Genomic DNA, 46,037 nt, shown 5'->3' with positions numbered 1-46,037 from the left:
CGTCGCCGCCAACGACCCATACAAATCAACCCGCAACCCCGCCACATCACCCAGGACACCCAGGCCCTTGAGCTCCTCAGCGAACACCGCAGCAGCCCGCATCGGCCCCACAGTATGCGAAGACGAAGGCCCAATCCCGATCGAAAACAGGTCAAAGACTCCGACTGCCATAACTAAATCCTTACTGAAACTGTGGTTCGGTTGGTGTGGCCGGGCTTGGGTGGGCGGCAGCGGAATTCCTCCGCGTGCTGGCTCGTTCCTCGCCTCTGACGCACGCTTCCGGAATCCCCAGCCACCCAAGGGTCCGTCACCAAAGCGACAGGGTAAGCAGGAGACGGCCTCCGCGACCCGGGATGGGCGGAAGAAAAACAACACGCTCCGCTCCCACCCGTATGCGGCAGCGAACTCGCGTCCGTGCCCAAGGTGCCTTGCCCCCGGCCCCTGTGGGAGCGGTATCCGGAAGCGTGCGTCTAAGGGAGCGATACGTCCGCTCAGCGGGCGTCTTCGCGACCGAGCACGCGGAGGATGCCGCTCCCACCGGGCCAAAGGCAACCAGAAACGGTCAGGACAGAGGTGCCACGCCCGGGTAGAGCGGATGCGCTGAAGCCAGGGCCTCGACGCGGTGACGCAGACCGGAGAGGTCGGCGTCGGCGTCGGCGATCAAAGCTTGGGCGATGATGTCCGCAACCTCGCGGAAGGCGTCCTCGCCGAACCCGCGGGTGGCCAGTGCGGGCGTGCCGATGCGCAGGCCTGAGGTGACCATGGGCGGGCGGGGGTCGAAGGGAACGGCGTTGCGGTTGACGGTGATGTCAATGGCGGCGAGCCGGTCTTCGGCCTGCTGCCCGTCGAGGTCGCAGTTGCGCAGGTCGACCAGGACCAGGTGCACGTCGGTGCCGCCCGAGATCACGCTGATGCCCTTGGCGGTGACGTCCGGCTGGACCAGGCGTTCCGCCAGGAGGCGGGCACCGGCAAGGACTCGCTCCTGCCGCTCGCGGAACTCTTCGGACGCTGCGATCTTGAACGCCACGGCCTTGCCGGCGATCACGTGTTCCAGCGGGCCACCCTGCTGACCGGGAAACACAGCCGAGTTGATCTTCTTGGCGATGTCGGCGTCGTTGGTCAGGATGATGCCGCCGCGCGGACCGGCCAGGGTCTTGTGCGTGGTGGACGTGGTGACGTGGGCGTGCGGCACCGGCGACGGGTGCAGCCCGGCCGCCACCAGTCCGGCGAAGTGCGCCATATCCACCATCAGGTAGGCCCCCACGGAGTCGGCGATCCGGCGGAATTCTGCGAAGTCGAGCTGGCGGGCGTAAGCGGACCAGCCGGCCACGATCAGCTGAGGCTTGTGCTCCTGGGCCAGCCGTTCCACCTCTGCCATGTCGATGGTGTGGGTGTCCTCGCGGACCTGGTACGGGACCACGTTGTAGAGCCTGCCGGAGAAGTTGATCCGCATGCCGTGGGTCAGGTGGCCGCCGTGCGCCAGGTTGAGGCCCATGATGGTGTCGCCGGGCTTGATCAGGGCGTGCATGACGGAGGCGTTGGCCTGTGCACCGGAGTGTGGTTGGACGTTGGCGAACCCGGCGCCGAAGAGGTCCTTGACCCGGTCGATGGCGAGTTGCTCGATGACGTCCACGTGCTCGCAGCCGCCGTAGTAGCGCTTGCCGGGGTAGCCTTCGGCGTACTTGTTGGTCAGGACCGAGCCCTGGGCCTGCATGACCGCAGCGGCCGTGTGGTTCTCGGACGCGATCATCTCCAGGCCGTCGCGCTGGCGGCCAAGCTCGTCGTCAATCTTCGCGGCAACCTCAGGGTCCAGGATGGACAGGTCGGCGTTCAGGCTTGGGGAGGCCACCTGCTCGAAGGCGCCCACTTCTGCCGGGGCGCTCACAGCTCGCCGCCGTTTGCTGCTGCGTATTCCTCTGCCGACATGAGCGGGCCTTCCTCGGTAACGGCCACCTTGAAGAGCCAGCCCGCACCGTAGGGATCGCTGTTGATCAGGGCGGGGTCCGTGACCACGCCGTCGTTGATCTCGGTGACCTCACCGGTCACGGGGGCGTAGAGGTCGGAGACGGATTTGGTGGATTCCACCTCGCCGCAGGTCTCGCCGGCCGTCACGGTGGAGCCGACCTCGGGGAGGTCCACGTACACGATGTCGCCCAGGGCGTCGGCAGCAACGGCGGAAATCCCGATCCCCGCTGGGCCGGATCCGTCAACAGCAACCCACTCGTGCTCGGCGGAGTACTTCAGTTCAGAAACAACTTTACTCATTGTCTACTTTCCTTCTCTTCAAAACCTGTTGTGGTTGGGCGAAATCGATTTACTTCTGGCGCTTGTAAAAGGGGAGGGGGACGACTTCGAAGCGCTCGGGCTTGCCGCGGAGGTCGATGTCCAGGACGGTCCCGACTTCAGCAAATTCGACGTCGACGTAGGCCATGGCGATGGGGTATCCGAGGGTGGGGGAGGGCTGGCCGGAGGTTACTTCGCCCACCAGGGTGCCGTCCTTGAGGACGGGGTAATGGGCGCGGGCAGCGCGGCGTCCGGCACCCTTGAGGCCCACCAGCTTCTGCCCGATGCTTGAACCGACTCCTGCGGCCTTGATGGCGGCCAGGGCGTCCTTGCCTACGAAGCCGCTCTCCTTCGCCAGCGACACCACGGGGCCCAGGCCGGCCGCGTAGGCGTTGACGTGGCGGGAGAGTTCGTTGCCGTAGAGCGGCATCCCGGCTTCGAGGCGGAGCGAGTCGCGTGCGGCCAGTCCGGCTGGAACCAGGCCGGAGCCTTCGCCGGCCTGGAGCAGGGCCTCCCACAGTGCGGGGGCGTCCAGGTTGGGAACGTAGATCTCGAAGCCGTCCTCGCCGGTGTAGCCGGTCCGGGCCACGAGCAGGTCCTGGACCGTACCGTTGACGGCGATGCCCACCTCGACGGCGGCGTAGTACTTGAGCCCGGCGAGCAGTGCGTGCTGTTCGGCCGGGACCAGCGTCAGGAGGATCGCTTCGGAATTCGGTCCCTGGACGGCGATCAGCGAGGTGCCGGCGGAGGCGTCCTCCACAGTGACGTCGAAGGCGGCGGCGCGTTCCAGCAGTTCCTTGGCCACCACTGCGGCGTTGCCCGCGTTGGGCACCACCAGGTACCTGTCCACGCCCTCTTCGGGGGATGGCCGGCGGTAGGTGATGAGGTCGTCGATGATGCCGCCATCGGCGTTGCAGATCAGCGAGTACTTTGCCTTGCCCACGGCCACCGCGGACAGTTTGCCGGCAAGGGCGTAGTCCAGGAACGCGGCGGCGTCGGGGCCGGTCACCCAGACCTCGCCCATGTGGGAGAGGTCGAACAGGCCGGCCGCCCTGCGCACGGCATGGTGTTCCGCGAGTTCAGACTCGTACTTGAGCGGCATCTGCCACCCGCCGAAGTCCGTGAACGAGGCCCCGGACTTCTTGTGCTGCTCGAAAAGAGCGGTGTAGTTCTCAGTCATTGGAAGTCCTCAGTTCTCAAATTCGGCTGTGCTGTCCTCGAACGCTTCGAGGGGCGGGCAGGAGCAGACCAGGTTCCGGTCGCCGGCGGCGCCGTCGATCCGGCCGACGGGCGGGAAATACTTGTCCTGGCGGAGCGAGGCAACGGGGAAGGCCGCCTGCTCCCGCGGGTAGGCGCGGTCCCAGCCAGAGCTGACGACGGCGGCCGCCGTGTGGGGTGCGTTGCGCACCGGGGATGCCTCCAGGGTGATGTCGCCGCTGGCCACCTGCTGGATCTCGCCATGAATGGTGATCATGGCCTCGATGAAGCGGTCGATCTCGGCCAGGTCCTCGGACTCGGTGGGCTCCACCATCAGCGTGCCCGCGACAGGGAACGAAAGGGTGGGGGCGTGGAAACCGAAGTCGATCAGCCGCTTGGCCACGTCCTCGGCNCCCGCCGGGGGATGACTACCGGGGTCTCGGCCAGGTCCTCTGACTCGGTGGGCTCCACCATCAGCGTGCCCGCGACAGGGAACGAAAGGGTGGGGGCGTGGAAACCGAAGTCGATCAGCCGCTTGGCCACGTCCTCGGCCGTGACTCCCGTCTTCGCCGTGAGTTCGCGCAGGTCCAGGATGCACTCGTGCGCCACCAGCCCGCCTTCACCGGTGTAGAGGACCGGGAAGTAYTCGTTCAGGCGGGACGCGACGTAGTTGGCCGCCAGCAGCGCGGACTTGGTGGCCTCGGTCAGGCCCTCACCGCCCATCAGCTTCACGTASGCCCACGAAATCGGCAGCACGCCGGCCGAACCGAACCGGGACGCCGAGATCGCCACACCGTGCCCGGCTTCGTGCGCCGCCTTGTTCGCGTCGCCCGGCATGAACGGTGCCAGGTGCGCCTTGGCGGCAACGGGCCCGACGCCGGGTCCCCCGCCGCCGTGCGGGATGCAGAAGGTCTTGTGCAGGTTCAGGTGGGACACGTCCCCGCCGAACTGGCCCGGCTGGGCCAGCCCTACNGACGCCGGGTCCCCCGCCGCCGTGCGGGATGCAGAAGGTCTTGTGCAGGTTCAGGTGGGACACGTCCCCGCCGAACTGGCCCGGCTGGGCCAGCCCTACAAGTGCGTTGAGGTTGGCGCCGTCAACGTAGACCTGGCCGCCCGCAGCATGCACAGCGTCACAGACTTCGCGGACATCGGAGTCGTACACGCCGTGCGTGGACGGGTACGTGATCATGATGGCCGAGAGGACGTCCTTGTTGGCCTCGATCTTGGCCGTCAGGTCGTCGTGGTCGATGGTGCCGTCGGCAGCCGTGGCCACSACSACCACCTTCATGCCCGCGAGCACGGCGGAGGCGGCGTTGGTGCCGTGCGCCGAGGCCGGGATCAGGCAGACGTTGCGCTGCTGCTCGCCCCGGGAATGGTACCACCTTCATGCCCGCGAGCACGGCGGAGGCGGCGTTGGTGCCGTGCGCCGAGGCCGGGATCAGGCAGACGTTGCGCTGCTGCTCGCCCCGGGAATGGTGGTAGCCGCGGATCGCGAGCAACCCTGCGAGCTCGCCCTGCGAGCCCGCGTTGGGCTGGATGGACACCTGGTCATACCCGGTGATCGTGGTCAGGTCCGCTTCCAGGCCGGCGATGAGTTCGCGCCAGCCTTCGGTCTGGGAGTCCGGGGCGAACGGGTGGATCGAGGCGAACTCCGGCCAGGAAATGGCTTCCATCTCGGCCGTGGCGTTCAGCTTCATGGTGCATGAACCCAGCGGGATCATGGTGCGGTCCAGCGCCAGGTCGCGGTCCGAGAGCTTGCGGATGTAACGCAGCAGCTGGGTTTCAGACCGGTGCGTGTTGAAGACCGGGTGCTGCAGGTCACCCACAACCTGCTCACCATCAAGGAAATCCCGCAGGAACTGCGCGGCAGCGGTTTCCCCGCCGAAATGGAGAAACTCGTCCACGCACGCCAGCGCGTATNATGGTGCATGAACCCAGCGGGATCATGGTGCGGTCCAGCGCCAGGTCGCGGTCCGAGAGCTTGCGGATGTAACGCAGCAGCTGGGTTTCAGACCGGTGCGTGTTGAAGACCGGGTGCTGCAGGTAGGCCGAGGTGCGCACAATGGTGTCGGGCAGTTCGAATCCCTGGGCGTCACCCACCGGACCGGCGCCAAAGGCGACGGCGACGGCGGAAAGTGTTGCCGCCGTCGTCGTCTCATCAACGGAGACGCCCACCGTGTCCGGATCGATGAAGCGCAGGTTGATGCCGCGGGCTTCAGCGGCGGTGATCACCTTGGCGGCCTTGCCCGGAACGCGGACGGTGAGGGTGTCGAAGAAGGAGTCCGTGACCAGTTCGCGGCCCAGTGACGTGAGTGCTGTTGCCAGGACCCTGGCCTTGTCGTGGACGGTCTCTGCGATCGCCTTCAGGCCGTCGGGGCCGTGGTAAACGGCGTAGAAGGAGGACACGATGGCCAGCAGCGCCTGGGCGGTGCAGATGTTGGACGTGGCCTTCTCGCGGCGGATGTGCTGCTCGCGGGTCTGCAGTGCCAACCGGTAGGCAGGCGTGCCGGCGTTGTCCTTGGAGACGCCCACGATCCTGCCCGGGAGGGTACGTTCCATTCCCTTTTGGACGGCCATGTAGGCGGCGTGCGGCCCCCCGAAGAACAGCGGCACGCCAAAACGCTGGGTGGAGCCGACGGCAATGTCCGCGCCCTGCTCGCCCGGAGGGGTGATCAGTGTCAGGGCCAGCAGGTCCGCAGCCACGGTGACCAGCGCGCCCCGGTCCTTGGCAGCGGCGATCACGGCGGATTGGTCCCACACGCGGCCGGAGACCCCGGGCTGCTGCAGCACGACGCCGTTGATGTCGCCGTCGGGCAGGCCCTTGGACAGGTCGGCGACCTCCACCTCGAAGCCGAGCGCCTCCGCCCGGCCCAGCACGATGGCGATGGTCTGGGGGAGGCAGTCGGCGTCGAGCACCGTCTTGCCGTCCTTCGCTGCCTTGGACTTGTTGGCGCGGCGCATCAGCAGCACGGCCTCGGCCACCGCCGTTGCCTCGTCCAGCAAGGAAGCGTTGGCTACCGGGAGCGCCGTCAGGTCCTGCACCATGGTCTGGAAGTTCAGCAGCGCCTCAAGCCGGCCCTGGGAAATCTCCGGCTGGTAGGGCGTGTAGGCGGTGTACCAGGCCGGGGATTCCAGGATGTTGCGGCGGATCACCGGTGGAGTCACGGTGTCGTAGTAGCCCTGGCCGATCATCTGGACTGCCGTCTTGTTCTTGGCGGCAAGCTTCCGCAGTTCCGTGAGGACTTCAACCTCGCTGAGGGCGTCGGTCAGCTTGAGCGCAGTTTCCTGGCGGATGGGCGCGGGGACGGCCACGTCAACCAGGCCATCCAGGCTGTCGTAGCCGATGGCCTTGAGCATGGTGTCGATGTCGGCCTGGCGGCGCGCGCCGATATGGCGGTCAACAAACGATGTTGGATGCGAATGAATCGTCATGAGGAACTCCAGATCTGGCCGGCCGAAGGTGGCACGGCGTGGGATGGGTTCCTCCCCGCTCTGTATTGGACCTGAGAGATTCCGCGTTGCCTGCTGTTGGCAGGGGACCGCTTGCACCGTCGGTGAACCAGGCAGAAGCCTGATTGCTTTCCAGAGTCGCCTCGCCGTGACGGTACGGGGGCCTGAGAGATTCCTGGGGAGGATTTGCTCCTACGGCGCCTGACCGGTGTTTCGCCGGGAGGACTCTCCCGTCACAGCTCGAAAGGCTTATTCAAATGTGGGTGATTCGGCTCACAAGGTACCGGGATAGACCCGTCCGTGGCAAATCGGGCGGCTTCCGTGCGGGGCTCGAGGGGCACGTGACGCCGTTCTTCCCCGCTTGTGTCGGGAGGGGTTTGACATTCGATCGTGACGGACACCACACTGAACCCCGGGAATGGCGCCGCCGGTGGCTGGCTCAGCGTATCCGGAGCAGCCCACCAGTCGGTGCCTGTCCCATTGCATGACCGGCCGTGGCCCAAAAAGCCTGCGGCTTCCAACTGAATACGCCTTCGACCTGCGGCGGGAGAGCCCTGCCGGGTACATCCAGCAGGCGCCGTAGGAGCAAACCCTCCCCAGGAAACTCTCAGGCCCACGTACCGCCGCGGACAGGCAACTCTGGAAAGCAGCCGGGCATGACCCTGGCTCACCGGCGGTGCAAGCGGCTTTTGCTGCGGAAACTCTCAGGTCCACTACAGAGCGGGGAGGAACCAAATCTTTTGCGGCACCCAAAAGCCGCTTTATCGATGGAGTTCCTCATGGCGATTCATCCCCCCACGTCCAACGGCGAACCAGCCCGCAGCCAAGGCGCTGCCACGGCAGCCCGCAGCGAGCCTCCCCACCTGGAGCGGCAGCTCACCAACCGGCATATCCAGCTCATCGCCATCGGCGGCGCGATCGGCACGGGCCTGTTCATGGGTTCCGGCAAGACCATCTCCGCGGCCGGCCCATCCGTGATCTTCGTATACATGATCATCGGCTTTATGCTTTTCTTCGTCATGCGGGCCATGGGTGAACTGCTGCTCAGCAACCTGAACTACAAGTCCTTCAGTGATTTCGCCGCCGATCTCCTGGGGCCGTGGGCCGGATTCTTCACCGGCTGGACGTACTGGTTCTGCTGGGTGATCACCGGAATCGCGGACGTCATCGCCATTGCAGGGTACTCAAAGGAACTTTGGCCGGCGCTGCCACTTTGGATCCCGGGCCTGGCCACGGTGGGCATCCTGCTCCTGCTGAACCTCGCCACCGTCAAGGCGTTCGGCGAGACCGAGTTCTGGTTCGCCCTCATCAAGATCGTCGCCATCGCAGCCCTGATCATCGTGGGACTCTTCATGATCTTCACCGGTTTCCAGAGCGACGCGGGCACCGCAAGCTTCACCAACCTGTGGAGCCATGGCGGGTTCTTCCCCAATGAGTTCATGGGCTTCGTGGCCGGATTCCAGATCGCAGTCTTCGCCTTCGTAGGCATCGAACTGGTGGGAACCACCGCCGCCGAGGCCAAGAACCCCGAGCGCACGCTGCCCAAGGCCATCAACGCCATCCCCGTCCGCGTGCTGCTCTTCTATGTCGGTGCGCTGGTCATCCTGATGGCGGTCACCCCGTGGACCCAGTTCGCCGCCGGCCGCAGCCCCTTTATCGGTATGTTCTCCCTGGCCGGCCTCGGCGCCGCGGCCACGGTGGTCAACCTGGTGGTCCTGACTTCGGCGATGTCCTCCGCGAACTCCGGCATCTACTCCACGTCCCGCATGGTCTTCGGCCTGGCCCAGGAAGGCGACGCCCCCGGTATCTTCAGCCGGCTCTCCACGAGGAAGGTGCCCAGCAACGCGCTGTTCCTGTCCTGCGTCCTGCTGCTGTCCGGCGTCGTACTCATGTATGCCGGCCAGGATGTTGGCATGGCCTTTGAAATGGTGACTACCGTGTCTGCGGTCTGCTTCGTCTTCGTCTGGTCGATCATCCTCGCCAGCTACATCTCCTTCCGGCGCCGCCGGCCGCACCTGCATGCGGCGTCGAAGTTCAAGATGCCCGGTGGCATTCCCGCCGTGTGGGTGGTGTACGCATTCTTCGCCTTCGTCCTTTGGGCCCTTACCACCCAGCCCGACACTCTCGTTGCACTGCTGGTAACCCCTATCTGGTTCGTCATCCTGGGCGTGGCTTGGGCCATCCTGCGGCGCCGTCCCGCCCACCTGGCCCGCTTCGAGGTCTTCCGTGCCGAGCTTCAGGCAGACCAGGCCACTGCCGCGCGCAGCGGCGGCCAGGACGCCGGGGCGGCGGGGCGCGAGGTCCAGCAGGCCGGGAAGTAGCGTCCGACGGCGGGTTGCAGCGGCGGCGGTGAGGTGCAGGTACCGCATCCTGCCGCCGCAGCCCGCCGGACGAAGCCACGGCCCGGAAGTTAAGCATGCTTAGTGTCTATCCACATAGGATGGAAAGGCACGGCAGCCTAGCCGCTGCAGGTCGATTTGAATGAAGGTGACCATGGCCCGGCGCAGCAACCCCGCAGTACGCATCGCACAGGAAACCGCCCACAACGCAATGTTTGACGCCGAGGGCAAGCCCAAGCCCGGCGTCCACAACATGCTCCTGAAAGCAGTGCAGATCCAGCGGCCCCTGGTGGTTGGCTACATCCGCAGGCTCCAGAAGAGGCATCCGCGGGCGACGGCCGCGCAGCTGGCGGACATTGCAGAGCGCGACTACCTGCGGGCTGTTGCCGGAGGGGGAGCCCTGGTGGGTGCCACCGCCGTCGTCCCCGGCGTTGGAACCGTGGCGTCGCTGGGACTTTCCGCAGCCGCCACCGTTGGCTTCCTGGAAGCCACAGCCCTGTACGCAACATCGCTGGCTGAACTGCACGGCATCCGTCTGACCAACCCGGAAAAGGCCGGCACCATGGTCATGGCCATCATGCTCGGCGAGGAGGGCACCGCCCTGCTGGGCACGCTCAGCGGCCAGGCATCCGGCGGCGCCACCAACACCTGGGGCAACGCGCTGTCCAAATCCATGGTGGTGCCGGGTTTCGGCAGCGTCCGGAAGAGGATCCAGCATGCCTTCCTCAAGAACCTGCTCAAGCGCCAAGGGACTGCCTTGTTCGGGCGGGCCCTCCCGTTCGGCATAGGGGCCGTTGTCGGCGGAGCCGGTAACCTCGTGATGGGCCGTGCGGTGGCCAAGAATGCCCGGGAGGCGTTCGGGCCGATGCCGGACACCATTCCCGGGGAGCTGACTTCCGCTGCCGGGCCGGACAACCTGACGCTGGAAGGCAACATCATTGGATCTCAACGCTGACGTAGGCCAATCATTCGGCTCCTGGACCGCGGGAGGCGATCCGGCGATGCTCCAGCTGGCAACCAGCGCCAACGTAGCTTGTGGCCTCCACGCGGGCGATCCCGTCACCATGCTCGACAGCTGCAGGGCCGCGTACGAACTTGATGTCACCGTCGGTGCGCACCTGGGCTACCGGGACCTGGCCGGCTACGGGCGCCGCATGCTTGGCATGAGCTTCGACGAGCTCTTCGGGGACGTGCTGTACCAGCTGGGCGCGCTCGACGGGGTTGCGCATGCCGTGGGCGCCTCCGTGGACTATGTGAAGGCGCATGGAGCGCTGTACGACACCACGGTCCATGACGCCGAGCAGGCCTCCGCCGTAGTGGCTGCGGTCAACGCCTACGATCCAGGCCTTCCGTTCCTGGGCTTCCCGGGCTCGGAGCTGCTGAAGCAGGCCAAGGAAGCCGGGCACCCGGTGTTCGTTGAGGCTTTCGCCGACCGTGCCTACCTCGCCGACGGCAGCCTGGTGCCGCTCTCCGAGGACGATGCCGTCCTGTACGACGTCGATGCGGTGGTCGAACGGGCCGTCCGCCTGGCCACGCAAGGCGAAGTGGTTGCCGTGGACGGATCCGTAATTGCGGTACGGCCCGACTCCCTGTGCATTCACGGTGGGACCCCTGACGCCGTAGAAATGGCGGCCCGGATCAGGGCAGGACTTGAGGACGCAGGCGTCGCACTGGAGTCCTTCGCGTAGGAGCCTGCAGCCGTACGGCGGGCCGACTTCTTTCAACAATTCCAGCGTCACTCCAGCCCTCCCTGCCGCCGTCGTACGCCTTATCGACACGCACATTCCTTTTCGCACCCCAAATATCCCCAGCGAAAAGGAAGATGCGCAGCGCCAAGATGAATCCGCAGCGAAAAGGAAGATGCGCAGCGCCAAGTCCACCCGGGACCTACAGCAGCGGAAAACTACCCAAAGATCAGCTGCGCCACCGTGAAAATCCCCAGCCCGGCCAGGGACCCCACCACGGTGCCGTTGATGCGGATGAACTGCAGGTCCTTACCCACCTGGAGCTCGATCTTCTGCGAGGTTTCCTCGGCATCCCACCGCGCCACGGTGTCCGTAATAACGCCTGCGATGTCCGAACGGTAGGTGCGGACCAGGTACCCGGCGGCGTCACCGATCCATGCGTTGACCTTCCCGGCCAGTTCGGGGTCGTCCACGAGCCGTGACCCAAAATCGCGCACCGCAGCCTTGAACTTGATGGTCAGTTCGCTGTCCGGATCATCCACGGCGCCCAGCAGCGCGTTCTTGACCGTTCCCCAGGTCCGCGAGGCCAGTTCGCGCACTTCGGGGTCGCCCAGGACCTGCGCCTTGATGTCTTCCGCACGCGCAATCATCGCGGGGTCATGCTGCAGGTCCTGTGCCAGGTCGTTGAGGTACTTGTCGATTGACTGCCGCACCTGGTGGCGGGGGTCAGCCTGGACGGCACGGACGAACTTCAGGATCTCGATATAGACCTTGTCGCCCACCAGTCCGTCCACGAACTGCGGAACCCACGTGGGGGAGCGGTCGGACACCAGGCGGGTGACGGTTTCGTGGTTGTCGTCCACCCAGTCCGCCGCGCGGTCCACCAGCAGGTCCACCAGCGTGTGATGGTGCCCGTCATGGAAGATGCGCTCCGCCAGCCTGCCCACGGGAGGTCCCCACGGCGGGGTGAGCAGATGCTTGCGCACCATGCCCTCGATGACGGCCTGGACGTCGTCGTCATTCAAAACCTTGAAGGCGCCGCGGATAACGGCGGCTCCCTCCTTGGCCACGCGTTCGGCACCACCAGGGCCGGCCAGCCAAACGCCGGCCCGGCGCGCGATGTTGACGCTGGCCAGCTTCTCCTGGACCACCTGCTCGGAGAGGAAATTGGTCTCCACGAACTCGCCCAGCGAGGCCCCGATCTGGTCCTTCCGGCGGGGAATGATGGCGGTGTGGGGAATCTTGATGCCCATGGGGTACTTGAACAGGGCCGTCACGGCGAACCAGTCGGCCAGCGCGCCCACCATTCCGCCCTCGGCCGCCGCGCGCACATACTGCAGCCACGGGTAGTCCTTCTGCAGCGCGAACGCAAAGACAAAAATCACGGCCATGGCGATCAGCAGGCTCAGCGCCAGCAGCTTCATCTTCCGCAGCGCTGCCGCTTTCTCGGCGTCGCCGGCACCGGGCTGGCGGCTTACGACGGCGCCTGCCGCCACAGTGCCAGGGCGCACCTGCTGTGCGGCCTCGGCGGGGGGATCCTGCGTGGTTGGCCCAGTAGTTGCCTCAGAGTTCACCTGCATGTGCCAAGCCTAGCCCCGAAGGCGGGGGCCGGTCGGCTACCGTGTGTCCATGACAATTGACGAGTCAGTGCCGCAGCGGCCGCTGGTCTTTGCCCATCGTGGTTCCAGCGGCGCATACGCCGAACACACCCGGGCCGCCTACCTGCAGGCATTGGCTGACGGGGCCGACGGGGTGGAGTGCGATGTCCACCTCACCCGGGACCAGCACCTGGTCCTGCTCCATGACGCCAACCTGGACCGGACGTCGGACGGGACCGGGCCGGTGGCTGAACGGACCCTGCGCGAGCTGCACCAGCTGGACTTCTCATCCTGGAAGGGGGTCCGCATTCCCGAAGAGTATGGAGCACGTTCGGAACAGCTGCTGACCCTCCCGGAGCTGCTGGACATCCTCCGCGGGGCGGGCCGCCCGGTGAAACTCGCCATCGAGCTCAAGCATCCCAGTCCCTACCAGCTCAAACTGGAGGACCGCGTGCTGGAGGTGCTCCGCAGCGAGGGCTGGGACCCGCAAAGCTCCACCGTGGACAACGTGGCCGTGACCTTCATGAGCTTCAGCCCGGACTCGGTCCGCCACCTGCTCCAGTCCGTCCCGCCGCAATACATCTGCCAACTGGTGGACGACCTCACCATCCATGAGATCCGCGGCGGGCTGGGCCTGGGCCTCATTACGGGGAGCGCCGTCGCCAACCTCATGAAGGCCACCCAGCTGGAGGGTGAACGGATCCTGGACGACCGGGAAGTAGGAATGGCCGGCCCCGGCATCGACTACGTCAGGGAGCGCCCGGCCACAATCCGCCGATGGCTGGACTCCGGGCGGCGCTTCCGGGTGTGGACCGTGGACTCCCCGGAGGATGTGGCACTTTGCCAGGAGCTGGGCATCCACGAGATCACCACCAACGTGCCGGCCCGCGTCCTGGACCAGCTCCACGCAGCCTCTCCGCAGGGAAAGTAGGGCGGACGTGGACGCGCACCACGTCAATCCGCTCCCGTATTCGCCCCGACGCTGGTGGGCCGGCGCCCTCGACGTCGAAGGCCTGGCACTGTACTCGGTGGGAGCCGCGGCGGAAGCGCTGAACCTGTATGCGCGCACGCCCGGCCGGTTCAGCACCACGCCGGCGCTTACCGCGGCTGCCTTCGATTCCTTCGGCCACCTGCGGATTGCCGGACGCAAGCCACAGGGCTTCGCGCCCCTGTCGGGCTTCCGGCAGACCCGCGATGGCTGGATCCGGCTCCACGCCAACTACCCGCACCACGAACAGCGGCTGCTGCGCGCCTTGGGGGCCGCCTCCGCGGAAGGGGCGGAACAGGCTCTTCGTTCCATGGCGGCGCTTGAGGCTGAGGCCGCCATCCAGGGCCACGGCGGGATCGCTGCGGCCGTGAGGACGCGTGACGAATGGCTTGCGTCCGGCATGGGCCGGGCGGCGGGATCCGGACCCTGGATTGCCGTGGAGCATACCGACGGCACCACGGCCGGTCTGGGACTGCAGGACTTTGCCGCGGCGGCTACTACGGCAGGCGGCGAGGGCATCGGTGGCGGCAACAAACCGCCGCTGGAGGGGCTGCGGGTCCTGGACCTGACCCGGGTGATTGCAGGGCCGGTGGCCACCCGCCTGCTTGCAGCATTGGGAGCCGATGTCCTGCGGATCGACCCGCCAGCCTTCCCGGAAATCGGAGACCAGTTCGTGGACACCGCGTTCGGCAAGCGCAGCGCGGAAGCCGATCTGGGGCTTCCGCAGAACCAGCACAGCCTCCAGCAGCTCCTGGCCCGCGCCGACGTCGTGGTCACGGGTTACCGGCACGGCGCCCTGGACCGTTTCGGGCTCAACCCGCGGGAACTGCTGGCCTCGCACCCTGGGCTGGTGGTGGTCACCCTCAACAGCTGGGGGAGCGCCGGGCCATGGAGCGGTATGCGCGGTTTTGACAGCATTGTCCAGGCCGCCTGCGGAATCGCGCACGTGTACGGGAAGGACAATGACGACGGCGGGTGGCGCCCGGGTGCCCTGCCTGTCCAGGCGCTGGACCACGCCACAGGATACGGGGTGGCTGCGGCGGCCGTCCGCCTCCTGGAGCGACGCCGGGCGGCTGGGATGGGTGCCTGTGCGCACCTGTCCCTTGCCCGCACCGCCGAGGAACTGTTTTCCCTTCCAATGGGCACCGAAGCAGGGGACACCGAACCAGGGGTCACTGACGGCCCGGCAGAGCTACCCGGACCCCACCACAACTCCATGGACAGCACCTACGGGCAGCTCCGCTACGTCGGTCCACCGTTGCTGGACGCGGGCCGGCCGGTGGACTACCTGTCCCCGCCGCCCCCGTATGGAAGCTCTCCGCCCGCCTGGAATTGAGGGACCTTGCCTCACAGGCCGGTTTCTGGCGGCCACCGTGGCTGTGATTGAGTGGTTCCATGCCTCTTCCCTGGTCCGGTCCTGCAGTCAGGGGCTTGTCCGTACCGAACTGTTCCCTTCAGGGCCCCGCCGTTCAGACTCTGTCCGCGGCTGCCATGGGAGCCCTCCTGCTGGCCAGTGCGGGCAAGCACTTCAGGGATCCCGGCTTCTACCGCGACGTCGTTCCGGACTACCTCTGCCGCCGGGACGCGGAACCGGATCCGGAACCCGGTGCGGCCCACACTGTGGTGCCCAACCATCCTGTGCCCAACCATCCCCTGGCCGTCCTGTCCCGGGATGAGTGGATCGCCGTGAGCGGACTGCTGGAGCTGGCCGCCGCCGTCGGAATCCTCCTCCCGCCTACCCGGAAGCTGACCGCCACCGCCCTCACAGCGATGTTTACCGCATTCCTGGCGGGACACGCTGACGCACTGGCGAAGGCTTACGGTCCGCAGAGTACGCCCCGCCGGCGGAAGATCCACACCGTGCGGTTGCCGCTCCAGGCACCGTTGATCCTCTGGGCCTGGAGCCTCCGGAAGCCCATCCAAAAGGCACGCAAACCTGGAGGCTGGGTGTGAAACTCCTGGCCTCGCCGGCGGTCAGGGTGGCGATTTCCATCAGCATCGCCACCGGCCTTTACGGGGTGTCCTTCGGAGCGCTCGCAGTGACCTCGGGGCTCAACCTGTGGCAGACCATGGCCCTGAGCCTGCTCCTCTTCAGCGGTGGTTCGCAGTTCGCGTTTATTGGTGTGGTGGCAGGTGGAGGTTCGGGCATCGCCGCAATGAGCGCAGCAACCCTGTTGGGCATGCGCAACGGCATCTACGGCATGCAGTTGAACGCACTGCTGCGGCCCACCGGCTGGCGTAAGTTTGTCGGCGCGCAGCTGACCATCGACGAATCAACGGCCACCAGCACGGGCCAGACGGACCCGGCCGAGCAGCGGCGGGGATTCTGGGCTGCAGGGATCGGCATCTACGTGCTGTGGAACCTCTTCACCGCCGTGGGCGCGCTCGCCGGGAGCGGACTGGGCGATCCCAAGCAATGGGGGCTCGACGGCGCCGCGGTGGCCGCCTTCCTGGCGTTGCTCTGGCCGCGGCTTAAGGGCCGCGAACCCATTGCCATCGCGGTGGTGTGTGCGGTGGCCACCGTTGTCGCCGTTCCCTTCGTGCCGGCGGGGGTGCCCATCCTGGTGGCCGCCCTGGTGGCCGCGCTGGTGGGCTGGTTCAGCCACGGCCGGCGCGACGAGGGCCTTGAGCCGGACGTCGAGCCCTATGGCGGACACCGTGACCATCACCCTGGCCGGCAGCAGGACGCAAGCCGCCCGTATCCGGGTGCGCAGGGGAGCGAAGGCACGGATCCGGGGGCAGGCGCATGAGCCTGTGGATCTGGCTGCTTCTTGCCTGCGCGCTGGCGTACGCCTGGAAGATCGTGGGCTACTTCGTGCCCGCCAGGTTCCTCGAGGACCCGCGCACATCCCGGGTTGCGGGCACCATGACCATCGGCCTGCTGGCCTCCCTTACCGTGGTGAATGCCGTCGTGTCTGGCCAGGGACTCGCGGCTGACGCCAGGCTGGGGGCGCTTGCCGCGGCCGCACTCGCGCTGGCGTTCCGCGCACCCTTCCTGGTGGTGGTCATCGCCGGGGCCGGCACCGCTGCCCTGCTGAGGGCATTGGGCTGGAGCTAGTTTGGCAGGCGTCTGCATAAATTAGTGATGGGGGTCACTTCCTCGGCGCGGCGGCGGCTGTACTATGAAATCGGCTTATGCAGTTGGCCATGGCATTCCTACGAACGGCGACCATGGAAAATCAGCTGTATCCCGCAGGCGGCTTGGCGGGCAGACCCCGCCACAAGGACGCCCGACGGCGGGCGGGCCTCCCAGCCAAACGCTTCTTCAGGCGCTTTTCCCGCCTTTCGGACGTGCCGGAAGAGGACCTGGAAATTCTCGCCCAAAGGCTCCGGGAGGCATTCGACCTGGACCCGTCGTCGTCCGTTCCAGCGCTGCAGGCCCTGGTGCGTCAGGAACTCCGCAAGCGGGCAGACGCGGGCAACGCCTAGCGGGCCAGCATCGCGGGGCCAGGTGTGGTGGACTGGAGGAGATGCAGCCCACACCAGGCGGCCACCAAAGGAGGAATCGAGATGGACGAACAGTCACGGCCTGATAAGCCGCAGGACGGCCAGGGCACAGAGGACACCGAAGGGAAGGCTGGGGAAGCGCGCAGCACTGGAATTCCTGCCGCTGAGCAAACCGGCAAGCTGCGGCCCGCCTACCTGGACCCCCGCGGCTCCGAGGCAACGCGTGAATTACGGGACACTGCACGGCGGCGCCGGGATGCCGAGGAGAAACTCCAGCAGCACCTGATGGAGGCGAAGCACCACATCCCCAACGAGTTCCATGAGCACCATGACCACGAACCCCAGTCACACGGGCATCCTGAGCCAGGACAGCCATCAGAACAGCCCCGGCCCGGCACCCAAGGCGGAGAAACCGGCACTGGAGAAAACGGGGAAAATCCCTGACGGAACGCTCCCGATACCGGGGGAAACACTCCTGACAGCCGGGCAGCGCCGGCCGGCTGTCAGGGGCTCGATACAGCGGTAGCTACGCCACGCCGTGGGCTGCGCCGTCGGGCGAGACCGACCTGCGGCAGCTTTCTTCCACGCCCATCTCGTACCACACCTGCGCGCCGAACTCGGGCTCGGGGGTATCAAGGTTTTGGTACAGGGCGTCAAGCAATTCGACGAGTTCCGCGGTTGTCAGCGCAGGGAGGACTTCTTCCGGCCCGCGGGCGTCAGTGAGGTAGTGGAAGAGTTTTGATCTGGTCATCGCAGCGCGGCGGTTGCAGGGTGGATACGCAGGAAAAGTTCCATGGGTCGCTCCATCTCGGACTATTCGAGGCTGGCTGCCTAACCCCGCTCTGAGTTTATTGCACGTGTTGTGTGCCGACAATGGTGCCCCCGGGGATGCCGGGTACTGCGGCAGCAGGGACGGGCACCAGCGCGGGAAGCGGGCGTGGCGGGCGGACCGTACGGATGGCGTCCTCGACCAGTGCCAGCGGACGGCGCCATGCATCGGAGCCCGGCTCCATGGTGTCGACAACGCCGATCAGCATGGCCAGCAGCCGGAACATGTCCGTCATGGTGATGTCCGTGCGCAGGCTTCCCTGGCCTTGCCCGCGCACCAAAAGGATGCTGATCGACTCCATGAGGGACCCGGTAATGCCGGTGAGGAGTTCGCGCCGGCCCGCCACAGCGCACAGCAGGTTGGCGTCGTCGCTTGCCGCAGCCATCAGGGCCTCGAGCACGCGCAGCAGCCCGGCAGCGGCATCGATATCGGCCAGGGCGCCGTCCATGACGGGATCCACGGTAAGCCGGAGCTGCCGGTTCAGTGCCGCCAGGACCAGTTCTTCCTTGTCCGCGAAGTTGCGGAACAGGGTTGCGGGGCCAACGCCCGCGGTGGATGCGATGGTTTGGAGCGGTACTTCCGGGCCGAACTCCCGGAAGCACTGGCGCGCCGCCGTGATGATTTTGTCCACGTTCCGCGCTGCGTCTGCGCGGAGGGGCTTACGGGCGACTGCGAGGCTCATGCCCAAAAGGGTAGCAACGGAGTCTTCGGCCACCATGGTTACTCCGGGGTAGGAGCTTATGTGACGGCGCGCTCCCGCGTTTGGGCCTGCGGCAGTCCGGGGACCGCGTGCGAAACTTGGAGGCATGTTGCTTGCATTTTCTGTTGCTCCGTCAGGCGTTCCCAGCGAAGGTTCCCGGCCAAACGATGCGTCCGTGCACGACGCCGTTGCAGCCGCCGTGAAGATCGTCCGGGAATCCGGGCTGCCCAACCAGACCGATTCCATGTTCACCACCATTGAGGGTGAGTGGGATGAAGTGTTCGACGTCGTAAAGCGCGCCACCGAGGCGGTCGGACGCTACGGCAGCCGCGTCTCACTGGTGATCAAGGCCGACATCAGGCCCGGTTACAGCGGCGAGTTGACGGCAAAGGTGGACCGCCTCGAAAACGCCCTGGCCCAGGAGTCCTAAGCCTGTCCTGAGCCTCCGCGCCGGGGCTGGCGTGGGCCCGGCTAAAGTGTCTGGACCGTCGGAACGCCGCGTGCCAAACTGTGCCCATGTTCGAGCACAAACCCCGGCCGGAATGGATTGCCACCGAGGAGTTCCTGTCCCGCACCGTGGTGCATCCGGACGAGGCGGTCCAGCAGGCCATCCGCACTGCGGCTGACGCCGGCATGCCGGCCATTGAGGTGGCGCCAAACGCCGGGAAGCTCCTGAAGCTCCTGGTCCAGTTGTCCGGCGCCCACCGCATCCTGGAGATCGGGACCCTGGCGGGTTACAGCACCATCTGGATGGGCCGCGGCCTTCCCCACCACGGCAAGCTCGTCACCTGCGAATACCTGCCGCAGCATGCAGAAGTGGCGTGGGCCAACATCGACGCCGCCGGCCTGGGTGAAAGGGTGGAAATCCGGCTGGGCCCCGCGCTGGAAACCCTGGCTGCCCTCGAGGAAGAGGACAGGGAGCCGTTCGACTTCATCTTCATCGACGCCGATAAGCAAAACAACAGCCGCTACCTCGACTGGGCCGTCAAGCTGGGCAGGCCGGGTGCGGTGGTGGTCCTGGACAACACGATCTGGGAAGGGGCCGTCCTGGACCCGGACATGGACCCGGTGAACGCGCCAGGAATCATCGACGCACTCCGGCTGCTCGGCAACCACCCGCGCCTGGACGCCACTGTCATCCAGACGGTGGGTTCCAAGGGGTGGGACGGGTTCGCGCTGGCGCGCATCCTCCCGCAAAAACAGTAAGTAAGCTGTGGAGATGCGTCCGGCGCAGTGCCGGGCATCGTAGAGGGAGGGCTTTTTGCACGCGGCACCTGCTCCTGTACTCCTGGACTCCACGCCCGCAGATTTTTCGCCATGGGTTCCGCTGGTCGAATCCGTCGGCGCCGCAACGGGTGACGTCCCTGCCCTGCTGGCCCTTGCCGTCGAGGCCGGGCGGACGTGGCCGCGGCCCGGTGAGGGGCGGACCGCCGTGTTGTGGGAGCTCCTGGCTTCCGTGGCTGCCACCGATGTGGCCGCGGCCCGGGTGCTTGAGCCGCACCTCGACGCCGTCGCCATTCTTGCCCAGGCTGCCCACGCAGCTGAGCCCGGACACCCGCTTCCGGACGGGAGCAGGGATGCCGCATGGGGCGTCTTCGCCGCAGAGGCGCCGGGTGCCCGGCTCGAAGCGCATTCCGCAGGTGCCGGCACCACCCTCAGCGGGTCCAAGCCGTGGTGTTCCCTCGCCGCGGCCCTGGACTGCGCGGTGGTCACCGCCCACACGGACGACGGCGGCAGGGCGGCCTTCGCGGTCAATCTTCGCCATCCCGGCGTGGCATGTGAGGAACCGGAGTGGATCGCGCGCGGGCTCCAGGAAATCCCCAGCGGAACAGTTCACTTCGACCAGGTCCCGGCGAGCCCCCTGGGTGGTACCGGCTGGTACCACAGCCGGCCTGGCTTCGCCTGGGGCGGGATAGGCGTGGCTGCCTGCTGGCTGGGGGGAGCAGTGGGCGTGGCACGGGACTTCCGCAACGGCTTGCTGGCAGGGGCCGAAGCGGGGCGGGAGCCCGACCAGGTGGCACTTGCGGCGCTCGGAGAGGTGGACCGCACGCTCTCGGCTGCCCTGCAGTATCTTGCCCGGACCGCAGCGGGCATCGATGCCGGCACCCTCGGCTCCGCCGGCAACCACAGCGCGTGGAGCGAAGCGCAGCGGGTCCGCGGAACTGTTGCGGCCGCCGTCGAACGCGTCCTTTCCCTGGTGGCTTCCAACCGGGGTCCAGGTCCGCTTGCCTTTGACGGGCCGTACGCCAAGAGGATGGCCGACCTGGCACTCTACGTCCGGCAGCATCACGGGGCACGGGATGATGCCCAATTGGGCCGGCTTGCGCTCAAGGGAGACTGCCCGTGGTGACCTTTTCGCACGCTGACCAGGGAACTGGCGAGGCCGCCTGGGCCGTGAGCGGCCTGGACGCAGCACCCGAGCTGCCGCTTGACCCCGCCGAACTGGCCGGCATGCGCTTCGTGGTCCTGGCGGCGCATCCGGATGACGAGACACTGGGGGCCGGTGGGCTGATGGCGTCCCTGGCGGCGCTGGGAGCCGAGGTGGACGTCCTGCTGTGCACGGCAGGGGAGGGGTCACACCCGGATTCGCCCACCACCTCCCCGGAACAGCTGGCCCACACCCGGCTGGCTGAATTCTCAGCGGCCCTGGCCGCACTGGGCCTGGCGGACCGCTGGGCATTCCTCGGGCTGCCGGACCGCGGACTTGGAGAGCATGCCGAAACCATCGCCAAGGCTGTCCGGGAGGCCGCCCGCCGGCTTCCCGGTGATCCCGACCGGCTGGCCCTCGTGGCACCGTACCGGGCCGACGGGCATGGTGACCACGATGCGCTCGGTGCGGCGGCGGCAGAAGTTGCGCGGCAGGACGGCCACGCGCTGCTGGAATACCCCATCTGGTTTTGGCACCTGGGCCGCACCCCAGGTGCCGGAATGGCGGTCATGGCTGCGATTCCACCTGGATGAACCGGCCCGGGCGGCTAAAAGACGGGCCATGGCGGAGCACGCAACACAGGTGCAGCCCCTGTCTCCGCTTCCCGGCGACGAAACACTCCTCAGCGGGCACTTCCTGGCGCACTTCTCACGCCCCTTTGAGGTCTTCGCCTGGACGCCGGCGCCCACTGCATCCGCGCAGGCGCATTCAAGCGATGACGCGGAACTGGTCTTCGACGGCGTGCATGGTGGCTCCACGGATCCCTGGAACTACACCGGGAGCTGGTACGAGCGGCGCAAGCGGGCGCTCACCCTTGCTGCCCTCCCGGAGGAATCCTATGAAAGCGGCCTGGAAGTGGGCTGCTCCATCGGGACGTTGACAGCCGGGTTGGCTGCCCGGTGCCGCAAGATGTTGGCGGTGGATGCCAGTGGAACCGCGGTCCACCGGGCCAGGCAGCACCTTGCAGGCTGCCCCGGGGTCCGGGTTGAACACTGCGTCGTCCCCGGGGCATGGCCGGGCGGAACTTTTGACCTTGTGGTGGTTTCGGAGGTTGGTTACTACCTGTCCGCGGGTGAGCTGGGCCAACTGTGGGACCGGATCGAAGCGTCCCTGAACCCGGGCGGAACCCTGCTCCTGTGCCACTGGCGGCATCCCATTGCAGGCTGGGAACTCGACGGCGACACCGTCCACGCGATGGCCCGGCAGCGTCTGGGCTGGCGGACCGCAGGACTGTACCAGGAACGGGACTTCGTATTGGAACTCATGGTGGCCCCCGGCCACAAAGCGTCGGCATGACGGTCACGGCTTCAGGGGGAAGCAGCGCTGCCAACAGCATCCGGCAGGTTGCGGTGGTGATTCCCGCGCACAACGAGGAGCAACACCTTAAGCGTGCGCTGACCGCAGCCCGTGACGCGGCAGACCAAGCCGAGTCGGACCTTACCGGCGTACGCGTGCAGGTGGTGGTTGTCCTGGACAGCTGCACGGATGGCTCCGCTGCGGTGGCGGCGGTCTTCGCTGCTGAGGACCCGCGGTACATGGTCCTGCCGGTGGACTTCCGGAGCGTGGGCAAGAGCAGGCAGGCAGGGGCCGAAGCCGCGCTGGAGAACGCAACCAGGCGTTCTCTTGCGGGTGGATCCACGGCAGGTTCTTCGCTGCGGCACGTTTGGCTGGCCAACACGGATGCCGATTCCTGCGTTCCGGAAAACTGGCTGGTGCGCCAACTGGAATTGGCCGCCGGGGGCGCCGACGTCGTCCTTGGATCTGTGGAGCCTGATGGCCACGGCATGCCCCACCACCTCGCTGCCCGATGGCATGCCCGGCATGTTCCAACGGAGAACCACCCCCACGTGTACGGTGCCAACCTTGGGGTGCGTGCCTCGTCCTACCTTGCGGCAGGCGGGTTTCCCGGGGTTGATTTCGATGAGGACCGGGCTCTGGTGGACCGGCTTCGCGGCAGCGGGGCGAGCATGGTTGCCACGGACACAACCCGGGTTCTCACCTCCGGAAGGACTGTGGGGCGGGCGCCGCGGGGGTTTGCCGCCTACCTCCTGGCACTCGCCCAGCCATAGCCGGGACCCTCAACGGCGGGGCAGCATGGGATGCAGAAAGGGCTGCTGCCTTCCGGCAACAGCCCTTTACGGTGCGGACGCAGGTTCCGCGTGCAGGCCTTATACCAAGTCCGGAGCGCTGGCTACGATGTAGTCCGCCGCGGCGGGTCCGGTCATGGAAAGGTTGTTGCTGTCCGGGTTGATCCCGGCATCGTGCATGGCTTCCCAAAGCGCAGCCGGCGGCTGCAGTTCAGCTTTGTGCAGGAGGCACCAGCTGGTGTAGAGGCCGTACAGCTCGTCGCGTCCCAGGCCCAGGCCTGGCTCCCTGTCCGCGACAACTGCTTCGGAAAGAAACTGTTCAAAATGGGTAGCAGGCATGTCCGCTCATAAGGGTTGACCGTGGTGCCGCCGTCTGCTTCAGCGGACCTGCCGGTCTCCAAAGGATCCCGGCGAGGTATTCAAGAAAGTATTGCAGTTCACTGCGCTTTGTCCAGTCAGGGCCTGACCGCCGGGGGGAGGCTGAGGGGGCCGACGGCGACTGGGGGGACTGGCCTCGGTCTCAGAAGAGGCCATCTCACCGCCGGCCCCGCATTGCCCCGGGCCGCATGCCACCCGGGAAACCTCAACAGGACCTCCAAGATGAATTTTCCTCCATCTTGAAGGTCCTGCCTAGTCCCTCTTCCGGTAGCCGGAGCGCGCCCGCTACGCCTTCCCGCTTGGCCGGCCGCCGTCGTCGGACTCCCCGTTGCCAGCGCGGTGCTGTACCTTCTCGCGGACCCTGTCGCGGTGCCGCTCACCGTGGTGGCCGCCGTCCTGGCCATTGCCGGCAGGCTGCCCGTCCTGCCTGTCGGCGGAGCCGTTACCGCCGTTCTCCGAGGAGTACTTCTCCCGGAGTTCGCGGCCGTGCTTGATGTCTTCCTCGATCTGCTGCTGCATCTTTTCGCTCTTTTTGGTATCCCGCGGGGGCAACTGGATGGTCTCCTCCGCCTTGATGCCGGCCTGGAGCTGGCGCCCCCGCTCGACTTCGGCGTCGAACTCAGCACCGAAGAGCAGGGACATGTTCAGGATCCAGAGCCAGAGCAGCATGATGATCACGCTGCCCAAGGCGCCGTAGGTCTTGTTGTAGTTGCCGAAGTTACCCACGTAGAAGCCGAAGCCCAGCGAGGCGATCAGGAACACGACCAGCGCGATTCCGGAGCCCATGCTCATCCAGCGGAACTTGGGCTGCTTGACGTTGGGCGTGGCGTAGTAGAGGACAGCAATGATGGCGATGATCAGGACGATCATGACGGGCCACTTGGCGATGTTCCAGACCATGAGGAACGGGCCGCTGAGGCCGATGAGCCCGCCCACGGCCTCGGAGACCGGCCCGCTGAGGACCAGCATGCCGGCCAACAGTGCCACGATGACCACGGCCAGGAGGGTGACGGCCAGCATGGTGCCGCGGAGCTTCACGAAGGCGCGCCCTTCATCCACCTCGTAAACCCGGTTCATCGCCCGCCCAAAGGCGCCAACATAGCCGGATGCCGACCACAGGGCGGTGGCAAGGCCGATCACCAGGGTGAGCCCGGCCGCCGGGGCACTCGTCAGTTCCGAGACGGGACCGCTGATCGTATTGACGGTCTCGGCAGGAGCGAAGCCGCGCACGATTTCCAGCAAGGCATTAGTGGTCTTCTGGGGATCGCCAAAGAGGCCAAGAAGTGAGACCAGTGCCAGCAGGGCGGGGAACAGCGACAGGACCGCGTAGTAGGTCAGGGCTGCTGCCAGGTCGGGGCACTGGTCCTTGCTGAACTCCCGGAGGGTCTTCCTGGTGATGTATTTCCAGGACGGTTTGTCCAGGTCCCTCGGGCTGGTGGGTTTCCTTGCGTCGTTTGGATCCGGAGCCTGGCCCGCCTTGGCGGTACTGGTCTCGGAATCGTCGTGAGTGGCCATGGGGTGTCCTCTCAATCAGGGGCGAAACGAACAGGCCGGCCCGCGGAGTGGCGGTGCCGGCCTGCCGAACGAAACTATTGCCTTACGGTGCGGTGCTGGACTGATCAGGTGTTTTGGACGTGGTCTTTGGCGTCGGTGGCGCGGTCTTTGACGTCGGTGGCGGCTTGTTGGCCTTCGAGTTTGACGTTTTGGGCGGCGTCGGTGGCGGTGGCCTTGACGTTTTCCATGGCTTCCTGNGTGGCAACTGCCTTGATCCCGTAGACAACGGGCACCATGACCAGCACGTGGTCTTTGGCGTCGGTAGCGCGGTCTTTGACGTCGGTGGCGGCTTGTTGGCCTTCGAGTTTGACGTTTTGGGCGGCGTCGGTGGCGGTGGCCTTGACGTTTTCCATGGCTTCCTGGGCTGGTTCCTTGAGGTCCTGGGCCAYGGTTTTGGCGGCGTCGGTGACCTGGGTTGCCAGGGGCTGGGCTGCGGTTTTGAGCTGGTCCGCGGCTTCGCGTTCCTTCTGGCTTGCCGGGATCAGGGAGGAGACCAGGAGYCCGGCGCCGAAGGCGATCAGGCCGGCGGCGAGYGGGTTGCCGGCGGTTTTGGCTTTGACCTGGTCCGGGGCGGCGGAGACGGCGTGGCCGGCGTCGCTGAGTTTKGYCGAGACGGTGTCGCCTGCCTGGTGGAGGCTGTCGCCGGCGGTGTGCATGGCGTTGGTGGTGTGYCCGGCGCCGGTGGCGGTGGTGTCGTGGACCCTGGTGGTGGCGTTGTCTGCGGCGCCCATGATTTTCTCCTTGACGCCGGTGACGGCGTCTTTGACCTTGTCGGTTTGGCGGTGGACGATGTTGGACGGGGTGACCTTGTCTGCCACGGCGTCCACGTTGGTGCCCAGGCGTGCCCGGGTGGCTTCTATGTCTGCGCGGATGACGTCAGGGTTTTCGCTCATCGGTTTACCTCACCTGGTTTTAGGGTTGGGGGAATTTCTGAGAGGGTTTCCCCGGTTTGGGGCAGGCCTTTGATCTGCTTGAGTTCCTTGCGGCCGNATCGGTTTACCTCACCTGGTTTTAGGGTTGGGGGAATTTCTGAGAGGGTTTCCCCGGTTTGGGGCAGGCCTTTGATCTGCTTGAGTTCCTTGCGGCCGATGGAGGCCAGGACGGCGGCGATGATGGCCCAGATGACGGCGACGATCAGTGCGGACCAGCCCAGGGGCATGATGGCGCCCAGGGCCCACAYCAGGGCCAGGGAGAGGAAGAGCAGGACGAAGTGTCCGCCGACGCCGGCGCCGGCGAGCATGCCGGCGCCTTTCCCYGCGCGGGAGGTGGATTGTTTGAGTTCGGCCTTGGCCAGTTCYACTTCCTGGCGCATCAGGGTGGACAGGTCCCGGGTTACGTCGCCCAGCAGCTCGCCCAGGGACGCGTTGTCAGCTTTCACATGCGCCGCACTCGGCGGCATTTCCGGAATCTGGCTACTCATTACAGGCCACCCGTGCCGCGGCGGCCAGTCCCGGAGGTTCCCTCGGTGCCGAACGCCTCGTCACCGGTGTACACGCCGTTTTCGGCCCGGTAGGGGTCGTCGTCGAACCGGAGCGGGGTTTCCTCCGCGGTACCCGAGGGAAGCGTGCTGGTGGATACCGGGGTTGCGCCTGTGACGGTGGGCTCATTGAAGAGGTCATCGTTACCGGCGGCGTACACGGTCTCCTGCCGCAGCGGCGCTACCGGTGACTGCACTGCCGGGGGTGTCTGCGCCGCGCGGTGCTGGCCCGAAGCCTGGACCTGCCCCTGCGAGTCGGGGGCGCCTGCGGTGAGGCCGCGGGTGAGGCGTCCGGCAAGGACACCGGCACCGGCGGCGAGGAGCAGGAACGTGCCGGGATTGTTGCGGGCGTACCGCTGGACCTCGGTCAGGAGGTCGCCGGGTTCCCGGTTCTCCAGCCAGGACGCGATGGAGGAGGTCCGCTCGGCTGCCTGCCGGACAAGGTCGTTGGCCATGCCCTGCTGGTCCGGGGCGCTGGCCATGCTGTGCAGCTGGCTGGAAATGTTGCGGATGCCCTCGGCGGCCTTCTGCTGCTGCGTGCCGGCCTGGGTGGTCAGGCCCGACTTGGCCTGGTGGAGCAGGTCCTGGGCATTGAGCTTGGCCTCGTGGGCCACATTCGCGGCCTCGCCCTTGGCGGTCTCCGCTACATTCTGGGCGGCTGATGCGGCTTCACCCCTCGTGGGCCACATTCGCGGCCTCGCCCTTGGCGGTCTCCGCTACATTCTGGGCGGCTGATGCGGCTTCACCAGCAACGTTGGAAGCCTCTTCCTTGGCTGCCTGCGACTTGGAGGAATCGGTTGAAACCCCCGTGTAAGAGTCATGCTGGGGCGCTGTTTCCGTTGCGCCGTACGGATCGGCAACACCGGGGGCGGCGGGGGTATGTGGAGTCTGGGGCCATTGGTTCTCTGTCATCATCGCTCTCTTTCAGAAAGGGTTAGCTGGCGAACAAGAACCAGCAGTGCTGGCAACTTAGTAAGCAAGGTTACTAATTAGATACTAAGCACACTTCCCATTTCGATTGCAAGGGGTAATGGTGTTCGGCTTCCAATGGCTGCGCCTATGCAAGGGCGTGAAGGTGGGCGGTTAGTAAGCCTACTTGCGAATGTGTTGCTAAGCATGCTTATTGTAGGGGTGTAGCGACGCATGGTGACCAGCACTTTCGCCACCTACAGGAAGGCTGCGGCCGATGACCAGCAATCTCGATCCGGACGCCCGGAGCAGCTACCGCCTGATCACTCTGGCGGCACGGCTGATCCAGCGGCGGCAGGACGATGCACTGGCCCCCCTTGGCCTTACCCGTGCCGCTGTTATTGCATTGGAAGGCCTGATGGGGGGCCCACTGAACCAGGAACAGCTTGCCGACGCGATCAGGGTCCAAAGCCAGACGTTGGGCCGTGTCCTGACCCGGCTTGAATCCACAGGACTCATCACCAGGATGCGCCATGCCACAGACCGAAGGCAGCTGAAAGTGGAACTCACCGATGCCGGTGTTGCCGCCGTTGAAGCGGCGCGGGAGGCAGAGGTCAAGGCCTATCCTGACGATCCGGACATCGCATGGAAGGCACTCCGCGAGGAGCTGACAAAGTTTGTCCGCGCCGCACCGCTCAGCCACGACACCGGCGTGGTTCCGTTTGCCCCTCCCGAACACCGGGCCGCGCACGGTCACCGGCCGCAGGCCGGGCGTGCAGGCGGCCTGCGGGGATGGGACCAGCCCCGCCAGAATTGACGGGAAGTCTAAAAAGCAGTGGCCGGACCTTTCGGACCGGCCACTGTTTTTGTCCAACCTTCGGCTTCCCGTTCCTCCACCAGCAGTCCCCCTTGCACCAGGTGGGCTGCATAGGCTGATTACGACGACGGGACGCCCGGGCCCGGGGACCAGCGGAGCAGTGCCGCCACATCCACGCCCTCCGGCAGGACAGGTCCAGGGACCAGGAGAACGCGGGCGTCAGTCAGGGCAGCTGCCCGCAACAGGGCGGCAGGGGCCGGAACTTCGCCAAGTATTCCTGCCGCCAGGGCTTCCTCTTTGGCCGTGGCGATCCACGGTTCGGCATCCAAGGCCAGCATGGTCCGCCGGGACAGGGCGGCGTCATCAAGGATCAGGACCTCAACCTGTCCCTGCTGGAGCGCGTGGACTACAGCTCCCGCCCCGTGGGCCGCTTCCGGATTTGCCTGGCCCTCCTGGACTGCCAGCCTGTCCATGACCGCCTGCTGTTCTTCAGCCCAGACCTCCGCCACCCGCTGGCTGACCTGGTCCTCCAGGTTGGCGCTGTCCGCCCCGGCAGTGTGCGTGTGGGAATCGACCTCCGACAACAGTGCCCTGCCGGCCTCGGAGAGGTTTTCCCTGACCAGCCCGCGGGCGCGGATATCGCCGGCGAGAACAATCAGCCGGGCGCCGCCCGCACTGGCCACCCTGTCTATTTCGCCCGCCACTTCGTCGGCGTTCCGGCGCCACACGTCCTCGGTGTGGTGCTGGAACCGCAGCTCCGACCAGCCGCCGCCATGGAATTTGTGAATGTGTTCGGACTCGCCCTCCACCTCCCGGACGCTGGCAGGGGCACCCGCCCCGGCACGGTACAACCGGATTTCCCCATGTTCGCGGCTGACCTCGGCCACAACGTACGGAAACTCTTCGGGCTGGTGTTTCAGCAGCGGGAGCAGGTCCGGGACGGGCTCGACGACCATCCTCTCCGGCAGGACCAGCCGGCCCGGGAGCACCTCGTTGAGTTCGGCTTTCCCGCCGTGGACCAGCACGAACCTGGACACGGGGGAGGGCATCCCCGTTGCGGGCGTGAGGGCCTGTTCCATGGCGTCGATGTCAGCGGACGTTGCTCCCTGGGCCTCGAGCTGGGCGCGGGTGTTTCCGGCCCGGACGTCGCCGGCTTCCAGGCTGTCCACTGTTCCGGTTCCGGCATCCACGTAGGCTGTGCACCAGGGGCCGGGCAGGCGGTACAGGTCCGCGTATGCCTTCAGGCCGGAACCGTGGGTGGTATTGCCGCGTTCTGCCATGACGATCTCCTTCGCGCGTGACGTGGTGTCACAGGCTTATTGGTTCGTCACTTCACGCTAGCACCGGGGAAGAGGCGGCTGAAGGGTCTTCCGGCCCCCCGACAGTCAGCCCGTCCGTCAGGCCTGGCAGGCGTCCTTCAAGGCCCGGACTGAGTCTGCCGGCACCTGGTCTCCGGCTTCGGCGATCTGGCCCAACGGCGTCGTAATTTCCGCCGGTACCCCTGCCGTGCGTGCCGCCGAGACGAGCCCGGCCAGCGCCTGTCGGTCCTCCACGCTGACCAGGCCGTCCTGCACCACCGCGCAGATTTGCCGGTTGACTTCCTGTGCGGCGGCGGAGGCAACTTTGGATGCGGCATCGCTGGCGGCATTGCCCGCAGCCTCCTCCACCCCGCCACATCCGGTCAGCAGCAACAGGGCGGTGGACAGGGAGGCGGCAGTAACGACGGCGGCGCGGAAGGTCATGCCTCAAGCGTACCGGCGGTGCCTACCGGCGGGCCGGGACGCCGAGGATGCTGTCCAGGAGTCCGTTCCGGAACTTGCCCTCCGGGTCGTGCCCGGCGGCAAAGGAACGGAAGTCGGCGAAGCGCGGGTACAGCTTTTCCCAGTCATGGGCGTCCGCGGTGAACAGTTTGCCCCAGTGCGGGCGCGCCCCGAAGGGCCGGAGGGCGTCTTCCAGGAGTGGGAGGAAGGCTTCCACCTCCGGCTGCAGCGGTTTCCAGGTGAAGTGCAGGGCAACGCTCTGCTGGCGGTAGAAAGGGCTGAGCCAGAACTCGTCGGCGGCTCCGGTGCGGATCTCCGAGACGAAGAGCAGGGGTGCAAGTTGGCCGGCCAGCCCGCGGACTGCCTGGAGGGCGGCGGGGGCGTGCTCCAGGGGAAGGATGAATTCGCTTTGCAGTTCGTCCCCGTTGCTGGGAGTGAACTCGTGCCGGAAGTGCGGCAGCCGGTCCAGCCAAGGCCCGGGTTCGTCCAGCTGTGCAGTGCAATTCTCGGCGGACATGTCCGGCAGCGGGTGCCGGGGACGGAGGGCGGCGGTGGCACCAAACAGGTTGGCGGGTGGTTGCTCCCCGTCGAGTGCTTTGAGCCAGACCTGGTTGATCCGGTCGCCGGCGTAGTCCGTAAACAGGCTCACGCTGTAGGCGCTGGAGACGATGGCGGTGAAATCCGACAGGGCGTTGTCCCAGGGAAGGTCCTCCAGGACACGCTGGCGCACTGTGAAGCTGGGACGTACCGCCAGTTCCAGTCCGGTGACGATGCCCAGGGCGCCGATGCCCACCACGCTGGCAAGGAACTCATCGCCGTCCGCCCGGGTAAGTGTCACCTGCTCGCCCGAGGCCCGCACCAGGTCGATGGATTCCACGGCGCCGGCGAGGGACGGGTTGTCCACCCCGGAGCCGTGCGTGCCGGTCTGGACCGCACCGGCTACCGAAATGTGCGGCAGCGAGGCCAGGTTGTGGATGGCAACCCCGGACTCCTCCAAGGTCCGGCACAGTGCCCCGTAGCTCACCCCGCCGCTGACCCGCACGGTTCCCCGCCCGGCATCCAGTTCCACCTGCTGCGGCAGGGCATCGAGGAGGATGTGGACGCCGTCAGTGTCGCCCACCCGGTTAAAGGAGTGCCGGGAGCCCAGGGCCTTGACCCGCGGCGAGTCCGCCACGATGTCCGCCAGCTCCGCTACGGATTCCGGCCGCCGCACGTCCGCGGAGGAGTATTCGAGGTTTCCTGCCCAGTTCTTCATCGGGTGGCTTTCGTTTGACATCGGTTTCCTCCAACTGTCAGCGCTAACAATCTTCGCTGTCAAGGCGCTTCCACGGGACGGGCGGGGGCCGCAGGAGCGGCAGCATGCCAGTGCCCGGGCTGCTCAAGCCCGGCGGGGAGGAGGGTGGAAGCGCTGCCGTGGGCCGCGGTGATTTGCGCCTGGGTGAGGAAGAGCGCCCCGGTGAGGTCGGCGTCGTCGAGCTTTGCATCCCGCAGGTCGGCACCAAGGAGGTCCGCTGCCGTCAGGTCGGCGCCCCGGAGGTCCGCGGCGATCAGGCAGGCACCGCGAAGGTCCGCAGCGCACAGCGGCAGGCCGCGCAGGTTTGCTCCCGCGAGGTCGGCGCCCGGCGCCAGGCGGACCAGGCGCGGATCGTCGCCGAAGGGGCCGGCGCCGAAGTAGCCCGCGCGGACCTCCTCACTGACCTCACGGAGTGCGCTGCCCACCTGGAGGTGCAGGGATGCGATGTCGGCTGCGAGGACCTCCTCAAGGGCGCCCGATGCAACTGCCCTGACCTTCGCCTGCAAGCGGCGGACATCCTCCGCGGTATCCGGGCCGTAGGCTTTCGCCCCAGCCTGGGCCAGGAGCCACAGCATTTCGTGCAATTGGCGCAGGACTTTAAAGGCGGCGAACATGTCCGGCGCCGATTCCGGGTCTTCCCGCCAGCTGATGCCCCTGAACAGCCGCTGGCTGACTGCCTGGCCTGCGCCGAAGCAGTCGAAAACCGTGCAGCCCGCAAACCCGCGGGGCCGGAGCCGGTCATGGATGGTGCAGGAGAAGTCCGGCGCCAGGTTGGGGCATGGCGTGGCGGGCGGTTTGTCGATGGCGAAGTCGGCCGAGCGGGTAAACCCGAAAGCCGTGCAGCACAGGGCAAAGCACTGCGAACAGTCAGGCCGGAGGGTGGCCGGGCCGGTGGGGGTGGCGGCGGAAGGAGGGTTGGTGGGTTTCATGATTGCTCCCGAGGGTGGTTCCGATAGGGGCGCGGGACGGAGGGGAACCCATGGTGGGGTTCCCCTCCGTGGCACGCGGAATCACCGTTCCTGCCGGGAATGACGGGAACTGCGGACGGCTGGACATCATAGGCAATGAAGGAGAATCACTGCGTCCAGAATATCCGCATCGGGCGGGAATGGTCAGTCGCTGTTCGTGTTTACCGTGCCCTTTCCTGAGGCTTTTCCTGTGGGCGTGGTGCGCGGCGGTGGAACGCGGCGGCTCCCGGTGGCTTCGAAGGCCGCGGCCAGCCGCAGCACGTGGGTGTCACTGTAGGCGCGGCCGGCGATGGTGAGGCCAACGGGCATCGCGATATCCGCAGCGATGCCCATCGGAACCGTGACAGTGGGGATGCCGAGGTGGCGGGGTACCAGGTTTCCATTGGCCACCCAGACGCCATTGCGCCAGGCGATGTCCGCCGAGCGTTCATTGGTATCCGCGTCGGCAGGTGCCACGTCGGCCGCCGCCGGGAACACCACGGCATCCAGTCCCAGCCGGTCCATCCATTCCTCCAGGTCCACCCGGCGGGTTTCCTCAAGTCCCGCCAGGCCTTCGGGCAGGTGCGGAATGTCGGCCAGGACGGGAACCCCGTTGTCGCGGATCCAGGAAGGATAGTCGGCGATGTCGTCGTCGAACCCGTCGTAGCGGTCCGGCAGCGCGCCCTGGGGGGCGGGGAAGATCGCGGAACCGTCGACGTCGGCAAGGCGGTTCAGCCGCGGGTCGCCGTTGGCGTCGAGGAAGTCATGCCACGCCCAGGCCGACAGGTCCACGATCTCCCGCCGCAGATACTCCGGCGACACCAGTCCGCGGGTGGCGATGGTGGGCGAACCGGGCCGGTCGCCCTCATAGTTGGACACCACGGGGAAGTCCACTTCCACCAGTTCCGCGCCCGCGGCTTCCAGAGCACGCCGCGCCGCGTTCCAGAGGTCCAGGATGGACCCGCGCGTCTCGATCCGTTGCCCCGTGGGACCGCCGATGCCAGGTGCTTCGGCCGTACCGGCGGTGGGATCGGCATTGATGTACATCCGGGGGATGCCAAGCCTTTGTCCCGCAAGCACGCCCGCGGCCGCCGAAGCGTCCCGGACCGCGAGGCCAACGTACGACGGCGGGCGGACGGCGGATGCCTTGGGCAGCGGGATCCACGGCTGGACGCGCCAGAAATCCCCGCGGGCCTCGGCGTCATCCGCCACCACCACATCCAGGACCTCCAGCAGGTCCGCCATGGTGCGGGTGTGCGGCACCACCACGTCCATGGTGGGTACCAGGGGCCAGTTGCCACGTACGGAGATGATGCCGCGCGAGGGTGTGTAGGCGCACAGGGCATTGTTCGACGCCGGTGCCCGCCCCGAGGACCAGGTTTCCTCGGCGAGGCCGAATGCCGCGAAGCTGGCGGCCGTGGCGGTACCGGAGCCGTTGGATGATCCGGAGGCGAAGGCGGCGGTGAGGTATTCCGCGTTGTAGGGGCTCTCTGCCCGGCCATATACGCCGCGCTGCATACCTCCGTTGGCCATGGGCGGCATGTTGGTGAGCCCGATCAGGACCGCCCCGCCTGCCCGCAGCCGTTCGATGGTGAAGGCATCCCGCTGTGCCACCAGGTCCTTGAAGGCCGGTGAGCCCGCGGCTACGGTAAGCCCCTTTACCTGGTAGCTGTCCTTAGCCGTGTAGGGGATACCGTCGAGGGGTCCCAGGGTGAAGCCGGCAGCGCGGCGCCGGTCTGACGCCTGTGCTTCGGCAACTGCATCCGGGTTCATCACGACGAGCGCGTTGAGGCGTATGCCGTGCGAATCATACTTCTCGATGCGGTCAAGGTAGAGACGGACCAGTTCCTCGCTGGTGACCTGGCCGGAGTCGAGGGCGGCGCGCAGCTGTGCGATGCCGGCCTCCACGACGTCGAACGTCTGCCCCACCGGCAGCGGAACCTGCGTTTCGGCGAGCTTCACAGTGTGCCTCCATCCTTGGCAGCCGGCTGCTGCTGCGTGATGCAGTGGATGCCGCCGCCGAAAGCGAAGATGTCCCTGGCATCCACCAGTTCCACGGTCCTGCCCGGATACGCGCGTTCCAGGATCCCCGCGGCGATGGTGTCGTTGGGATCGTCAAAGCTGCACAGCACCACCACGTCGTTGCCGACGTAGTGGTTGATGTAGGACCAATCCACCCAGCCATCAGCATCGCGCAACACCGTGGGTGCCGGGACGTCGATAATGCGCAGCGGCCGGCCCTTGGCATCCAGCTGGCCCGCGAGGACGGCCTTCAGCTGCAGGTAGACGGCATGGTCGGGGTGGGCGGGATCGTCCTGGCGGTGCAGCAGGATGGTGCCGGCGCCGGCGAAGGCTGCCACGATGTCCACGTGTCCCCGGGTGCCGAATTCGTCGTAATCCCGGGTCAGTCCGCGTGGAAGCCAGATTGCTTTGGTGGTGCCCAGGGCGGCGTGGACTTCTGCTTCAACCGATTCCTTGGTGGCGCCGGGATTGCGGCGGGGATCCAATTGGACCGTTTCGGTGAGCAGGACGGTCCCTTCGCCGTCCACATGGAACCCGCCGCCCTCATTCACCAAGGGGCTCGGCCAGACGGGAACTCCGGTGCCTATTGCAACAGTCCGGGCAACGTCCTGGTCCTTGGCCCACGCCGCCCACTCCTGGGCCCCCCATCCATTGAAGATCCAGTCGACGGCTGCCAGTGCGCCGTTGGGCTGGTGCACGAACGTGGGGCCGCTGTCCCGCAGCCAGGCGTCATCGAGCGGGACCTCCACGACGTCGATGCCGCTGCCGAGCCATTCCCGTGCGGCCGTGGCGTCCCTGGGGTCAGCCACCACCGTCACGGGCTCGTGCCGGGCGATTGTCTGGGCCACCGTGGTCCAGGCGGCCCGGGCCCGGTCAAGGGTGGGGCTGCCGATGGGGCCGAAGGTGTCGTTGGGTGGTGGAAACGCCATCCATGTGCGCTGGTGGGCCTCCCACTCTGCGGGCATGTGGCCTGCGGCGCCGGTGGATACGTGGTCAGGGGCGGCGCTGTCCCGGACTGCGGTCGAATAAATGAATGCCATTCATTTATTATGGGGACCGTACTGGCAGCGCGCAAGAGTATTTCGTTTCAGTCCCTGCCTGTCCGGTCCACCGCCGACAGGATGGCCTGGGCCAGTTGGTCCGGTTTGGTGAACTGCGGCCAGTGCCCGGTGGGCAGGTCGATGAATTCCACGTCCCGCACCTTGGCCAGCTCCGCCACGAAGGGATGGTTTGCCGCGATCCACTCCCGGAGCATGGCCGAGGGGAACCCGCACGAGATGACGGTGGCGGGAACGTCGTAGCGGCGCCCGTCATGCAGGCGCTGCCTGCCGTACGCCACGCCGCGGGGTTCGGGAACGGCGCGGGCGCGGAATGACTGGCGCAGCCGGTCGTTGAGGTCCACCAGTTCGGCGTCGTCAAAACTCTGCCAGGGCGGCAGCGGGACATCGTCCCCGTGGGCAGGCAACTGGTCGTTGATGACGCTGCCGTCAGCCAGCGGCCCGCTGTCCACGTAGATGGCGCGTTCCACCCTGTCCGGCCGCGCATCCACTACCCCGTGAATGATTGCCCCGCCGCCGGAGTGGCCCACCAGGACCACCCTGCCCGGCAGCCCGTCCAGGACCTCCACCACCGCATTGATATGGTCCTGCAGGCTGATGCCTGCGCGGCTGGCATCCACCGAGTCCTTGCCGGGAAGCGTGAGGGGATGGGGGCGGTGCCCGGCTGCTTCCAGGGCAGGTGTTACCCCCTCCCATGACGAGGCGTCCAACCAGAAACCGGGTACCAGGATGATGTCCATGACCGAACCCTACTCCCCACCCATGACACGGAATAGGCGTTCTCCTACCGCTTGCGCTTCCGGTCCTTGTCTCCGTTCCGGCTTCCGCGTTCGGAGGCCTCGCGCTCAGCCCAGCGTTGCGACTTCCCCGCCGAAACCACCTTCTGGTGCCACTCCCGGTGGTAGGCGCGCTGGGCGGCGACATCGGAGCGGCGCGCCAGCGCCGCCAGTTCCCGCTGCATCTTCAGATACGAGTTCCAGCGGCGCGCGGCCAGGACGCCGGTGTCGATTGCTTCGCGGACGGCGCAGCCAGGCTCGCTCCCGTGTGAGCAGTCAGCGAACCGGCAGCCGGCAGCCAGTTCCTCGACGTCGCCGAACATCCCGTCCAGGCCGTCCCCGGCATCGAACAGGCCAAATCCGCGCACGCCGGGAGTGTCCATCAGCACCGTCCCGTTGGACAGCGGGACCAGCTCGCGGACGGTGGTGGTGTGCTTGCCCTTGAAGTCTCCGGACCGCACTTCGGCGGTCTGCTGGACGTCGCGGCCCACCAGGGCATTGATCAAGGTGGATTTGCCGGCACCGGACGGTCCCAGCAGCACGATGGTTCCGCCCGGCGGAATCCGTGCCATCAGTTCGTCGATGCCGTCGCCGTTTTCGGCGGATGTGGTGACCACCTCCACGCCCGCCGCCTGAAGGATAACTTTTCCGACGACGTCGTCCGCCACCTCGGCCAGGTCCGCCTTGGTGATGATCACCAGGGGGGTGGCGCCGGAATCCCATGCGGCGACGAGGGTGCGTTCCAACCGGTTGTGTGTGAGGGGCCGGTCCACGGGCACCACCACGCCCACGGTGTCCATGTTCGCGGCCAGGACCTGCGCGGCGGACGAATCCTCGAAGGCACGTTTGCGGCTGAGTTCCGAGCGGCGGGGGAGGACGGCCAGGATTTGCCGGTCGCCGCCCCGGTTGGGGCCGATCCAGACCCAGTCTCCGGTGACGGCCGGCTCGCCCGAGAGCGGGTAGGGCAGGTGGAGGAGACCGTCATGGACCGCGACGAGCAGCAGGGTGCGGTCCACGCGGACCACCCGGCCCCGTTCAGTTGCCGGCGGACAGGGATGCTGATCGAAATAGCCGGCAACGGCGGGCGTGTAGCCGTATGCGGAGGGGCCGGGCAGCGGACGAGTGCCAGCAGCGCTGTCTGTTTCTGTGGTGTTGGTGGTGTCCAGGGGGTTGCCTGAAGAAGTATGCACGGTGGTTCCTTGGGCTGTCCCCGGTGCAGTGCGGGTGGACGCGCAGCGTCAGGAACCGCGAAGGCAGCCGGGAGGGATGGTGGGTGTGATGGATGCGGGGCGCCCAGGGCGCGCGGCAACTGCAGTCATCAAAACCACCTCCATTCCCTTGTGCGGTTTCCCGTCCTCCTGCCGGAAGCGGCGGGGCGGGACCGTCTCCCACTTTAGCGGCCGCCAACGCCGGAGGCTAGAGGTTGGCATCTTCCGCAGGGGATTGCCGCGTGCTACCACCGAAGTTCCTGCGCCCGCTTCTGCCGTCCGCTGATGGACGAAGCGTAGCCGCAGTTGGTGCAGGTGATCAGGTATTTCCGGGACACCGTGAGGACAGGGATGAAGAACAGTGTGAACTTGGTGGCCTGTTCGTCCAGGGCATGGTGGACGAAGGCGCCGCAGTGCTGGCAGGTTGCCGTCCGGCCCGGGAGGGCCTTGTGGACGGTCTTGAAGCCGAAAAGGAGGAGCATGGGCGGGCCTTTCATTGCCTGGGTGGTACCTGCCACCCTAGGCGAGTTTGACGGCTGTCCTTCAGGGGTACGGACGCTTCTGTACGGTGTGCGTGGATGCCATACTGTGCTGGGCAACATCGGGCCTTCTGGGGGGACTTCTGGCACATGGTTCTGGACACGGCGACCCTGCGCATCGCTTTCGGCCTCATGGCCCTGGTCCTGGTGGTTCTCTTCTACTTTTCCGCCTACCGGCTGACGCGTTCGCCATACAGCGCCTGGTGGTGCGGTGCCCTGCTGTTCTTCCTGGCCGGATCAGGCTGCTTCCTGTTTGACGGCACAGTGCATCAGGTGTGGGCCAACCCCCTGGGAAACACCCTGCTGGTGCACGGCGGCGTTGCAGTGTGGGCCGGGGCGCGCTCCCTGCGGACCGTACGGCCTCCCAGGTGGGCCTTTACCGGCATTCCCTTGGTCACCCTGGTGGCCTCCCTGCTGGACCAACCCGCCACCAACACCTGGTCCGGCGGCACGGTGTTCCTCGCCGCCATGAGCCTGACCGTCGGATTGGCGTCCCGTGAGCTCTGGCGCCTTGAGCCCGGGTATTCGCGGGTCCGGATCCCCATGGCTGTGGCGGCCGGAGGGCTCAGTGTCTTCTACTTCTTCCGGTGGCTGGCGTTCCTGGTGGAGGGCCAGAACGGGCCTGTCTTCGTCACCGTTTTTGGGTCCGCCATCACCACCCTGGTGACCATGGTCCTGCTGGTGGTGGTGTCCTTCAGCATGGCGGCCTTGAGCACCGAACAGCAGACGCGTGCCCTGCGCGTGGTGGCCAGCCGCGACGACCTCACCGGGCTCCTGAACCGCAAGGCCTTCCTGGACCTGGCCACCGAGCAGTTGGCCGACCGCACCATCACCGGCGGCTCGGGAGCCCTGATCCTTGCCGACCTTGACCACTTCAAGACTGTCAACGACACCTATGGGCATGCCGCCGGCGACCTGGCGCTGCAGGCCTTCGCCGACGCCTGCGCTACCACCGTGCGCTCCACAGATCTGACGGGGAGGTACGGCGGGGAAGAGTTCGTCATCCTGGTTCCCGGAGCAAGCGCCGAACGGGCCGAGACGATTGCCGAGGAGATCAGCAGGCGCATGGCCGGCGCGGACACGCCGGGCGGCATGGAGATGCCCACCGCGAGTTACGGCATTTCCACCTACGACGGCGTGACCTCCGATGTTGACCAACTTATCGCCGCAGCGGATGCTGCCCTGTACCGGGCCAAATCGCTGGGCCGGAACCGCGCCGCCCGCAGCGACGGGCTGCGGTAGCTTTACTGCCACAAAGCGGCACGGTTCCGGACAGCCGGCTACTGGGACTGGAGCGCGTCCGCCTGTTCGGCCAGGACGGTGAGGGCCACGCTTTCCGGACGCTCCACCGTGCTCCGGATGCCGACCGTCATGCCGCTGCGTGCGGCTTTGAGGACGGATTCCATGACTTCCAGGACGTGGAAGGCAAGTGCGCCACCCGCCCTGGGCTCCTTGCCTTGCGGGGTGGCGGCAAGGTCCGCGATGCCGAACCCGCGTCCGGCGTCGACGTACCCTGCGGAGGCGGGAAGGGTCTCCCAGTCCTCGGCGCCGAGGGAGAACAGCTGGACGTCGCCGTCAAAGTGGTTCGGATCCGGCACCACCAGGGAACCGCGCTCGCCATGGATCTCGATGTTGGGCGACTTCGACTTCACGGCATCGAAGCTCATGAAGAGGGTGGACAGCGCACCGGAGGCATGGACCAGGACGCCGGTCACGTGGGAGTCGATGGTGACCGGCACTTTCTCGCCCTGGCGCGGCCCCGAGCCGATGGTGCGCTCATTCCGGGTGTGGCTGGCCGCGCCCATCACGGAGACGACCGGACCCAGCAGGGTCACCAGGGCGGTGACGTAGTAGGGGCCCATGTCCAGCAGCGGGCCGCCGCCGGGCTGGTAGTAGAAGTCCGGGTTCGGGTGCCAGCGCTCGTGGCCTGGGGTCACCATGGTTGCCGACGCCGAGATGGGGGCGCCGACCAGCCCGTCGTCGATCGCCTTGCGGGCGGTCTGGATGCCGGTGCCCAGTACGGTGTCAGGAGCGCAGCCGACGGCGACGCCGGCCTCGCGTGCCGCGTCCAGCACCTGGCGCGCCTCCTCAGTCGTGGCAGCAAGGGGCTTCTCGCCGTAGACGCTCTTTCCGGCGGCGATGGCCTTCAGTGCCACCTCGGCGTGGGCGGCGGGGATGGTCAGGTTCAGGACAAGTTCGACGTCGTCCGCGGCGAGGAGTTCCTCCACGGAAATGGCGCGGACACCTTCGTAGCCATCCGCCACGGCCTGGGCACGTGCGGGGTCCAGGTCCGCCACGGCCACCAGGTCGATCTGGCTGAGTTTGCGGAAGTTCGCCAGGTACTGCGCGATGATGGCTCCGCAGCCAATGATTCCGACTTTCAACGGCTTGCCCACAGCAGGCCCCTTTCGATGATGGTGCGGACATTGGTGTCCTGGAGGATTTCGACCCGATGGCCGGGGGTGGCGACGAAGATGCGGCCCTTGCCCCACTGGCGGGTCCAGATGGCGGGGGAGGTCACTTCACGGTTCCACGGGTCCCATTCACGGACCTTCTGGGTGGTGGTGGCCAGGACATCGATGTAGTCGTCGGAGAGGACCCAGTACTGCTCGGTGACCAGGTCGAAGTCCTGGATGCCCCGGGTGATGGGGTGTTCGGCGGCCGCGGGCAGCATGTTGACGGTATAGGGCACGTAGTTGTCCGACTGCTCGCCGATGCACTCATCCGGGTGCTTGCCAGGGTGGCAGGCGAACTGGCCGCCGATCAGGTGCAGGTAGTCGGAGGTGTTCCGGTAGGAATCGGCGATTCCACCGTGCCAGCCGGCCAGGCCGGTGCCGTTCTCCACGGCGGCCCGCAGTCCGGCGAACTCGTCCTTTTCGATGGTGGACATGGTCATGCACTGCATGATCAGGTCCACACCGGCCATGTAGGCGGCGTCGGCGTAGACCTTGGGGGATTCCTCCACCCGGACGTCATAGCCGTTGTCTTTGAGATAGGGAATGAAGAGCTCGGTGGCCTCGTAGGGCTGGTGGCCGTCCCAGCCGCCGCGGACCACCAGTGCATTCTTTCGTTCTGTCATTGAATTTCCTTTGTTTGGCTACCGGCCTTGCGGGCCGGAAAGAGCAGGGGGTCAGCGGCTGGCGAAGGCGGCGTCGAACGCCGCTGCGGGCGGGGCGATGCGGGCCAGTTCCTGGACCATGGCAAGGGCCTGCGGGGCGCCGATGAGGCGGTCCATTCCGGCATCCTCCCATTCGATGCTGGTGGGGCCGTCGTAGCCAATGGCATTCAGGGTCCGGAAGATCCGGTTCCACTGCACGTCACCGTGTCCTGCCGTGACGAAGTCCCAGCCCCGCCGGGGATCCGCCCAGGCGAGGTGCGAACCCAGGCGGCCGTTGCGGCCATCCAGCTGCCGGACGGATTCCTTTACATGCACATGGAAGATCTTGTCCGCGAAGTCCTGCAGGAACATCACGGGATCCAGTTCCTGCCAGATGAAGTGGGAGGGGTCGAAGTTCAGGCCAAAGTTCGCCCTGTGGCCAATAGCCTCAAGGGTCCGTTTCGCCGTCCAGTAGTCGTAGGCGATTTCAGACGGGTGGACCTCGAGTGCGAACCGGACACCTGCCTCGTCGAAGACGTCCAGGATGGGGTTCCACCGGTCCGCGAAGTCCTGGTAACCGGCGTCGATCATTGCCTGCGAGGCCGGCGGGAACATGGCGACGGCCTTCCAGATGGACGAACCGGTGAACCCCGTCACGGTCTTGACGCCAAGCCGTGCGGCCGCCCGCGCGGTGTCCTTCATGGCCTCCGCCGCCCGCCGGCGCACCCCTTCAGGCTCGCCATTGCCCCAGACTTCCGCGGACAGGATGCCCTGGTGGCGCTCATCGATAGGGTCATCGCAGACGGCCTGGCCCGTGAGGTGGTTGGCGATGGCGAAGACCTTGAGGTTGTTCTTCTCGAGGATGTCCAGCCGGCCCTGGAGGTAGTTGTCGTCCTCCGCAGCCCGGCGGGGGTCCAGGTGGTCGCCCCAGCAGGCGATTTCCAGCCCGTCAAAGCCCCACTCGCCGGCAAGCCGGGCCACTTCCTCGAAGGGCAGGTCGGCCCACTGGCCGGTGAACAGCGTGATTGGTCGTGTCATTGGGTGTTCCTTGGTTTCTTGAAGCTGTAGGTCGCTCAGACTTTTTGCCACTGGCTGGAATTCGCGGCGCTGGACTCCACTGCGGCGAGGACCCGCTGTACCTGCAAGGCGTCGGCGAACGACGGTTCCGGTTGGCGGCCCTCGCCGATGGCCGTGACAAGGTCCACCACCTGGTGGGTGAAACCGTGCTCGTACCCCAGGCCGTGGCCCGTGGGCCACCAATGCCCCACGTACGGGTGCTCGGGCTCGGTGACGAAAATCCGGCGGAAGCCGGCGTCCGGCGATTCGGCCGAATCGTAGAAGGACAGGACGTTCATGTCCTCGAAATCAAAGGCGAGGGAACCCTTGGTGCCGTTGACCTCCAGCCGCATGGCATTTTTCCGGCCCAGGGCGTAGCGCGTTGCCTCAAAGACGCCGATCGCGCCCGCGGAGGCGCCGCCGTCGAACTTTGCGCTGAAGATGGCCGCATCATCAACGGTGACGGTCCCGCGGGGGGTGTCACTGCTGAGGTCGCCGTGGCCCCCAAGGCCCACCAGGTCGCCTGCCAGCGGACGTTCCCGGACAAACGTTTCCAGCATTGCCGACACCCCGCTGATGTTCTGCCCCGTGACCCACTGGGCGGCGTCGATGCTGTGTGCGCCGATGTCGCCCAGGGAGCCGGAACCGGACTTGTCCTTGTCCAGCCGCCAGGTCATGGGGGCGTTGGCGTCGGAGAGCCAGTCCTGCAGGTACTGGGCCCGGACGTGCCGGATGTCGCCAATCCGTCCTTGCTCCACGAACCGCTTGGCCAGTGCCAGTGCCGGGGTGCGGCGGTAGCTGAAGCCGCACATGGAGAAGACGCCATGCTTTGCGGCGGTCCCCGCTGCCAGTGTCATCCGCTCGGCTTCCTCCACGGAGTTGGCCAGCGGCTTTTCGCACAGCACGTGCTTTCCGGCCTCGAGGGCTGCGATGGCAATCTCTGCGTGGGTGTTGCCGGGCGTGCAGATGTCGATGAGGTCGATGTCGTCGCGCTCGATCAGGCGCCGCCAGTCGGTCTCCACCGACTCCCAGCCCAGCTTGTCAGCGGCCGCTCGGACGCCGTCGGCATTCCTGCCGGCGACCGCGGTGAGCTGTGGCTGCAGCGGCAGGTCGAAGAACCGTGGCGCGGTGCGCCAGGCGTGGGAGTGGGCGGCACCCATGAAGGCATAGCCCACCATGCCGACCCGCAGGGGTTTGGCGGTGGTCATGGACGTGTCCTTTCTACTTGCTGAAGCCGGCCGTCAGGCCTGCCAGCAGTTGGCGGCGGCCGATGACGTAGAGCACCAGGATGGGCAGCGTGCTGAGCATCACTGAGGCGAGCACGGCCGGGATATTGACGCTGAATTCACCCTGGAAGCTCCACAGGCCCAGGGGCAGGACCCGCAGGCTGGGGCTCTGGGTGAGGACCAGCGGGAGCAGGAACCCGTTCCAGACATGCAGGCCGTTGTAGATGGCAACGGTCACAATAGCCGGGCGGGTCAGGGGCAGGGCGAGCCGCCACATGGTCTGCCACTCGCTGCAGCCGTCCAGCCGCATGGACTCGAACAATTCGTTCGGGACGTCGCGGATGAAGTTGGACAGGATCAGCACTGTGAGGGGGATGGCAAAGGCAATGGACGGCAGCATCAGTGCCAGCAGGCTGTCGTACAGGTTGAGCCGGATGATCATCAGGTAGATCGGGATGATCGTCGCCTGGAGCGGGATGGCCAACCCCATGAGGAACATGCCGTTGACCAGCTTGAGGAACCTCCCGCTGCCCCGGACGATCGCGAACGAGGCCATGAACGAGATCAGCACCGTGGGAATTACGGAACCGAGCGTGACGATGACGCTGTTCATGAAATATGTGGCGAAGTCTTTCTCAAGGACCAGTTGGTAGTTCTCCAGCGTGGGCGAGGTGGGGACGGCCAGGGGATTCTGGCCGAAGTATCCCGCCTGCGTCTTCAGGCTGGTGATCACCACGTAGTAGATCGGCAGGATGATAATGGCCAGCCAGATCCACCCACCGAGGCCGCCGGGGATGTTGAGCCGCCTCAGCCGTTGGCCGAGTCCCTGCTTGGGTGCGGCGGAACCGGCCGTGGTTCCGGTCCGGGCCTCCTGCGCATTGCTTTTCAGGACGGTACTCACCCTACAAACCTTCCAATTGGCTGCCTTGTTTGTCCTTGCCGCCAAGACGCTGGAGGAACAAGGCCAGTGCAAGGCCGATGATGACGAGAATGACGGCGATGACGCTGGCCGGGCCCATGAGGTTGGCCCGGAAGCCCCGCAGGTACATGTCCAGGGCCAGGATCCGCGTGGAGTTTCCCGGTCCGCCGCCCGTGAGGACGAAGATCAAGTCGAAGTAGGTCAGCGAACCCACCACCATCAGCGTGGAGGACGTGATGATGGTGTATTTCAGCTGTGGCAGGGTGATGTGGAAGAACTGCTTGATGGTTCCGGCACCGTCGATCTGCGCTGCCTCGTAAAGGGACTTCGGGATCTGCCGCACCCCGCCCTGGTAGATGAGGGTGTGGAACGGGACGAACTGCCAGGCGATGACGAAGATGACCAGGCCTACGGCCAGTTGGGGTACCCCCAGCCAGTCCTGCGCCAGGAAGGGCAGCCCCAGGCCGGTTGCCAGGCCGAAATTCGGGTCCAAAAGGGCCTTGAAGGCGATGGCGACGGCGGCTGAGGACAGCAGGAGGGGCAGGAAGTACAGGACGGCAAGGGCAGCCCGGTAGCGCTGGCTTCCCGCCGTGAAGACCCCCAGGAGCAGGCTGATGGGAGTCTGGACCAGCCACGAAACGATCATGATCAGGAAGGTCAGGCCCAGGGCGTTGTACAGTCCCGGATCCGCCAGCACAGAGAACCAGTTGTCCAGTCCAGCTGCCCCGATGGCACCGATTCCGTCCCAGCTGCTGAAGCTGAGGATGAGCACCCCGGCCAGCGGGATGACTGCGAACACCAGGAAGAAGAACAGTGCGGGCAGAGTCAGCCACGCCAGGGCGGCCCTGCGCTGTTCGGTCTGCTTGGAATCTTTCGCCCTCGTGGCGGCCCGCGGGGCAGTGGAGACGGCGTTGCTCATTTCCCTAGGGTGCCGTTCATGTTCTCGGCGAACTGCTGCGGCGTGATCGACTTCAGGAACAGCTGGTCGATGTTGTTCAGCAGGGCCTCAGCTGCGGTGGGGCTCAGCGCCTGGTCCCAGGACTGCTGGAAGTTGGGTGCGTTCTTGGCCATGTCGTAGACGAAGTTCAGGAACTCCTTGTCCGAGGAGGTGTTCAGCTTGTCTTCGATGCCGTTAACAATCGGCACGGAGCCGGAGTTGATGTAGGCGTCGACCACGGTATCGGTCAGGATCCCGTCCTTGAAGAACTTCTTGGCGGATTCCTTTTCCTTGTCGCTGGCCTTGGAAGAGATTGACATGTACGCCGCGGGGTTTCCGACGCCGTTCTTCGGGTCGCCCTTGCCGCCGGCAACCGTGGGGAACGGGACGAAGCCCAGTTTTCCGTCCTGCACAAAGTTCTGGCCGGCCTTCTTCATGGCGCCATAGGTCCAGGAACCGTGCAGCATCATGGCTGCCTTGCCGGAGAACAGGAGGGCCTGATCTGCCTGCGAGTCGGCAGTGATGGAGGAGAAGCCCTTGATGAAGCCGTCAGCAGAGACCAGCTCCTGGATCTTGGTGCCGGTCTCGATCACGGCCGGGTCCATCCAGGAATTGGGCTTGCCCTCGAAGATCGCCTTGAAGACGTCCGGCCCGCCGATGCGGTCCAGGAGGTATTCAAGCCACATCATGGAGGTCCAGCGCGACTGGCCGCCCAGGGAGAACGGGGCTATGCCCATGCCGTTGAAGGTCTTGACCAAGGACATGATGTCGTCCCAGGTCTTGGGCGGCTGGACGCCTGCCTTCTGGAACAGTTCCTTGTTGTAGAACAGCACGATCGGGGCGACGTACTGGTTGGGCAGGGCGTAGATCTTGCCGTTGACGGTGGCTGCACCGAACACGGACGGGAAGAACTTCTTCTTCAGGTCCGGATTCTGGTCGAACCAGCTGGTGAGGTCCTCAACCTGGTTGGCCTCGGCGTAGGTCTTCAGGCCACCGCCGCCCCAGCCGTAGATGATCGTGGGTGCCTGGTTG

The 46,037-nt window shown here is 66.5% G+C and carries 44 protein-coding genes, 5 pseudogenes and 2 riboswitches (1 of these 51 only partly in view); of the genes and pseudogenes, 17 read left to right on the top strand and 32 right to left on the bottom strand.

Features of this window, described 5'->3' with window-relative positions:
* The 8 genes and pseudogenes from ASG79_RS23035 to ASG79_RS06990 form a co-directional block, all read right to left on the bottom strand.
* A partial coding sequence (locus ASG79_RS23035; protein ID WP_321165695.1) for a serine dehydratase beta chain occupies positions 1 to 171 on the bottom strand: 171 nt, incomplete at its 3' end.
* 391 nt (positions 172 to 562) lie between these two features.
* The gene (gene glyA / locus ASG79_RS07015; protein WP_056389658.1) at positions 563 to 1,885 is read right to left on the bottom strand and encodes a serine hydroxymethyltransferase; all 1,323 of its coding nucleotides are present in this window, start codon (positions 1,883 to 1,885) and stop codon (positions 563 to 565) included.
* On the bottom strand, positions 1,882 to 2,265 hold the full coding sequence (gene gcvH, locus ASG79_RS07010; RefSeq protein ID WP_018772259.1) for a glycine cleavage system protein GcvH: 384 nt from the start codon (positions 2,263 to 2,265) through the stop codon (positions 1,882 to 1,884). Before gcvH ends, glyA begins: the two co-directional genes overlap by 4 nt.
* 49 nt (positions 2,266 to 2,314) lie before the next feature.
* Positions 2,315 to 3,463 (bottom strand): glycine cleavage system aminomethyltransferase GcvT, encoded by a 1,149-nt coding sequence (gene gcvT / locus ASG79_RS07005; protein WP_056389655.1) that lies wholly within the window; start codon positions 3,461 to 3,463, stop codon positions 2,315 to 2,317.
* 9 nt (positions 3,464 to 3,472) lie between these two features.
* Positions 3,473 to 3,883 (bottom strand): hypothetical protein, encoded by a 411-nt coding sequence (locus ASG79_RS07000; protein ID WP_056389652.1) that lies wholly within the window; start codon positions 3,881 to 3,883, stop codon positions 3,473 to 3,475.
* Positions 3,884 to 3,893: 10 nt separating this feature from the next.
* Positions 3,894 to 4,365, bottom strand: a pseudogene (locus tag ASG79_RS24055) (glycine dehydrogenase (aminomethyl-transferring)); the annotation flags it as partial.
* An 88-nt stretch (positions 4,366 to 4,453) separates the two neighbouring features.
* Positions 4,454 to 5,400, bottom strand: a pseudogene (locus ASG79_RS24460) (hypothetical protein); the annotation flags it as partial.
* Between the two features lies 1 nt (position 5,401).
* Positions 5,402 to 6,912: pseudogene (locus ASG79_RS06990) on the bottom strand (glycine dehydrogenase (aminomethyl-transferring)); the annotation flags it as partial.
* A gap of 160 nt (positions 6,913 to 7,072) precedes the next feature.
* Positions 7,073 to 7,173: riboswitch (glycine riboswitch) on the bottom strand.
* A 291-nt stretch (positions 7,174 to 7,464) separates the two neighbouring features.
* Positions 7,465 to 7,563: riboswitch (glycine riboswitch) on the top strand.
* Positions 7,564 to 7,709: 146 nt separating this feature from the next.
* Here ASG79_RS06990 and cycA point away from each other — a divergent pair.
* From cycA to ASG79_RS06975, 3 genes are all read left to right on the top strand, one after another.
* On the top strand, positions 7,710 to 9,251 hold the full coding sequence (cycA, locus tag ASG79_RS06985) for a D-serine/D-alanine/glycine transporter (RefSeq protein ID WP_056389650.1): 1,542 nt from the start codon (positions 7,710 to 7,712) through the stop codon (positions 9,249 to 9,251).
* 172 nt (positions 9,252 to 9,423) lie between these two features.
* Complete coding sequence (locus ASG79_RS06980) at positions 9,424 to 10,224, top strand: hypothetical protein (protein ID WP_026266216.1); 801 nt, start codon at positions 9,424 to 9,426, stop codon at positions 10,222 to 10,224.
* Positions 10,208 to 10,957, top strand: coding sequence for a LamB/YcsF family protein (locus tag ASG79_RS06975; protein WP_056389647.1), 750 nt, complete (start codon positions 10,208 to 10,210; stop codon positions 10,955 to 10,957). The genes ASG79_RS06980 and ASG79_RS06975 overlap by 17 nt, the downstream gene beginning before the upstream one ends.
* Positions 10,958 to 11,172: 215 nt before the next feature.
* On the opposite strand, the gene ASG79_RS06970 is transcribed toward ASG79_RS06975, so the two are convergent.
* Positions 11,173 to 12,534: a DUF445 domain-containing protein gene (locus ASG79_RS06970; protein ID WP_156400176.1), complete on the bottom strand. Its 1,362-nt coding sequence runs from the start codon at positions 12,532 to 12,534 to the stop codon at positions 11,173 to 11,175.
* Positions 12,535 to 12,583: 49 nt separating this feature from the next.
* Here ASG79_RS06970 and ASG79_RS06965 point away from each other — a divergent pair, with 49 nt between their 5' ends.
* The 7 genes from ASG79_RS06965 to ASG79_RS06935 all read left to right on the top strand — a co-directional run bounded on the left by ASG79_RS06965 (position 12,584) and on the right by ASG79_RS06935 (position 17,431).
* Positions 12,584 to 13,483 carry a glycerophosphodiester phosphodiesterase gene (locus tag ASG79_RS06965; protein WP_018772223.1) on the top strand — a complete coding sequence of 300 codons (900 nt, stop codon included), beginning with the start codon at positions 12,584 to 12,586 and terminating at the stop codon, positions 13,481 to 13,483.
* Positions 13,484 to 13,490: 7 nt separating this feature from the next.
* Entirely contained in the window at positions 13,491 to 14,876 is a 1,386-nt protein-coding gene (locus ASG79_RS06960) for a CoA transferase (RefSeq protein WP_056389641.1), read from the top strand.
* 155 nt (positions 14,877 to 15,031) lie between these two features.
* Complete coding sequence (locus tag ASG79_RS06955) at positions 15,032 to 15,493, top strand: hypothetical protein (protein WP_056389638.1); 462 nt, start codon at positions 15,032 to 15,034, stop codon at positions 15,491 to 15,493.
* Positions 15,490 to 16,290 (top strand): AzlC family ABC transporter permease, encoded by an 801-nt coding sequence (locus ASG79_RS06950; protein ID WP_056389635.1) that lies wholly within the window; start codon positions 15,490 to 15,492, stop codon positions 16,288 to 16,290. The genes ASG79_RS06955 and ASG79_RS06950 overlap by 4 nt, the downstream gene beginning before the upstream one ends.
* On the top strand, positions 16,287 to 16,598 hold the full coding sequence (locus ASG79_RS06945; protein ID WP_018772219.1) for an AzlD domain-containing protein: 312 nt from the start codon (positions 16,287 to 16,289) through the stop codon (positions 16,596 to 16,598). The genes ASG79_RS06950 and ASG79_RS06945 overlap by 4 nt, the downstream gene beginning before the upstream one ends.
* 233 nt (positions 16,599 to 16,831) lie before the next feature.
* A complete protein-coding gene (locus ASG79_RS24040) occupies positions 16,832 to 16,969 on the top strand; it encodes a hypothetical protein (RefSeq protein WP_223993586.1) in 138 nt (45 codons plus the stop codon).
* Positions 16,970 to 17,050: 81 nt separating this feature from the next.
* Positions 17,051 to 17,431 carry a hypothetical protein gene (locus tag ASG79_RS06935; protein ID WP_056389632.1) on the top strand — a complete coding sequence of 127 codons (381 nt, stop codon included), beginning with the start codon at positions 17,051 to 17,053 and terminating at the stop codon, positions 17,429 to 17,431.
* Positions 17,432 to 17,513: 82 nt separating this feature from the next.
* Here ASG79_RS06935 and ASG79_RS06930 read toward each other — a convergent pair whose 3' ends face one another.
* Together ASG79_RS06930 and ASG79_RS06925 are read right to left on the bottom strand one after the other, a co-directional pair.
* Positions 17,514 to 17,738: a hypothetical protein gene (locus ASG79_RS06930; RefSeq protein ID WP_018772216.1), complete on the bottom strand. Its 225-nt coding sequence runs from the start codon at positions 17,736 to 17,738 to the stop codon at positions 17,514 to 17,516.
* Between the two features lie 97 nt (positions 17,739 to 17,835).
* Positions 17,836 to 18,498, bottom strand: coding sequence for a TetR/AcrR family transcriptional regulator (locus tag ASG79_RS06925; RefSeq protein WP_056389672.1), 663 nt, complete (start codon positions 18,496 to 18,498; stop codon positions 17,836 to 17,838).
* A 124-nt stretch (positions 18,499 to 18,622) separates the two neighbouring features.
* On the opposite strand from ASG79_RS06925, the gene ASG79_RS06920 reads away from it, so the two are divergent.
* The 5 genes and pseudogenes from ASG79_RS06920 (at position 18,623) to ASG79_RS06900 (ending at position 23,013) form a co-directional block, all read left to right on the top strand.
* Positions 18,623 to 18,946 carry an MTH1187 family thiamine-binding protein gene (locus ASG79_RS06920; RefSeq protein WP_018772214.1) on the top strand — a complete coding sequence of 108 codons (324 nt, stop codon included), beginning with the start codon at positions 18,623 to 18,625 and terminating at the stop codon, positions 18,944 to 18,946.
* A gap of 86 nt (positions 18,947 to 19,032) precedes the next feature.
* A complete protein-coding gene (locus tag ASG79_RS06915) occupies positions 19,033 to 19,722 on the top strand; it encodes an O-methyltransferase (protein WP_056389630.1) in 690 nt (229 codons plus the stop codon).
* 55 nt (positions 19,723 to 19,777) lie between these two features.
* Positions 19,778 to 20,866, top strand: a complete 1,089-nt coding sequence (locus tag ASG79_RS06910; RefSeq protein ID WP_056389628.1) for a hypothetical protein — start codon at positions 19,778 to 19,780, stop codon at positions 20,864 to 20,866.
* Positions 20,860 to 22,240, top strand: a pseudogene (locus ASG79_RS06905) (PIG-L family deacetylase). The gene ASG79_RS06910 and the pseudogene ASG79_RS06905 overlap by 7 nt, the downstream one beginning before the upstream one ends.
* A complete protein-coding gene (locus ASG79_RS06900) occupies positions 22,237 to 23,013 on the top strand; it encodes a glycosyltransferase (RefSeq protein WP_056389625.1) in 777 nt (258 codons plus the stop codon). The pseudogene ASG79_RS06905 and the gene ASG79_RS06900 overlap by 4 nt, the downstream one beginning before the upstream one ends.
* A 99-nt stretch (positions 23,014 to 23,112) precedes the next feature.
* Here ASG79_RS06900 and ASG79_RS06895 read toward each other — a convergent pair whose 3' ends face one another.
* The 5 genes and pseudogenes from ASG79_RS06895 to ASG79_RS06875 form a co-directional block, all read right to left on the bottom strand.
* Positions 23,113 to 23,370 (bottom strand): hypothetical protein, encoded by a 258-nt coding sequence (locus tag ASG79_RS06895; protein WP_018772209.1) that lies wholly within the window; start codon positions 23,368 to 23,370, stop codon positions 23,113 to 23,115.
* Positions 23,371 to 23,694: 324 nt separating this feature from the next.
* Positions 23,695 to 24,924 (bottom strand): YihY/virulence factor BrkB family protein, encoded by a 1,230-nt coding sequence (locus ASG79_RS06890; protein WP_056389622.1) that lies wholly within the window; start codon positions 24,922 to 24,924, stop codon positions 23,695 to 23,697.
* Positions 24,925 to 25,161: 237 nt separating this feature from the next.
* The coding region (locus tag ASG79_RS06885; RefSeq protein WP_156400182.1) for a DUF3618 domain-containing protein at positions 25,162 to 25,856 on the bottom strand (695 nt) is incomplete at its 3' end.
* 97 nt (positions 25,857 to 25,953) lie between these two features.
* On the bottom strand, positions 25,954 to 26,383 hold a 430-nt coding region (locus tag ASG79_RS06880), incomplete at its 3' end, for a phage holin family protein (RefSeq protein ID WP_235509756.1).
* Positions 26,383 to 27,352 (bottom strand): annotated as a pseudogene (locus ASG79_RS06875) (hypothetical protein). The gene ASG79_RS06880 and the pseudogene ASG79_RS06875, both read right to left, overlap by 1 nt.
* Before the next feature lie 274 nt (positions 27,353 to 27,626).
* Here ASG79_RS06875 and ASG79_RS06870 point away from each other — a divergent pair.
* Entirely contained in the window at positions 27,627 to 28,166 is a 540-nt protein-coding gene (locus tag ASG79_RS06870) for a MarR family winged helix-turn-helix transcriptional regulator (RefSeq protein WP_018770406.1), read from the top strand.
* 119 nt (positions 28,167 to 28,285) lie between these two features.
* Here the strand turns inward: ASG79_RS06870 and ASG79_RS06865 are convergent, their stop codons facing one another.
* From ASG79_RS06865 to ASG79_RS06825, 9 genes are all read right to left on the bottom strand, one after another.
* Positions 28,286 to 29,446: a Vms1/Ankzf1 family peptidyl-tRNA hydrolase gene (locus tag ASG79_RS06865; RefSeq protein WP_018770405.1), complete on the bottom strand. Its 1,161-nt coding sequence runs from the start codon at positions 29,444 to 29,446 to the stop codon at positions 28,286 to 28,288.
* A 117-nt stretch (positions 29,447 to 29,563) separates the two neighbouring features.
* Entirely contained in the window at positions 29,564 to 29,908 is a 345-nt protein-coding gene (locus ASG79_RS06860; protein WP_018770404.1) for a hypothetical protein, read from the bottom strand.
* Positions 29,909 to 29,930: 22 nt separating this feature from the next.
* The gene (locus ASG79_RS06855; protein WP_026265944.1) at positions 29,931 to 31,181 is read right to left on the bottom strand and encodes a D-arabinono-1,4-lactone oxidase; all 1,251 of its coding nucleotides are present in this window, start codon (positions 31,179 to 31,181) and stop codon (positions 29,931 to 29,933) included.
* 59 nt (positions 31,182 to 31,240) lie between these two features.
* The gene (locus ASG79_RS06850) at positions 31,241 to 32,149 is read right to left on the bottom strand and encodes a pentapeptide repeat-containing protein (RefSeq protein WP_018770402.1); all 909 of its coding nucleotides are present in this window, start codon (positions 32,147 to 32,149) and stop codon (positions 31,241 to 31,243) included.
* 183 nt (positions 32,150 to 32,332) lie between these two features.
* Positions 32,333 to 34,129, bottom strand: coding sequence for an amidase (locus tag ASG79_RS06845; protein WP_200953151.1), 1,797 nt, complete (start codon positions 34,127 to 34,129; stop codon positions 32,333 to 32,335).
* Positions 34,126 to 35,229: an agmatine/peptidylarginine deiminase gene (locus ASG79_RS06840; RefSeq protein WP_056389620.1), complete on the bottom strand. Its 1,104-nt coding sequence runs from the start codon at positions 35,227 to 35,229 to the stop codon at positions 34,126 to 34,128. Before ASG79_RS06840 ends, ASG79_RS06845 begins: the two co-directional genes overlap by 4 nt.
* Before the next feature lie 47 nt (positions 35,230 to 35,276).
* Positions 35,277 to 35,987: an alpha/beta fold hydrolase gene (locus ASG79_RS06835; RefSeq protein WP_056389617.1), complete on the bottom strand. Its 711-nt coding sequence runs from the start codon at positions 35,985 to 35,987 to the stop codon at positions 35,277 to 35,279.
* Positions 35,988 to 36,031: 44 nt separating this feature from the next.
* Positions 36,032 to 37,213, bottom strand: coding sequence for a ribosome small subunit-dependent GTPase A (rsgA, locus tag ASG79_RS06830; protein WP_056389614.1), 1,182 nt, complete (start codon positions 37,211 to 37,213; stop codon positions 36,032 to 36,034).
* Positions 37,214 to 37,476: 263 nt separating this feature from the next.
* Positions 37,477 to 37,749 (bottom strand): zinc-ribbon domain-containing protein, encoded by a 273-nt coding sequence (locus tag ASG79_RS06825; RefSeq protein ID WP_321165675.1) that lies wholly within the window; start codon positions 37,747 to 37,749, stop codon positions 37,477 to 37,479.
* Positions 37,750 to 37,860: 111 nt separating this feature from the next.
* Here ASG79_RS06825 and ASG79_RS06820 point away from each other — a divergent pair, with 111 nt between their 5' ends.
* Complete coding sequence (locus ASG79_RS06820) at positions 37,861 to 39,012, top strand: sensor domain-containing diguanylate cyclase (protein WP_056389609.1); 1,152 nt, start codon at positions 37,861 to 37,863, stop codon at positions 39,010 to 39,012.
* Between the two features lie 38 nt (positions 39,013 to 39,050).
* On the opposite strand, the gene ASG79_RS06815 is transcribed toward ASG79_RS06820, so the two are convergent.
* The 7 genes in view from ASG79_RS06815 to ASG79_RS06785 are tightly spaced (at most 51 nt apart) and all read right to left on the bottom strand, a layout consistent with a single transcriptional unit that may run on beyond the window.
* The gene (locus ASG79_RS06815) at positions 39,051 to 40,166 is read right to left on the bottom strand and encodes a Gfo/Idh/MocA family protein (protein WP_018770395.1); all 1,116 of its coding nucleotides are present in this window, start codon (positions 40,164 to 40,166) and stop codon (positions 39,051 to 39,053) included.
* Positions 40,151 to 40,849, bottom strand: a complete 699-nt coding sequence (locus tag ASG79_RS06810; protein WP_018770394.1) for a ThuA domain-containing protein — start codon at positions 40,847 to 40,849, stop codon at positions 40,151 to 40,153. Before ASG79_RS06810 ends, ASG79_RS06815 begins: the two co-directional genes overlap by 16 nt.
* A 51-nt stretch (positions 40,850 to 40,900) precedes the next feature.
* Entirely contained in the window at positions 40,901 to 41,905 is a 1,005-nt protein-coding gene (locus ASG79_RS06805; protein WP_056389607.1) for a sugar phosphate isomerase/epimerase family protein, read from the bottom strand.
* Between the two features lie 35 nt (positions 41,906 to 41,940).
* Entirely contained in the window at positions 41,941 to 43,131 is a 1,191-nt protein-coding gene (locus ASG79_RS06800) for a Gfo/Idh/MocA family protein (RefSeq protein ID WP_056389605.1), read from the bottom strand.
* Between the two features lie 13 nt (positions 43,132 to 43,144).
* Positions 43,145 to 44,050, bottom strand: coding sequence for a carbohydrate ABC transporter permease (locus ASG79_RS06795; RefSeq protein WP_056389602.1), 906 nt, complete (start codon positions 44,048 to 44,050; stop codon positions 43,145 to 43,147).
* Position 44,051: 1 nt separating this feature from the next.
* Positions 44,052 to 44,987 (bottom strand): carbohydrate ABC transporter permease, encoded by a 936-nt coding sequence (locus tag ASG79_RS06790; RefSeq protein WP_018770390.1) that lies wholly within the window; start codon positions 44,985 to 44,987, stop codon positions 44,052 to 44,054.
* Positions 44,984 to 46,037, bottom strand: partial view of an extracellular solute-binding protein gene (locus tag ASG79_RS06785; RefSeq protein WP_056389599.1) — the 3' portion only. Its footprint extends 275 nt past the window's final position; only the last 1,054 of its 1,329 coding nucleotides appear in the window; its start codon lies off the right edge, out of view — the gene reads right to left on this strand; it ends in the stop codon at positions 44,984 to 44,986. The genes ASG79_RS06790 and ASG79_RS06785 overlap by 4 nt, the downstream gene beginning before the upstream one ends.

It is taken from the genome of Arthrobacter sp. Soil761, assembly GCF_001428325.1.
In the GTDB taxonomy this organism is placed as follows: Bacteria; Actinomycetota; Actinomycetes; order Actinomycetales; family Micrococcaceae; genus Arthrobacter.
Note: the sequence above shows the minus strand (reverse complement) of the source record. Positions and strands in the feature narration are given on the sequence as shown.

Coding starts and splice junctions, on each gene's coding strand:
- gcvH (WP_018772259.1), bottom strand. CDS start 2,265: ATGAGTAAAGTTGTTTCTGAACTGAAGTACTCCGCCGAGCACGAGTGG.
- gcvT (WP_056389655.1), bottom strand. CDS start 3,463: ATGACTGAGAACTACACCGCTCTTTTCGAGCAGCACAAGAAGTCCGGG.
- cycA (WP_056389650.1), top strand. CDS start 7,710: ATGGCGATTCATCCCCCCACGTCCAACGGCGAACCAGCCCGCAGCCAA.
- ASG79_RS06980 (WP_026266216.1), top strand. CDS start 9,424: ATGGCCCGGCGCAGCAACCCCGCAGTACGCATCGCACAGGAAACCGCC.
- ASG79_RS06970 (WP_156400176.1), bottom strand. CDS start 12,534: ATGCAGGTGAACTCTGAGGCAACTACTGGGCCAACCACGCAGGATCCC.
- ASG79_RS06965 (WP_018772223.1), top strand. CDS start 12,584: ATGACAATTGACGAGTCAGTGCCGCAGCGGCCGCTGGTCTTTGCCCAT.
- ASG79_RS06955 (WP_056389638.1), top strand. CDS start 15,032: ATGGGAGCCCTCCTGCTGGCCAGTGCGGGCAAGCACTTCAGGGATCCC.
- ASG79_RS06945 (WP_018772219.1), top strand. CDS start 16,287: ATGAGCCTGTGGATCTGGCTGCTTCTTGCCTGCGCGCTGGCGTACGCC.
- ASG79_RS06935 (WP_056389632.1), top strand. CDS start 17,051: ATGGACGAACAGTCACGGCCTGATAAGCCGCAGGACGGCCAGGGCACA.
- ASG79_RS06930 (WP_018772216.1), bottom strand. CDS start 17,738: ATGACCAGATCAAAACTCTTCCACTACCTCACTGACGCCCGCGGGCCG.
- ASG79_RS06925 (WP_056389672.1), bottom strand. CDS start 18,498: ATGAGCCTCGCAGTCGCCCGTAAGCCCCTCCGCGCAGACGCAGCGCGG.
- ASG79_RS06920 (WP_018772214.1), top strand. CDS start 18,623: ATGTTGCTTGCATTTTCTGTTGCTCCGTCAGGCGTTCCCAGCGAAGGT.
- ASG79_RS06915 (WP_056389630.1), top strand. CDS start 19,033: ATGTTCGAGCACAAACCCCGGCCGGAATGGATTGCCACCGAGGAGTTC.
- ASG79_RS06900 (WP_056389625.1), top strand. CDS start 22,237: ATGACGGTCACGGCTTCAGGGGGAAGCAGCGCTGCCAACAGCATCCGG.
- ASG79_RS06895 (WP_018772209.1), bottom strand. CDS start 23,370: ATGCCTGCTACCCATTTTGAACAGTTTCTTTCCGAAGCAGTTGTCGCG.
- ASG79_RS06890 (WP_056389622.1), bottom strand. CDS start 24,924: ATGGCCACTCACGACGATTCCGAGACCAGTACCGCCAAGGCGGGCCAG.
- ASG79_RS06870 (WP_018770406.1), top strand. CDS start 27,627: ATGACCAGCAATCTCGATCCGGACGCCCGGAGCAGCTACCGCCTGATC.
- ASG79_RS06865 (WP_018770405.1), bottom strand. CDS start 29,446: ATGGCAGAACGCGGCAATACCACCCACGGTTCCGGCCTGAAGGCATAC.
- ASG79_RS06860 (WP_018770404.1), bottom strand. CDS start 29,908: ATGACCTTCCGCGCCGCCGTCGTTACTGCCGCCTCCCTGTCCACCGCC.
- ASG79_RS06855 (WP_026265944.1), bottom strand. CDS start 31,181: ATGAAGAACTGGGCAGGAAACCTCGAATACTCCTCCGCGGACGTGCGG.
- ASG79_RS06850 (WP_018770402.1), bottom strand. CDS start 32,149: ATGAAACCCACCAACCCTCCTTCCGCCGCCACCCCCACCGGCCCGGCC.
- ASG79_RS06840 (WP_056389620.1), bottom strand. CDS start 35,229: ATGGCATTCATTTATTCGACCGCAGTCCGGGACAGCGCCGCCCCTGAC.
- ASG79_RS06835 (WP_056389617.1), bottom strand. CDS start 35,987: ATGGACATCATCCTGGTACCCGGTTTCTGGTTGGACGCCTCGTCATGG.
- ASG79_RS06820 (WP_056389609.1), top strand. CDS start 37,861: ATGGTTCTGGACACGGCGACCCTGCGCATCGCTTTCGGCCTCATGGCC.
- ASG79_RS06810 (WP_018770394.1), bottom strand. CDS start 40,849: ATGACAGAACGAAAGAATGCACTGGTGGTCCGCGGCGGCTGGGACGGC.
- ASG79_RS06805 (WP_056389607.1), bottom strand. CDS start 41,905: ATGACACGACCAATCACGCTGTTCACCGGCCAGTGGGCCGACCTGCCC.
- ASG79_RS06800 (WP_056389605.1), bottom strand. CDS start 43,131: ATGACCACCGCCAAACCCCTGCGGGTCGGCATGGTGGGCTATGCCTTC.
- ASG79_RS06790 (WP_018770390.1), bottom strand. CDS start 44,987: ATGAGCAACGCCGTCTCCACTGCCCCGCGGGCCGCCACGAGGGCGAAA.